Here is a 56,802-nt window from a genome sequence, read left to right as displayed (position 1 = left end):
TTCAGGATGCCCGGTTCGTTGTACGCATGCCCGGCGTCCGGCACGATCTCGAACGTCGCGTCGGGCCATGCCTTCGCGAGGTCCCACGCGGTGCGTGCGGGCGTCGCGATGTCGTAGCGGCCTTGCACGATCACGCCCGGAATGCCGGCGAGGCGATGCGCGTCGCGCAGCAGCTGGCCTTCTTCGACGAAACCGCGGTTCACGAAGTAGTGGTTTTCGATTCGCGCGAACGCGAGCGCGTAGTGGCCGTCCGCGAAGTGCGCGGCCAGCGCCGGATCGGGCAGCAGCGTGATCGTGCGGCCCTCCCAGATGCTCCATGCGCGCGCGGCTTCGAGCTTCGCGGCTTCGTCGTCGCCCGTCAGCCGGCGATGGTACGCGGCCATCAGGTCGCCGCGCTCGGCTTCCGGAATCGGCGCGAGGAATTCCTCCCACAGATCCGGGAACAGCCACGACGCACCTTCCTGGTAGTACCACAGCAACTCCGCGCGGCGCATCGTGAAGATGCCGCGCACGACGAGCGCGCTCACGCGCTGCGGGTGCGTTTCCGCGTAGGCGAGGGCGAGCGCGCTGCCCCACGAGCCGCCGAACACGAGCCATTGTTCCGCGCCCACCATCTCGCGCAGGCGCTCGATGTCGGCCACCAGGTCCCATGTCGTGTTGTTGTCGAGGCTCGCGTGCGGCGTCGAACGCCCGCAGCCGCGCTGGTCGAACAGCAGAATGTCGTAGCGCTCGGGATCGAACAGGCGGCGATGGTCGGGGCTGCAGCCGGCGCCCGGGCCGCCATGCAGAAACACCGCCGGCTTGCCGGACGGGTTGCCGCAGCGCTCCCAGTAGATGCGGTGGCCGTCGCCGGTATCGAGGTGGCCGTGGGCGTAGGGTTCGATCGGTGGGTACACAGGCAGGCTCCGGGTGAGGGTCGGCAGGAGGGCGGACGAGGCACGGGCCGGTGTGCGATCGGAATCCCGCAGCGCCGGTATTGCGGATATTGCGGCGCCGCAAGATTCGTTGTGTCTGCATCGGACCGGCCGCCGCCGGACAAGGCTTGTCATTATGCCCATTCATTCCGGCCGCCGTGCGCCGGCCGGCACCGGGCGTGCGGCGCGGTATTTCGGCCGACAGGCGCACCGAAATTTTTTGAAGCAATTTCGTTCCGATATTTTTCAGACAAAATCCCGGCGACATATCGGCGAGCCGGTCGCGGGCGCCGGCCTTCATACCGTTCCTCCACCGTGCCAACGGGAAACGAGCCGATGAACCATCGCGTCAAGCAGCTGACCGGGTTGCGCGCCGTCGCGGTCACGATGGTCGTCGTCGGCCATGCGGAGCACGTGCTGCCGGGCGGCTATACGGGCTGGTTCGCGCCGCTGCGGCTGATCGCCGACGGCCGGCTCGGCGTGCTGATCTTCTTCGTCCTCAGCGGCTTCCTGATCACCAACGTGCTGCGCGCGGAATTCGCGCGCACCGGCGGGATCGCGCTGACGTCGTTCTACGTGCGCCGCGCGTTGCGGATCTGGCCGGCCTGCTACGTGTATCTCGCGACCGTCGGCGTGCTCGCCATCGCCGGCTGGCTCGACGTCGATCGCCATCAGTGGCTGTATGCGGCGCTGCATCTGTGGAACTACTCGGCGTGGTTCGGGCTGACCGGCGACAACGCGCTGCATCCGGCCGGCGCGTGGTATCTCGGCCATTTCTGGTCGCTCGCGCTCGAGGAGCAGTTCTACTGGTTCTGGCCGCTGCTGTTCGTGTACGGCACCCGCCGTCGCGGCACCCGCTGGCTGGCCGCGCTGATCCTGGCCGTGCCGCTGGTGCGCGCGCTCACGTATTTCGTCGCGCCGGCGCTGCGCGGCCAGCTCGGGATGATGCTGCATACGGGCGTCGATCCGATCCTGATCGGCTGCTACGCGGCGCTCAACCGCGAACGGATCGAAGCATGGATCCGCTCGTGGCGCGGCGAGACGCGCATCGTGACGGCGCTCGTCTTCATCGTGCTGTTCGGCATGCCCGTTGCCGAGCATCGGCTCGGTGGCTTCTGGAATGCGACCTACGGCGTGACGCTCGAGGCCGCGCTCATCGCGATCGTGATCGTCGTGCTGAATTTCCGCAGCGAGTTCTGGTGCGCGCGGTGGCTGCGCGCTGCGCCGGTCGTGTTCGTCGGCACGATCTCGTTCAGCCTGTATCTGTGGCAGCAGCCGTTCGCGAATCCGGATCTGGCCGTTCCGCACGCGTTTCCGCTCGGGATCGTGTGGGCGCTGCTGGCCGCGACGGCGAGCTATTTCCTCGTCGAGAAACCGTTCCTTCGGCTGAAGGATCGCTACACCGCGCGCGAGACGCGACGCATGCGCGACGATGCACTGCGGATGCCGGTGCAGACCGATGCGATCGGGCCGAAGGTGGCGGAGTAGGCGGGCGTGGCGTGCACCGCGTGCCGCGTCACTTGAAACGCTTCAGCGCCTCGGGTGAATACCAGAAGGTCCGGAACATGTCGATCCCGTACGACTTGCCGTCGTATCTGACGATCATGCGTGCGGTTCGCTTGCCCGTATCCGAGTAGTTGCCGTCTGCGCGCTTCGTCTCTGTGACGTGTGCGGTGATCGACAGGTCGGCGAAGCCGTGGCTCGACGCTTGCTCGACGGCGATCGTCATCTTTGCGTCTTCGCTGCGAGCGTCGCCCGCGCCGGCGCCGCACGCGTCGCCCTCGACGCTGACCCAGCCGTACAGGTTGGTGCCGAATACCGGGCGGATGCGATTGCCTTCGCGAACCCACAGCGTCAGCTCTTCGCTTGCGTTCGCATCGGGGCAGCTCGGCCCGCGTGAGCTGCTCGTGAAGACGATGCCGAACGCGCGCACGTCGCGCGACAGGCGGTAGGGCGCAGTATCGATGCGATAGCTGTTCGGGCCGACTTCCGTGGTGGCATCTTCCTCGACGATCGATTGCTCGGCCGCGACGACCTTGCCGCCCTCGACGAGCGCGACGACCTGCAGCTTGCTGCTGTCGTCTGGGTTCTTGCTCTTCGGCAGCGAATCGAACGCGATGGCCGCGATCGTCGTCTGCGGCGCGTTCGGCATGACCTTGCATGCCGAAGCGATAACGAGCTGGTCCGCGCCACGCGTGGCGTCCGCGATGCCGGCCCAGCGGGCGACGGCCATGACGGCGGCGGCGTTGCAAGGCTGATCGCCGGCAGCCTGAACCAGGGGGGAGGCGGCGAGCGCCAGAAGCGGGGCGAAATGGAGGATTCTCGGGGGCATGTGGGGGATGGTCTTTTGGGCGGTGGATGTCGTTGAACGGCCATCTACAGACGCTGGCCATAGCGCCCAATCTGACACTCGAATGTCGGCTTTGCTCCAAGTGTTGGACGTCTGCGCGCTATTTTTTCGCAATGCATCGTGGACGAATGCACTGAGTCACGGTACCTAGTTCCAGTCCAAAGCTTCTGAGCGGAAGTGCAATCACGTAACTCAGGGTTCCGTCCTCGAACTGGCCCCGGCGGGCGCGGACGAAAGTAGAATATGCGCATACAACTAGCAAGAGGTATCTATGGCGGCAAAAAAACCGCAGTCCCAAGCTGGAATGGTCTCCCTATCCATGTTTAATAACAAGGGAGGTGTGGGCAAAACAACGTTGACCTGTAACCTCGCTTCTCTCTTGTCGACAAAGTATCACAAACGCGTGTTAGTCGTCGACTGTGACCCTCAGTGCAATTCGACGCAGCTAATTATGGGCGAGACCTATGCGACCTCACTCTATTGGGATCATGCCGATACCAACGGAGTAACCACGGTCAAAGAGATTTTGCAAAAAATTGAGGACGGTGATTCCGACATAAATGAGAATGTTGTCCCCGTGAAATCAAGTGAAAACAGATTCCAAGTGGATTTAATTCCTGGTCATCCTGCGCTGTCAATTGTCGAAGATCGTTTGGGTGCAGCTTGGCATTCGTTGAAAGGCGGAGATCTCGGTGGCATCAGGCAAACCAATTGGAGCACCGCACTGTGCAGAGTAATTCAACACCGATATGACATTGTCTTCTTCGACCTTGGGCCAAGTCTCGGCGCACTAAACCGCAGCATTCTCATCGGCTGCGACCGTTTTGTGACACCTATGGGAACGGACATATTTAGTATTCTCGGTGTTCGCAATATCGGCGAGTGGCTCAAATCGTGGGCGGGTCTCTATGAAAACGCCTTGAAACTTTGTGAAAAGGCAACGCCGAATCGACTTCAAAATTATCCGATTTCCACTTCACTGTCGATACAACACGGTTTTTCCGGGTATACACTTCAGCAATATATTACGAAATCGAAGCAGGGAATTCGTCGCCCGACCAAAGCATATGAAGAGATTATTAATAACGTTCCTGCTGAGGTTGAAAAATCTCTGGGGAATTTTTGGGGTTCAAAAAATGAATTTTTGAACGCAAAACTCGGTGACATCCCGCACCTCTACAGCTTGATTCCATTGGCGCAAACGGTATCTGCGCCGATTATGTCTCTGAAGTCTCAGGATGGACTGGTTGGCTCTCAGTTTCAGCAGCGAGACGAATACGTGTCAATATTGAGTCGTCTTGCCGACAATCTTATGTCGAACATCAACAATCCACTGGCCGCGTAACCTATGGAATGGGATAAATCATTTGTGGATGAACTGGCCGCCCGACGCTGTATCGTATTTATGGGGTCGGGAGTGTCTGCCGGTTGTCGAAGCGCCGATGGGACTAAGTCGCCGCCCGACTGGGCTGCTCTGCTGCGGCTTCTGCATGGGGCCATGCCTTTGGGAAGCGACAAGGATTTTGCTCTTGCAAAGATTGAGGCCAAAGAATATCTCGACGCTGCCGAAGTTATCTGCTCGCGAGTCAGTGCGGCGGATTTTGCGGCAATAATGCGGGCAGAGTTTGTCGCGCCTAGATATCAAGCTTCTGGTGCGCATCGGTCGATCCTGAAGATGGATCCAAAGATTGTAGTTACTACAAACTATGATGATATTTATGAAAGGTATTGCGCAACAGGTGATGCTGCGGCTGGATATAACGTTTGCCGATATTATGAGACTCATCTAATTAACGACCTTCGCTCGCCAGTTCGGTCTATTATCAAAGCACACGGCTGTGTCACCGACCCATCTAAGGGCGTGCTGACGAAGCATCAGTACTTTAAGGCGCGACAGCAATCGCCTAATTTTTTTAAAATACTAGATGCGCTGTTCATTACCCACACGTTGCTTTTCATTGGGTACAGCCTTAGTGATCCAGACATTCAGCTATTACTGGAAAACACCAATATCACTGCTCCGAGCGCGCATCAGCATTATGCAGTGGTTCGCCAAGGTTCAATGCACGAAGCGCTGAAGTCGGCTGCGACAAAATCGTACAATCTGAGGTTTGTCGAGTATGGAGGCGATGGCCACGAGGAACTGCTTGCTGGACTGGAGGACCTTGCCAATTTAGTAGTAGAGAAGCGCGAAGCCAATCCAACCGCGATTTGACCGCAATTCGTCGATTGCGCAGAGTTCGGCGGGGGAGCATCCCAAAACATGGTTATCAGGGAGGCGAGATGGCGGCGTTGCTGAATGACGTGCCGCCAAATCTCCATGAGCGAATGGCCGCATGGCCTTCAGAGCAGCCACTGCCGGTGCGACGCGTCGAGCGGCCGCTCCGGGTCGTTCTGAGCCGGTAACAGACCATCGGGGAGGTATCCGACAGCGCCCGTTTCGGCCACTACGACCCATGCACGACCGGCGCCCGCATTGGTGCCTAAACGCTGGAGTGCCGCTTGCGGCGATACGCTCGAAACTCGTTCTGCGATTTGCCGCACCCAGTTGTTTTCCCCACCGTACCTCCGGTGCAGCAAAATGCGTGTCCTGTCTCTCGGGCGGCCACGATGAGTGGCGCACTGGAACGCGTGCCTCCCGACCGCGGCGTCTTGCGCGGTCCGGATTCGAGGCACCTGCCTGGATGCGGCCCGTGCGATGATTTGCCATGACTGACACGAGAGATGGAATGACGACTACATTCGACGAGGCGACAACTGCGGCGATCGCCGCGTTTGCCCAATTGGATTTCTACACGGCTGTGCAAGCGATGCGCGCCGAAGCCGATTACGACCGCGAACGAGACCAGTGGATCTCGCGCTATATCGACGAACACGGCGGCGGCGCGGACGATGCAGAATACGACGCCCTGCACGCGCAGGCCCAGGCAACCCCGGAATACGCGCAGTTCATCGACGCGGTTCGCCGGGAAATCCTGGAATACTTCGGCGTGACCGACGATCAGCTGGACAACATGGTCCTGCTGCGCGATGACGACAGCGATGAGCTTTGGGCGGAAGTCAACCGGCAGCGGAGCGCGCTCGGAACCGGTGAAGTGCGTGGAGATCTCTGAGCGCTGCTTGCAGTCGCATGTGCCCGCTGCCAGGAAGGCTCACTCCACCAGCAATTTCGCGCTGTGGTGCGACAAGATCCCGACGAACTGGTCGGCGGGCTGTGGCCGCGCGAACAGGAAACCCTGCCCCTGATGGCAACCGATCTCCTTCAGGAAGGCCAGTTGTTTTTCCGTCTCTACGCCTTCCATCACGACGTCGAGCCCCAGCGCGCGGCCCATCGCAACGATCGCGCGCACGATCGCGTCGTCCGTGCTGCCCGAACCGCAGTCCCTGAGGAACGACTGATCGATCTTCAGCGTATCGACGGGCAGATCCTTCAGGTACACCAGCGACGAATATCCCGTCCCGAAATCGTCGATCGCCAGGCTGATCCCCCGGATCGCCAGTTCGCGCAGCAGGATGCCGATTTCCTCGCGGGTGTTCATCGCCATGCTTTCGAGCAGCTCGAGCTGTAGGCACTCGGTCGGCAACGTGGTTTCGCTGAGGATGGTCGTCAGGTCGCTGAGAAAATGGTCGGTAAGGCATTGCCGTGCCGACACGTTCACCGCCACACGTCCGAACTCGAAGCCCTCGTCGAGCCAGCGGCACGCCTGGCGGCAGGCTTCGTGGAGCACCCACCGGCCGATCGGGACGATCAGCGCGGACCGCTCCGCGAGCCCGATGAAGTCACCCGGCGGTACCAGCCCCCTGCGTGGATGCAACCAGCGCAGCAACGCCTCCACGCCGACGATCCGGCCGCTGGCCAGATCGAATTGCGGCTGGTAGAACAGGCGGAATTCATTCTGCTCGAGCGCGCGGTGCAACTCGCCGAGCATATCCAGCTGCTCGATCGCCGACGACGTCATCTTGCTCTCGAAGAACTGGAACACGTTCCTGCCGCGACTCTTCGCGCCGTACATCGCCTGGTCCGCGAGCAGGATCAAGTGCTCCGCCTCGATCCCGTCGTCCGGATAGATGCTGATGCCGATGCTCGGTGTGACGAAGACCTCGCGACCGCCGATATCGATGGGCCGCGCCACTTCGTCCAGCAGCCTGCGCGCAATGCGCCCGACGTCGCGGACGTCGTCGAACTCCTCGAGCACGAGCGCGAATTCGTCGCCGCCCATGCGTGCCACAGTGTCGTTCGCGAGCACTTCCGCGACGATGCGTCCCGCAACGATCTTCAACACCTCATCGCCGGCGTTGTGGCCGAGCGTATCGTTGACCAGCTTGAAGCGGTCGAGATCGAGGTACATCACCGCGACCTTGCGACCGAGGCGCTTCGCCTGGACGATCGCGTGCGCGAGCCGCTCCTCGAACAGCGCCCGGTTCGCGAGATTGGTGAGCACGTCGTGCGTGGCGAGATAGCCCAGCCGTTCCTCCGCCTGGCGCCGCTGCGTGATGTCGGAAAAGATCGCCGCGTAGTGGGATATCTCGCCTGCGTTGTCGCGAATGCTGGTGATCGTCAGGTATTCGAGAAACAGCTCGCCGGTCTTGCGGCGATTCCAGATTTCGCCTTGCCAGTGGCCGTCGGTGGTCAGCGAATGCCACAGCTGCTTGTAGAATTCGGGCGTCTGGCGCCCTGAACTCAGCAGGCCCGGGTTGCGCCCGATCACTTCGTCCTCGGTGTACCCGGTCAGGCGCGTGAACGCCCGGTTGACGCGCTCGATCTTCGCATGCCGGTCGGTCACCATGATGCCTTCGAGCGCCGATTCGAACACCCGATCCGCCATGCGCAGGTTGAAGCGGGCGAGACCCAGCGCTTCGTCGCGCTCGCGCAAGGCGCTGCGCAGCTCGTTCGCGTATTCGTGCTCGATGCTCTTCAGCACGTCCGCGAAACAGAGCAGCCCGGTGAGCTTGCCATCCTCGTCCTGGATGCCGACGTGCCGCATATTGTGCTCGGTCATGAAGCGCTGCGCGGCATACAGACTCTGCCGGGCGGACAGCATCTGCAGCGGCCTGCTGGCGAAGGCCCCGACCGCGCCTTGGGCCCCGCCGTCCGCCAGGAGCCGGACGACGTCCCGTTCGGTCAGGATGCCGCGCTCGCCGTCGTCGTAGCCGACGAGGATCGCATCGAGCTGTTGCGTGCGCATCTGCGCGATGACTGCATGCAGCGCGGCATGCTCGGGCACGACGACGGGCGGATGGACGGAGATCGATTCGATCGGCTTCAGGTGGAGGAAGAATTCCGGCCCCTGGTTCACGACGACGTCGGTCTGCGTCAGCACACCGATCGCGGCGCCATCCCGGACCACCACGAAGTGCCGCACGCCCGACTGCGTGAACTTCATCGCAGCTTCACCCAGCGGCGTACTGGCCTCGAGCGTCAGCACCGGATGGCTCATCACCTCGCCGACCGGCCGATCGAGCCCGCGCGGATCGTCGCCGGCCGACAGTGCATCGTGCTCGGTCCAGATCCCGACGACCTGGTCGTCCTGCATCACGACGATCGAGCTGCAGTGCTCGGCGAACATGCGTCGTGCGACCTCTCGCACCGGCGTGGCAGGTGTGCAAGACAGAATCTGACGCGCGACCAGGCGCGCAATCGGGACATCGTAACTGTTCGGATACATTCTCTAACCAACACGAAAAACCTTGCCTGCGCATTGCGATCCGGCAACCTGCGGGCTCGTCTGCGGCGGCAGGCAAGATCCGATATCGCTCGCTCGAATGGTTGCGTACTCATCGAACTCGCAAGCGGGGTATTGCCCCGTCGTTCGAGGCGGCGAGCGCGGTGCCGAGACCGTCGGCACCACATTCGGCGATCGCACGCCCAGTGCATCCAGACGCGGAAGCATCGCCCTCCCAAGGGCAGCCACCCTGCGTTAACGACAGGTTCGGACAAGAGTTGAGTGCTGTGACGACATCCGTGCGGCGTGGCGGCAAGTCGAACGGCTGCGGGCAGGGGGGGCCGGTCGATACTCCCGCTACTTCTCGAACAACAAAAAAGGCCCTTGCGGGCCTCTGATGGACGAAGGAGCAACGCTTATTGCGTCAACGCTGTAAACCCTTCCAGCAACCGCTCGACATCGGCCGCGCCAATCGCGCCCATCGTCGAAATCCGGAACAGTTCTTTCGACAGCCCGCCTTGCCCCGCATAAATGACGAAGCCGCGCGCCTTCAGGCCGTCGTGCAGCGTCTCGTACGTGACGCCCTGCGGCAGCCGATATGCGCGCAGCACGACCGACGATGCGCCTTCGGGCAGCACGAGCGGCATTCCGCGCGCCGCGAGCCCGGCCTGCGCCTGGTCGGCGAGCGCCTTGTAGTGCGCATGGCGCGCACGCCAGCCGCCGGCTTCGTCGAATTCGCGCAGCGCCTCGACGAGCGCGTAATACGCGTGCACGGACGGCGTGAACGGCGTGTTGCGCTGATCCTGCAGCTTCGCCAGACGGCCGAGGTCGAGGTAGTAGGTCCGGCTCGCGGCCTTCGCGAGCGCGCTGCGGCGCACGATCACGAACGCGGCACCCGGCACGCCGTGCAGGCACTTGTTCGCGGTCGCGGCGACCGCGTCGATCACGCCGCCGGCAAAATCGATCGCTTCGGCGCCGAAGCTGCTGACGCCGTCGACGAGCATTTTCACGCCGCGCGCGCGGCACACGTCGGCGATCGCGCCGAGGTCGTTCAGCCGGCCGGTCGTCGTTTCGTGATGAATCACCGCGACGTGCGAATAACCGCCCGCGTCGAGGCGCGCGGCGATCTGCGCGAGATCGGGTGCCTGCATCCATTCGTGCTTCAGCACGTCGTGCGCGATTCCGTACTGCGTCGCGATCTGCGTGATGCGCTCGCCGTACACGCCGTTCTCGATCACGAGAAGCTTGCCGTCCTGCGGCACGAGCGCGGCGATCATGCTCTCGACGGCGGCGGTGCCCGAGCCCGTCATCAGCACGGCCGCCCATTCGGCCGGATCGAGCGCGTAGGCGGCGACGAGGCGCGCACGCGCTTCATCCTGCAGATCGAAGAATTCGCTTTCGCGATGGCACAGGTCGGGTTGCAGCAGGCTGCGGCGCACGCGTTCGGTGAGCGTGACGGGGCCAGGGTTCAGCAGCAGCATCAATGGGCTCCTTCAACGTGGGCTTCGGTCTGCGCTGCGCCGATGTGCCGCATCAGACGGGTCTTGACCTCGACCGGCGTGACGGTCGGGCGGGGCAGGCCGTCGGGCACGCCCGTGCGGATCGCCACGCGCACGAACTGCACGCCGTCGGCTTGCGTCGCGAGCGTCGCATCGAGAACGTCGAGCGTATCGCCTTCGACGGCCGACGCGTAGCCACACGCGGCCGCGACGCCCGCGAACGACACATGCCGCGACACGGTTGCCTGGCCGCCGGTCGATTCGTGCGCGCCGTTGTCGAGCAGCACGTGCGTGAGGTTGGACGGACCGTAGGTGCCGAGCGTCGCGAACACGCCCATGCGCATCAGCGCGGCGCCGTCGCCGTCGACCGCAACGACACGCAGGTCGGGGCGCGCGAGCGCGAGGCCGAGCGCGAGCGGCGTCACGCAACCCATCGAGCCGACCATGTACAACTGGTTCGGGCGATCGTCGATTGCGTAGAGTTCGCGGCCGCAGAAGCCGGTCGATGCGAGCACGACGGTCGAATCGACCGGCGTGTGCGCGATCACGCGCTGCAGCGCGTCGTGGCGGGTCGGCCACGCGGTGGGCGCTTCGGCGCGCGACGACGATTGCGCGGCGACATGCGCACGCGGCTGCGCGGCCGGGTTCGCCTTCAGCTCATACGGCGCGACGCTGCCTTTCTGCATCACGAGCGCGTACGGGCGGCCCGTTGCGTCCATGTGCGCGATCGCGCGGTCGAGTGCCGGGCCGACCTGTTCGGGGTCGGTCGGGAACGTCTCCCACGGGATCTCCATCGTGTCGAGCATCGCCGGCGTGATCGGCCCCATCAGCGCGTGCTGCGGCTCGTCGGCCACGCCCGGCTGGCCGCGCCACGTGACGATCAGCAGTTGCGGCAGGCGGAACGTCCAGGTCAGCGACGTCAGCGGGCTCACCGCGTTGCCGAGCCCCGAGTTCTGCATCATCGCAATGCCGCGCTTGCCGCCGAGCGTCGCGCCCGCGATCAGCGCGACCGCATCGCCTTCGTTCGCGGCCGACACGTAATTCAGCGTCGGGTCCTGCAGCACGTAATTGATGAACGGCGTCAGGTACGAGCAGGGCACGCCCGCGTACCAGTCGAAGCCGCGTTCGCGCGCGGCCTCGACAAACTGGGCCGCTTCGATCATTGCGCGCTCCCGTTGCCGGCACCCGGCTCCGACAGCGGCGTCTGGCCGTGCGCGAAGTCGCCCGCGCGGCGGAAGTCTTCGAGATCGTTGACGCCGCGCCAGTGGCCGTGCACGTATTGCACCTCGATCTTCTCGCCGGCGGCGATCAGTTCGTTGAGCAGGGACGGGATGTCGAGCGTGTCGAAATCCGGGCGCGCCTGCAGCGTGGCGAGCATCGCCTTCAGGCGATCGACGCCTGCGCCGCGCACGTTCAAGAGGCCGATCCAGCGGCCGTGCGGCGTGCCTGCGGCGACGTCGCTCGATACACGTTGCAGATACGTCTTCTGGCCGAACAGGCCGCGATCGTCTGCCGCCGAGCAGAGCGCGAAGTCGCGCACGCTCTGGTTGGTCTCCGTGAGCGACGAATCGACAACGACGCTGAACTCGGCCTCGCTCTCCGCCAGGTCGCGCAGGATGTAGCTGCGGAACAGCAGGTCGCCGTACGAGATCACGGTGTCGCCCGTCAGGCGTTCGGCCGCGCATGCGAGCGACGCGAGTTCGCCCGTCTGCGCATGGCGTTCATTGACGACGAGCTTGATGCCCGACGTGTCGATCGCGTCGGCGCGATAGCCGCCGACCACGGTGATGTCGTTCACGCCGTGCTTCTTGAAGCCGTCGACGAGCCAGCGCAAGAGCGGCTTGCCGGCGACCGGCAGCATGACCTTGGGCTTGTCTTCGGTCACGGCTTCGAGACCCTTGCCGCGGCTCGCGGCGAGCACGATCGCCGCGTTCGACGCGCGCGACGACGACGACAGGTAGATGCGCTCGGCTGCCGAGTATTCGTCGGCGTCCTGCAGGCGGAAGATTTCGTTGACCGACGCGACGCGGTCCTCGACGTTGATCAGCGTCTGGTTTTCGTGGATTTCGCGTGCGACGGACTGCATCGCCGATGCCGACGCACGGATCAGGTGGTTCGCCCAGATCACGGTGCTGATACCTGCCTGGCGGAACACGTCGGTCGGCGTGCTGTAGTACTTGGTCGGCACGATCACGAGCGGCGCCTTGCCGCTCCATTCGCGCGCGAACTGCAGGATCTCGTCCGGGCGCGACAGCTTGCTGTGGATCAGGATCGCGTCGGCACCGGCTTCCGCATACGCGTTCGCGCGGCGCAGCGCCTCGTCCATCCCCCAGCCCGCGATCAGCGCCTCGACGCGCGCGACGATCGAGAAGTCGGGATCGCTCTGCGAATCCTTGCCGGCCTTGATCTTGCCGCAGAACTCGTCGATCTCCGCGAGCGGCTGGCGCTCGCCGTCGATGAAGCTGTTCGTCTTCGGGAACTGCTTGTCCTCGATGCACACCCCGGCGATGCCGCGCTGCTCCAGCTTCTTCACGAGGCGGCGCACGTTGTTGAAGTTGCCGTAGCCGGTGTCGCCGTCGAGCAGGATCGGCAGGTCGCTCGCGTCGGCCATGAACTCGAGCACGTCGACGACCTGCGTCCAGCTCGCTTCGTTGTTGTCGCGCACGCCGAACTGCGCGGAGATCGCGAGGCCCGATGCCCAGATCCCCTTGAAGCCGGCTTCGCGGACGATCCGTGCCGACAGGCCGTTGTGCGCTTCCATCAGGAATTCGAGGTCGCTGCTGACGAGCATGCGGCGCAGGCGTGCGCTGCGCGATTCGGAGAACTTGGGTTCGCGTGCGTTCATCGTGCGGCTCCTGCGGTCGTGCGTTGAATCAGGGGGAGAATTTCTTGTGTGGCGCGTGCGACGTCGTTCGGGAAATCGATCTCGATCCACGGCGAGCCCGTGACGTCGGCGACGTCGAACGAATGACCGCCTTCGAGCAGCAGGTCACGCACGGCTTCCTCGTGCGGCATGTTCGCGCGGCCGCTGTCGACGTAGCCCGCGACGATCGTCGCGAGGCGGCGCGCGGTGCCTTCGGTGAAGCGGAAGAAGCCGACCGACTCGCCGATCGTGTCGTACTCGAGGTCGACCGCGAGCTGCTTGCGCAGCTCGACCGGCACGCCGTTCTTCAGGCACAGCTTGACGGGCTCGTCGCCGGCCTCGAAATCGCGATCGATCAGCAGGCGGTCCACCGACTTGTCCGGATCGGCTACCAGCGCGTGGAGGATGTTCTCGTCGTACAGTACGTCGGCATCCATCAGCAGCACGTCGCCGCCGCGCGTCATCGCATCGGCGACGGTGTGCACGGTCAGCACGCTGCCGAGGTCGTAGCGCTCGTTCAGCACGATCTCGGCGCTGCGGCCGAGGCGCTCGAGTTCCTGTTCGACCTTCCCGGACTGGAAGCCGAGCCCGAGCACGATTTCATCGACGCCGGCGGCGTCGAGCACGCGCAGATGGCGCTCGAGCAGCGACACGTCGTCGAAGCGCAGCAGGCACTTCGGGAATTGCGCCTCGGGCGGTTGTTGCAGGCGCAAGCCTAGGCCTGCCGCAAGAATGATGGCTCGCATGGGTTCTCCAACCAAAAAGCCGACGGATCTGAACGATCAGTCGGCGATGGGCTGCGGCGCGCGGCGCCGCTGCCAGTTTCTTTCACTGAAATGCAGATAGAGCAGGCCGGGCAGGCCGAGCGCGAGTTCGCGCGCGCGCTTCGCGAGCGACAGCGCGAGCGCCGCGTCGGGCGGCAGGCCGACCAGCGGGGCGAGCAGCAGGTAACCGCCTTCCTGTGCGCCGAGCGAGCCCGGGATCGCGAATGCCGCACCGCGAATCGCCTGGCCGACGCTTTCGAGCAGCAGCGCGTCGAGCCAGCTCACCGGGTGCCCGAGGAAGTGCAGCGCGAGCCACACTTCGGCGGTGCCGACGATCCAGCCGACGAGGCTCAACGCGAAGGTCTTCGCAACCTTCGCACGATCGCGGTACAGCGCGCCGACGGCGTCGTCGATCGCGTCCGCGCGGGTTGCGAGCGACGACCAGTCGCGCGGGCCGAGCAGCTTCGACGCGAGACGCAGCCCGCGGCCGAACAGCCCGCGCCGCTGCGCCACGTAGAACGCGACGGCGAGGGCGCCGAGCACGCCGGTGGCGATCAGCGCCGGCGTGCGCAGGTGGGCGACGGACTCGTGCGTCGCATACAGGCTGAACGTGGCGATGCCGATCAGCGCGAACGCCATCTGCGCGAGCGCCTGCATCGTCGTGCTGACGGTGACCGCGGCGGCTGCATCGGCCATCCGTGTGCCGCGCTGCGCGAGGTGGCGCACCATCAGCACCGGGCCGCCGATCTGCCCGGCGGGCAGCAGGCTGTTCACCGATTCGCCGACCCAGCGCGCGCGCAGCGCGTTGCCAAGCTCGGCGCCCGGCTGGCCGTGGCGGAACATCACCGAGATCGCCAGCGCGTCGATCACGAGCGGTACGACGTGGAACGCCGCGACGAGCGCGAGGCCCCAGCCGGCCGCGAGAAACGTCGACGCGACGGCGCCGACGCCCTGCCACGCGAGCAGGGCGACGAACAGTGCCGTTCCAAGGGACAGCAGGATCAGGCCGGCGCGTGTCATGACCCGGTCGACCGTCGCGTGGCCAGCTGCTTGAACACCTGGCGGAAACCGAAATACGCGATCGCGTCCTTCATGTTCGAGATGAAGCGCTTCCACGGCCGCATGCCGGGGTTGGTCACGTATTCGAAGGTGAGCGACACGCGCGTCTCGTTCTGGCCGAGCGGCGTGACGCGATGGCGCAGCTTGTCGCCGTCGAACAGCACGATGCCGCCGTCGGCGATCTGCACGGAGCCCGGCTCGTCGGGCACGTCCGGATTGCGCGTATGCAGTTCGTAGTCGAGCCGGCACGACGATTCGTCGATCACGCCGATCAGGAGCGTGTAGCGGCGGCCGTCGTAGTACGACGTGTCGTAGTGCCAGCCGATGTGGTCGCCCGGCTTCGTGTAGTAGTACAGCGCGTACGCGTGCGGATCGTCGTCCGGCGACAGCATCAGCTTGTCGCCGGTGATCTTCTCGAGGAAACCGATCAGCGCCTTCGACCGGTACAGCTCGGCGATGTACGGCGCCTGTTCGTCGATCGTGTGCCGGCTCACGCTGCCGCCCTGCTTGTGGCCGGGCAGGTAATTGCGGTTCAGGCCCGCCTGCATCGCGCGGGCGGCGGCCGCGAGCTTCGCGTGCGCGTCGGCCGGGAGGAATGCGTCGAGATACAGGAACGACCCCTGGCGCGTGTAGTCGCCGCGCAGGCGCGCGAGGTCGAGACGGCCGACGCAGTCGGCCACGGTGCGATCGGGATCGGCCGCTGCCGCGCGCGCAGGCGCGGGGCGTGCCGGGCTCAGCACGGAGTCGTCGCGCGTGCTAGGAGTCATTTGGAAGCCTGGATTTCAGTTGAACTTTGAGCGCCCCCGGACCTGTCGCTGCGCGCCAGGCCCCCCGAGCGGGACACGAAAACCTGGGGCTGCTCGGTGTTTTCGTGCGGAAGGTTGCCGCGCCGAACGATGCGCCACCAGTCGATCACGACCCACGCGGCGAACAGCGGGGCGCCGATCGATGCCGCGAGCAGGAACGGCTGGACGCCGTCGACGAGCGTCACGATCGGCAGCAGGTAGAGCACGTCTTCCGTCTCGAAGCCGCCGGCGAACGCCTGCTTGGTGCCGGCCTTGCCGGCGATCGATTCGATCCGCATGCGCAGGAAGAAGATCAGCGCGACGGCTGCGCCGGCCAGCGCGCCGAGCAGTACCGGCGACGCGGCCATCTGGCCGCCCTGGGCGACGATGCCGACGCCCATGCTGACGAACAGCGCGACCGTCACGAGCGCGTCGGCCGCGAGGTCGTAAAAGTGACCGATCTTGCTGGACTTGCCGCTGATGCGCGCGAGTTCGCCGTCGGTGTGGTCGACGAAGTTCGACAGCACGATCAGGAATGCGCCCGCGTTGCTCCAGCCGAAGCCGCCTTGCGCAAGGCACCAGGCACCGGCGAGGCCGATCAGCAGACGAAGGGTGGTGAGGTGATTCGGGGTAACGGGCGTGTCGATCAGCGGCCGGACGAGCGCGCGCGCGAGCCGTGCATCCCAGGTGCGCGGCAGGGGCGGTTCGGAACGTGTAGAGGTTTTTCTTTGGTCCATCGGCGAAATATATACGGAATTGTAATTTGTTGCTTTTTGTTCGACCAATGTCCTGACATACGGGAGTGTTATCGCGCATTCCGGACATCGGCAGGTTGCAAACCGGATGCGCGACACGGCGTTCGCACAGGCGGACCTCACCTGATCCAGTGTGGTTCGCATCACGCGGCTGTCAAGGGCGGACGGGCCTTGCGCGCGGGTTTGGCGGCGATTCGCACGCGTCGGAGCGTTGATGTGCATCAGGCCTGCAAAAGCCGCGTCGGGCGACAATCAGCCGCGTCGATCGACGACCGGCCGTCGCATGCGGATTCTTCGCGTTGATGTGACTAATCTGGAAAGGTATCGGTCGATTGACGTTCAGCCGTTCGTAATTTTCGCGCGGCAAACTGGCGGTCCGCTTTCGCGCACCTTTCGGATGCATGCGTTTGCGGCTGTCACAGAACTGTCGTTCGATACCCGGTGCATTCAGCAAGTATCTTTTGCATCCAGCGGACATTTCGCGGCGATGACGTCTGCGATACTCCGACCGTGCCCGTGGTGCCGGGCCGCCCCTCGCGGCCCCAAGGGCTTCGCGTCGCTCAGGAGACACCCCCCCGCGACGTCAACGACAGACCAAAAGCGTCAGATATACAGCCATGTCTTCTTCACGCATCCTCGCTCCCGCCCTGCGTTCGCTCGTCCGCACCGCCGACGAAGCCGCCGCGCTGATCCGTCCCGGCATGACCGTCGCCATGAGCGGCTTCACCGGCTCGGGCTATCCGAAGGCCGTGCCCGCCGCGCTCGCCGCCCACATCGACGCGGCCCACGCGCGCGGCGAGGACTTCCGGATCAACGTGCTGACGGGCGCATCGACCGCGCCGGAACTCGACGGCGCGCTCGCCCGCACCAACGGCATCTCGATGCGCCTGCCGTACCAGTCCGACCCGACGCTGCGCGACAAGATCAACGCCGGTGAAGTCGACTACCAGGACGTCCACCTGAGCCACGTCGCGCAATACGCATGGTTCGGGCTGTACGGCGACCTCGACGTCGCGATCGTCGAAGTCGCGGGCATCCGCGAGGACGGGCTGCTGATTCCGTCCGCGTCGATCGGCAACAACAAGACGTGGCTCGAGCAGGCGAAGCACGTGATCCTCGAAGTCAACTCGCGCCAGCCGCTCGGTCTCGACGGGATGCACGACGTCTATTACGGCACCGCGCTGCCGCCGCACCGCAAGCCGATTCCGCTGACGAAAAGCGACGACCGGATCGGCGAGCCGTACCTGCGCTGCCCGGCCGAGAAAATCGTCGCGATCGTCGAGACCGACGCGCCGGACCGCAGCAATGCGTTCTCCGCGCCGGACGCCACGTCGAAACAGATCGCGCATCAGCTGATCGACTTCCTGCGCCACGAAGTGAAGCGCGGCCGCCTGCCGGAAAACCTGCTGCCGCTGCAGTCGGGCGTCGGCAACATCACGAACGCGGTGCTCGCGGAACTGAGCTCGGCTGGCTTCTCGAACCTGACCGCGTACACCGAAGTGATCCAGGACGGCATGCTCGACCTGCTCGACGACGGCACGCTGAGCTTCGCGTCGGCCACGGCGCTGTCGCTGAGCCCGGCCGCCGTGCAGCGATTCGCCGACGAGATCGCGACGTTCCGCGAAAAGATCCTGCTGCGCCCGCAGGAGATCAGCAACCATCCGGAACTCGTGCGCCGCCTCGGCTGCATCGCGATGAACGGGATGATCGAAGCCGACATCTACGGCAACGTGAACTCGACGCACGTGATGGGCACGAAGATCCAGAACGGCATCGGCGGCTCGGGCGACTTCGCCCGCAACGGCTACCTGTCGTGCTTCATGTCGGCCAGCACCGCGAAGGGCGGCGCGATCTCGCGGATCGTGCCGATGGCGAGCCACGTCGACCATACCGAGCATGACGTCGCGGTGGTCGTCACCGAGCAGGGGCTCGCGGATCTGCGCGGCCTGTCGCCGAAGCAGCGCGCACGCAAGATCATCGCGACCTGCGCGCATCCCGACTACCGGCCGATGCTCGAGGACTACTTCGAGCGCGCGTCGCGCGAGAGCTTCGGCAAGCACACGCCGCACCTGCTCGCCGAGGCGCTGTCGTGGCACGAACGCTACGTGCGCACCGGGACGATGAAGGCCTGACGTTGCGGCCCGCGGCGGGCATGCGCCCGTCGCATCGTCAATCCATCGCCGCGTGCGCGATGTCGGCGCTCGCCGTTTTCTGCGGCGGGCGGATCAGGAGCAACAGCGGGATCATCAGCAGCGTCGCGACGAACATCAGCTTGAAGTCGTTCAGGTAGGCGATCATCGCGGCCTGCTGGTTGATCGTGCGGTCGAGCAGCGCGATGTCGACGTGGCTGCCGGCCATCGCCTGCACGGCCGGGTCGAACGGCGTGATGTGGGTCGCGAGGTCGGCATGCGCGACCTGCGTGTTGCGCGTCATCAGCGTCTGCACGATCGAGATGCCGATACTGCTGCCGATGTTGCGCATCAGGCTGTAGGTGGCCGTGCCGTCCGCGCGCAGCTCCGGCTGCAGCGTCGAGAACGACAGCGCGCTCAGCGGCACGAACACGAGCCCCAGCCCGAAGCCCTGGACCACTCCGGGCCACACGATGTCCGCCTCGGACAGCACGATCGTGTACTGCATCATCTGCCACAGCGCGAGCGCGGAAATCGCCAGCCCGGCGAACAGCAGCGCACGCGCATCCACGTATTTCAACAAGCGCCCGACGAACAGCATCGCGATCATCGTGCCGGCGCCGCTCGGCGCGGTGACGAGGCCCGTCGTCGCGACCGGATAGCCCATCAGGTTCTGCAGCATCGGCGGTAACAGTGCGCGCGTCGCGTACAGCACCGCGCCGACGACGAAGATGAACAGCGTGCCGGTCGCGAAGTTCGGGTCGCGCAGCAGTTCCGACTTGAAGAACGACGCCTTGCCGACGGTGGCCGTATGCACGAGGAAGAATGCGAAGGCGAGGGCGGCGACGAGCGCCTCGATGCGGATTTCGTACGAGCCGAACCAGTCGAGCTGTTCGCCGCGGTCGAGCATCGCCTGGAACGCGCCGATCGCGAGCGCGAGCGTCGCGAAGCCGAACGCATCGAATTTCACGTGCGGACGCGGCGCGCGCGCCGGCAGGAAGGTCAGCACGCCGGCCAGCGCGAACGCGCCGATCGGCACGTTGATGAAGAATACCCAGCGCCAGTTGTAGCTGTCGGTGAGCCAGCCGCCGAGCGTCGGGCCGAGGATCGGGCCGACCATCACGCCCATTCCCCAGATCGCCATCGCCTGGCCCTGTTTCTCGCGTGGATTGATGTCGAGCAGGATCGACTGCGACAGCGGCACCAGCGCGGCGCCGAACACGCCCTGCAGCAGCCGCGCGCCGACGATCTGCACGAGCGACTCGGACAGCCCGCACAGCGCGGACGCGATCGTGAAGCCCGCGATCGAGAGCGTCAGCAGCCGCTTCATGCTGAGGCGATCGGAAAGCCAGCCGGTCAGCGGCGTCGCGATCGCCGCGGCGACGATGTAGGAGGTCAGCACCCAGGTGATTTCGTCCTGCGACGCGGACAGCGTGCCCTGCATATGCGGCAGCGCGACGTTCGCGATCGTGCTGTCGAGGGTCTGGATCAGCGTCGCGAGCATGATCGACAGGGTCAGCATCGGCCGGTTGAGGGCGGGCGGCGAGGCGGCGTCGGCGGCGGCGGGATTCAAGCGGGTGTCTCCGTGGGGCGGTCGCCGTGGGCGGCGATCCGGTATGGCTCGAATTATAAGCACGCTTATTATATTTGTGCTTATCGCTTGACCCGAGCCGCGGGCGATTCCCGGCCTGCCCCTATAATCGCCGCATGGACAAGACTTACGAGAACCGGATCGGCTACCTGATTTCCGATGTGGCCCGTCTGCAAGGACGCCTGTTCGACCGACGCGCGAAGCGCCTCGGACTGACGCGCGCGCAAAGCCGCGTCCTCGCATACCTGACGTGGAAGGGCGAGATGAATCAGGCACGGCTCGCGGAATGGCTCGAGATCACACCGATCTCGCTGACGCGGCTGCTCGACCGGATGGAAGGCTGCGGGTGGATCGAACGCATCGCGAACGACGACGATCGCCGCGCGTTCGTGATCCGGCTGACCGACAAGTCGCGTGACATCTTTCCGCAGATGCTGGAGGTGGGCGACACTGTCACCGACGACGGGTTGCGCGGCTTCACGCGCGACGAGCGCGACACGCTCGTGCGCCTGCTCGGGCGCGTGCGCCACAACCTGATCGACAGCGGCGGCGAATGAACGCGGTGCGCGGTGCTCGACGACCCAGCGCCGCCAGCCCGAACGGTCGCGGCGACGCGGCGTGTCGGGACGTCGGGACGCGCGTCGGTTTCGGCGGGGGCATGGCGGTCCAGGCTTGTGTCGAACGAGTCGAGCGGCCATGTTGCAACTTCAAGTTCACTTGAGATCGAGCATGAGCCGTCTGGATATCGCCGAAGTCGCGCGCCGCTCGGGATTGCCCGCGTCGACGCTGCGCTACTACGAGGAAAAGGGATTGATCGCGCCGAACGGCCGTCACGGGCTGCGGCGCCAGTACGACGAGTCGGTGCTGGAGCGTCTTGCGCTGATCGCGCTCGGCCGCGAGGCCGGCTTTTCGCTGGACGACATCCTCGCGATGTTCGGTGCGGACGGCCGGCCTGCGATCGATCGCGCGAAGCTCGACGACAAGGCCGACGAGCTCGATCGCACGATCCGCCGTCTCGGCGCGGTGCGCGACGCGTTGCGGCACGCGGCCGTCTGCCCGGCGCCGAGTCATCTCGAGTGTCCGTCGTTCCGCAAGCTGTTGCGCATCGTGGCGCATCGTCATCCGGCGCGCCGCACGAAGACGGAAGGCGCGTAAGCGGTCAGGCGGTCCGGTTTGTCGAAGCGTGGGCGCTCGAGCGTGCCACGGGGCGGCCGTACTGCCGCGGCTGGCCTCCCGAGCGACTCATCCCGCGTAATACACGCGGCACTCCATCTCGCGTCCGCGCACGATGCGTTTGCCGACGAGCGAGCCGAGCGTTTCGGTGACGACGGTCCGCTGGTTCTCGCATTGCAACGCATCGTAGAAGTAGAGCGCGACCCAGTCCGCGGTGCGACCGGACGCCTGCGGACGCACGGGATACGGGCACAGCGCGGTGAAATGCCAGCCGCCTTTCGTCATGTGCATCACGGGCGGCTGAATGCTCACGTCCGCGTTCAGGCGACGTGACACGAGCGTGGGCAGGATGCCGGCGGCGGCCTTGTTGCGGTACAGGCGGTCGATGTAAAGCAGCAGTTCGACCGGCGGCTCGGTGCCGAGGCTGGCGTCGCGCGCGTGGCCTTGCCAGCGCCGGCGCCGGCTCAGCACGTCGTCGAGCGCCGCGCGGATGCCGGCCGCGCGCCGCGGGCCGACGCCCGGAATCGCATCGAGTCGGCCGCTGCGGGCCGCGCGTTCAAGCTCCTCGAGCGTATCGATGTGCAATTGGTCGTGAATCCGCAGCGCGAGCGCGTGGCCGATGCCCGGCACGGCTTCGAATGCGGACGTGCGCTCCGCGTCGCCGCGCAGCCGGTCGAGCAGCCGCCAGCGTCCGGTCACCAGCAGTTCGGCGATCGCCTGCGCGACGCCCGTGCCGATTTCCGGCAGTGCGCCGAGCGCATCGACGCCGCCCGCGTCGAACCGCGTGCGGATACCGTCTTCGAGCGACTCGATCGTATCGGCCGATGCGCGGTAGGCGGCCACCCGATAAGGGTTCGCGCCCTGGTCGGCAAGCAACTGCGCGGCCTCGCGCAAGCAGGCCGCGATCTGCCGGTTTTCCTCGTGTGTTTGGCCGATGGTCGTTTGCATGTGCGGAGCCTGGATATGTGCAAACGGAACGGACCCGGCGCGCAACGCCCCGGGTCCAAGTGTTATTTCAGCACATTGTCACGGCAAGCGACGAGCAAAATTTGATGCGCATCAATGGCAAACGTTGCACGGGCGGGACCGGTCCGCGCACGTTCGTGCCGGCGTGCGGCACGAACGCGCGATCCGTTACGCGTCGAGGAACGACTGCGCGCCCTCGGCCTCCGCGGCCATGCGCAGCGTCGCGAGCGCGCGCTTCTCGATCTGCCGCACACGTTCGCGCGACATCCCCGCGTCCTGCGCGATCGCATCGTAGGTGTCGGGTTCGGCACCGCCGAGGCCGAACCGCCGGCGCAGCACGTCGGCCTCGGCCGGCGTGACCGAGCGCAGCAGCGACGTCACGCATTCGCGCATGCGCGTGTCCGCCAGACGCTCGAACGGACTCGCCGATGCCTGGTCCTCGAGGAGGTCGACCAGTCCGGTATCCGCGTCGGGCAGCGGCGTGTCGAGCGACAGCGGCTCGGCCGGCAGCGCGAGCACCGCGCGCAACTTGTCCTCGGCGAGCCCGGTCTCGGCGGCGAGTTCGGCCGGCGTCGCGCGGCGGCCCGTGCGCTGGCGCACGCGCAGCGCATGGCGTTGCACGCGCTGGTACTGGTCGCCGACGTGCACGGGCACGCGGATCGTGCGCGAGCGGTCGGCCACCGCGCGCGCGACCGCCTGCCGGATCCACCAGGTCGCGTAGGTCGAGAACTTGAAGCCGCGCCGGTATTCGAATTTCTCGATCGCGCGCATCAGGCCGAGGCAGCCGTCCTGCACGAGATCGGGCAGGTCGACACCGCGGTTCATGTACTTGCGCGCGATCGACAGCACGAGGCGCAGGTTCGCCTCGAGCATCGCGCGCGTACCGTCGCGCACTTTTTGCTGGCCGTCGCTCAGCGCGGCGCCGAGCGCGCGCCGCGCGACCGGGTCGAAGCGCGCGGCGTCGGCGCACGCGGGGGCGTCCGTCCCGGCTGCGACCGGTGCGGCGGCGAGTGCGCGCAAGACGCGGCTCGCTTCGTCGACGGCCGGTGCAACCCATGCGAGCGAACCGAGCAGCGCGGCCAGACGGTTACGCGCGTCGCGACACTCGGCCGAACGGCAGCCCTGCGCGTGCAATGCGTCGCGCACGGCCGCAATCGCGTCATACAGCGTGTCGTAGCGCGCAGGTGCCGGCGCGTCGCCTCCGCCGTCGTCGACGTCATCGCCTTCGGTGGCGGCCGCGCCGGTTGAACGCGTTGCGGCATGGCGCGCCAGCAGCGCCTCGACGGCCGCCGGATAGCCGGCGAGCGCGTGCAGGATCTGATGGCGGCCCGTTTCGATCTCGCGAGCAAGCACGATTTCGTCCTCGCGCTTGAGCAGCGGCACCGCATGGATGCGCCGCATGTAGAGCGCGAGCGGATCGGTCGATGCACCGGTGCCGCGGGCGAGATCGCCGAGCAGCGCGCGGCCCTCGTCGAGGGCGTCGCGATCGACGTCGACCGGTGCCGCGCCCGCGAACGGCGCCGGCGCGGCGGGTTCGTCGAGCACGGCGATGCCGATGTCCGCAAGCGCGGCGCGCACGACGTCCAGCGCGTCGGGGCTGTCGCTTTCCGGCGGCAGCGCGTCGACGAGGTCGGCGTGCGTCAGATAACCCTGTTCGCCGGCAAGCGCCAGCAACTGGATGATCGGATCGAGGGGCGTGTCCGCCCGAAGCGTGGGGCGTGGCGTAGTCATGTCGATGGCGGCGCGAGCCGCGTTCCTGTCTGGGCGGGCCGAAGTCCGCGGGTTTCAGGCTCCCGGGGGCCGCGAACGCCCGTCCGCGCCGGCCAGCCTGACTCGATATCCAACTTGAGGGCATTTGCGCCAACTTCAACGCCGGTGCGGCTGACGCGCGAGCATGCGGCATGCCCGCTCGGTCGCGCCCCGTTCTTCGTTGCCGCGAAACAAAAAGTAACGGATCAAACCCGCAGAAATATGCAGGGGACGTAAGCTAGAGTCAGGCGCGCGCCACGCGGCGACGCGCCATTCCCTGCGGAGCCTCGAATGAACCCGATTCCCGCCGCGCGGCCTGCCGTCATGGCGCTGGCCATGCTCGCGCTGAGCGGCTGTTATTACACCGGCCCATACGGCTATGCGCCGTATTACGCACCCGTGCCTGCCACGGTGTCGCAGCGCGAGATCCCGGTGGCGCCGGCAACCGCCGGACCGGTTGCGCCTCCGACGCCCGCGGTGCCGCCCCCGGCAGACGATAACACCTACGTACCGGCCCCGGTGTATCTCGCGCCGGCCTACGTGCCTTACCCGGCCTACTATCCCGCGTACTACCCGGGCTGGTATGGGCCGCCCGTCTCGATTGGCCTCGGTTTCTGGGGGCATTGGGGCGGCGGCTACCGGGGCGGGTACTGGCACCGTCCGTGGGGCGGCGGCCACTGGGGAGGCGGCCATTGGGGCGGGGGCCATCGACACTGAATGACGCGCGGTGGCACCGCGCGGGAGAGCATCATGAGCAACACGATCATCCGCAGTCTCTGCGTCGTCCTGTTCGGCATCGCCGCGGTGCCGGGCGTCGCCGACGCGCAAAGCAGCGCCTACACGAACTCGCCGGCCGAAATCTATGCGGGGCCGGCACCCGATTATCCGGTCGTCGCACAGATTCCGCCCGGCACCGCGCTGGACGTGTTCGGTTGCCTGAGCGACTACTCGTGGTGCGACGTCGCGCTGCCGGGCGTGCGCGGCTGGATCGACGCTGACCAGCTCGACTATCCGTACCAGGGCAATTACGTGCCGTTGCTCGAATACGGCGCGATCATCGGCGTGCCGGTGACCGGGTTTGCGATCGGCGCGTACTGGGATCGCTATTACCGCCATCGGCCGTGGTTTCACGATCGCGACCGCTGGGAGCGTCGTGCCGAGCCGCGCATCGGCCCCGGCGGGATGCCGCCCGCCTACGGGCACCCGCAGCCGGGCGGGCCGATCCAGCGCGCGCCCGGCGGTGCGCCACCGGAGCGGCATGATGCGCGGCCGTCGGCCACGCGTGGCGGCTGGAACGGCCCGAACCGCGCGCCGGCGCCGCAGGCCGCGCCCGCGCCTGCGCCGATGCCCGGCGCTCGTCAGCCCGCGCCGCCGCCGGCGCAGCCGCCCGCCCCCAGCGGGGGCGCGGCGCGGATGATGGCGCCGCCGACGTACCAGCAGGGCGGCGGTGGTGGTTACGGCGCACGGCCGCAAGGCGGTGGAAACAGCGGTGGGAATCACGGCGGCGGCGGTAACCGCGGCGGCGGCGGTGGAGCCGGATGGGGCGGCACCGACGAGTTTCGTCATTGATCGATTGGCGGCACGGGTGCCGCTGCTTCGGGCCGGCGCCGGACGAAAAAAAGCCGCTCCGGAGAGCGGCTTCTGGTTCACGCAGGCGGGCCGTTCGCGCGGCCCGTCGCCCGGTGTCAGTCGTCGAGCAGCGACAGGTCGCGCACGGCGCCCTTGTCGGCCGACATCACCAGCTTCGCATAAGCCTTCAGCGCAGCGGACACCTTGCGCGGGCGCGGTTGCGCCGGCTTCCAGCCCTTCGCGTTCTGCTCTTCGCGGCGACGCGCGAGTTCCTCATCCGACACCAGCACGTCGATCGTGCGGTTCGGGATGTCGATGCGGATCCTGTCGCCGTCGCGTACGAGGCCGATCGCGCCGCCCGCTGCCGCTTCCGGCGAGCAGTGACCGATCGACAGGCCGGACGTGCCGCCCGAGAACCGGCCGTCCGTCAGCAGCGCGCATGCCTTGCCGAGGCCCTTCGACTTGATGTAGCTCGTCGGGTACAGCATTTCCTGCATGCCGGGGCCGCCCTTCGGGCCTTCGTAGCGCACGATCACCACGTCGCCGGCCTTGACCTTGTCGTTCAGGATGTTCTCGACCGCTTCGTCCTGCGATTCGGTCACGTGAGCCGAGCCCTCGAACACGAGGATGCTTTCGTCGACGCCGGCCGTCTTCACCACGCAGCCGTCGAGCGCGATGTTGCCGGTCAGCACGGCCAGGCCGCCTTCCTTCGAGAACGCATGCTCGTACGAGCGGATGCAGCCTTCGGCGCGGTCGAGGTCGAGGCTCGGCCAGCGCGTGTTCTGGCTGAACGCGACCTGCGTCGGGATCCCGGCCGGGCCGGCCAGGTAGAACGTGCGGACCGCTTCGTCTTCCGTGCGGACGATGTCCCACTGGTCGAGCGCATCCTTCAGCGTCGGCGCGTGCACGGTCGGCACGTCGGTGTGCAGCTTGCCGGCGCGCTCGAGCTCGCCGAGGATCGCCATGATGCCGCCCGCACGGTGCACGTCCTCGATGTGGTACTTGTTCGTGTTCGGCGCGACCTTGCACAGCTGCGGCACGATGCGCGACAGGCGATCGATGTCCTTCATCGTGAAGTCGATGCCTGCTTCCTGCGCGATCGCCAGCAGGTGCAGGATCGTGTTGGTCGAACCCCCCATCGCGATGTCGAGCGTCATCGCGTTCTCGAACGCCTTGAAGCCGACCGAGCGCGGCAGCACGCGCATGTCGTCCTGCTCGTAGTGCTGGCGGGTCAGTTCGACGATGCGGCGGCCGGCGCGCTTGAACAGCTGCTCGCGATCCGCGTGCGTCGCGACGACCGTGCCGTTGCCGGGCAGCGACAGGCCGAGCGCTTCGGTCAGGCAGTTCATCGAGTTCGCGGTGAACATGCCCGAGCACGAGCCGCAGGTCGGGCAGGCCGAGCGCTCGACTTCGGCGACGTCGGCATCCGAATACGACTGGTCGGCCGCGATCACCATCGCGTCGACGAGGTCGAGCTTCTTCAGTTCGACGGTCTTGGTGATCGGGTTCGCGAGGCGCGTCTTGCCGGCTTCCATCGGGCCGCCCGACACGAAGATCACCGGGATGTTGAGGCGCATCGCGGCCATCAGCATCCCCGGCGTGATCTTGTCGCAGTTCGAGATGCACACCATCGCGTCCGCGCAGTGCGCGTTCACCATGTACTCGACCGAGTCGGCGATGATGTCGCGGCTCGGCAGCGAATAGAGCATGCCGTCATGGCCCATCGCGATGCCGTCGTCGACCGCGATCGTGTTGAATTCCTTCGCGACGCCGCCGGCGGCCTCGATCTCGCGCGCGACGAGCTGGCCGAGATCCTTCAGGTGCACGTGCCCGGGCACGAACTGCGTGAACGAGTTGACGACCGCGATGATCGGTTTCGAGAAATCGTCGTCTTTCATGCCGGTGGCGCGCCACAGCGAGCGCGCACCTGCCATGTTGCGGCCGGCGGTGGAGGTTTTGGAACGGTATGTGGGCATGATGATGGCTGAAGAAATATCGCGGAAAAGGGTGGAGGCACGGGAATAGAGGCCTCTCGCGCGCCCGTGCGAACAACCTCTTGAGCTGCGCCCTGGGCAAACCCGACGATTATCCCACAGCCGCCGGGCGTGCGGCGCCCGCAGGCGCGGGCGGGCGGGGCGCCGGGTGGGGCGCCAGGATGCGGGCGCGGGACACGCCGGTCGAACCGGACGACGGCGTCATCGCCCGTCGTGCCGGCGATGACGCCGCGCCTCGCGATCGTGCGTCAGTCGAGCAGCGTCAGGATTTCGTCGTACAAGGCCTTCGGAATCCGCACGCCGTGCGCGATGCTGCGCGCGCGGGCGTCGAAGCGCCGTTGCGACGGCAGCCGCGCGCCTTGCCCGGTGATCGACGCGAACATCCGCTCGCCGCGCGCGAGGCCCGCGTCGAAGTCGTCGCCGAGGAACACCTTCGGGTCGAACGCGATCACGAGCTCGCCGTGGCACGGCGTCGCGCCGACGCCTTCGTCGAAGTCCATCGACTCCTGGCTCGTCATGTCGCCGATCAGCGCGCCGCCGAGCAGCTCGACCATCGCCGCGAGCGCCGAGCCCTTGTGCCCGCCGAACGTGCGCATCGCGCCCTGCAGCGCGGCCTTCGGATCGGTGGTCGGCTGGCCGTCGGGGCCGATCGCCCAGTGCGGCGGGATCGCCTTGCCCTGTTTTGCATGCAGCTCGATGTCGCCGCGCGCGATCGCGCTCGTCGCGAAATCGAATACGAACGGCACGCCGTCCGGGCGCGGCCATGCGAACGCGATCGGGTTCGTGCCGAACACCGGCTCGCGGCCGCCCTCGGGCGCGACCCAGCTGTGGCTCGGGTTCATCGCGATGCCGACCAGCCCCTCGGCGGCGATCGCCTCGACCTCGGGCCACAGCGCCGAGAAGTGGTAGCAGTGGTTGATCGCCATCGCGGCGATCCCGTGCTGCTTGGCCATCTCGACGAGCACCGGCAGGCCGGTTTCGAAGCTCAGCAGCGAGAAGCCGCGATGGGCGTCGACCGCGACGATCGACGACGATAGCCGGCGCAACGTCGGCACGGCTTGCGGGTCGACCTTGCCCTTCTTCAGCGAGCGCACGCACACGAGCAGCCGGTACACGCCGTGCGAGTGGCACTCGTCGCGCTGGCCCTGGGTGATCACACCCGCGATCGCCCGCGCGTGCGCATCGGACATCCCGTGGTGCGTCAGCACCCGCAGCGCGAGTGCATGGACCTCATCGAGCGACAGGACGACTTCGGCGAGCGGCTCAGACATCGCGCGCTTCCCGCGGTGCGGGCACGCCGTCGATGCGTTGCGGCACGTTCAGCGGGTTGCCGTTGCGGATGGCGTCGGGCAGCAGCGCGTCCGGCACGTCCTGGTACGACACGGGGCGCAGGAAACGCTCGATTGCGCGTGCGCCGACCGACGTCGTGCGCGTGTCGGACGTGGCCGGGAACGGGCCGCCGTGCACCATCGCATGACCGACCTCGACGCCCGTGCCGAAGCCGTTGACGAGAATGCGGCCGGCCTTGCGCTCGAGCGTCGGGCGCAGCGCGGCGAACAGCGCGGCGTCGCCGTCGGCGAGATGCGCGGCGATCGTCAACTGGCCTTCGAGCGATTTCAGCACGCGGTGCAGCGTGTCGGCATCGGGGCAGCGCACGATGAGCGACGCGGGGCCGAACACTTCATCGCGCAGTTCGGGGTGGGCGATGAATGCGTCCGCCGAGGTCGCGAACAGCGCCGCGCGCGCCTGGTAGCGGCTGCCTTCCATGCCTTGCGCCAGCAGTTCGACCGCGTCGTGCGTGCTCAGCGCGGCCACGCCTTGCGCATAGCTCGCGTGGATGTGCGGCGTCAGCATCGTCTGCGCGGCGCTCGCCTGCAGGGCGGTGGCCGCCGCGGCTTCGAACGCGCGCAGCGCCGGGCCGTCGACCGCGAGCACGAGGCCCGGGTTGGTGCAGAACTGGCCGGCGCCGAGGGTGAGCGATGCGACGAACTGCGGCGCGATCGCATCGTGGCGCGCGTCGAGCGCGGCCGGGAACAGCAGCACCGGGTTGATCGAGCTCATTTCCGCATAGACCGGAATCGGCTCGTGGCGCGCGGCCGCGATGTTCATCAGCGCGACGCCGCCGCGGCGCGAGCCGGTGAAACCGACGGCCTTGATGCGCGGATCGGCGACGAGCGCCTGGCCGATTTCGCGCGACGCGTCGAACAGCAGCGAGAACACGCCGGCCGGCAGCCCGCATTCGCGCACGGCCTGCTGGATCGCGCGGCCGACAAGCTCGGACGTGCCCGGATGCGCGGAGTGCGCCTTGACGATCACCGGGCAGCCGGCGGCGAGTGCCGACGCGGTATCGCCGCCCGCGACCGAAAACGCGAGCGGGAAGTTCGACGCGCCGAATACGGCAACCGGCCCGATCGCGATATTGCGCAGGCGCAGGTCGACGCGCGGCAGCGGCTTGCGGTCCGGGCGGGCCGGATCGATGCGCGCGTCGACGTAACCGCCGTCGCGCACGAGCGACGCGAACAGCGCGAGCTGGCCGACCGTGCGCCCGCGTTCGCCTTCGATGCGTGCGCGCGGCAGGCCCGTTTCGGTGACGCAGCGCTCGATCAGGTCGTCCCCGAGCGCCATGATGTTGCGGCCGATCGCATCGAGGAACGCGGCGCGCTGCTCGGGGCGCGTCTCGCGATACGTGTCGAAGGCTTCGTCGGCGAGCGCGCAGGCCGTCTCCAGGTCGTGCTGGCTCGCGCCGCCGAACGCGGGTTCGAGCGGTTCGCCGGTCGCGGCGGCGATCGCGTGAAGGGTGCCGTTCTGTCCGGCGATGGCCGACTGGCCGATCAGGAGCTGACCTGTGAGTTGCATGGGTTTTCCTCGGAAAATGCGGGGCCGGGCGTGGTGCACCCGGCCGGAGTGAAATGGGGAACGCGGGTGTGTCAGTCTTCGTCGTCGTCGAGCTGCAGCTTGTCGGAACGGATGCCGGTGTTGGCGCCCCAGTAATAGATGACAAGCGCGACGGCCGCGACGACGACCGTGTCGTACGGATGCGCGAGCTGGCCCGTGCCGCCGAAGGCGCCGAAGTACGACAGCACGATCATGGCCGCATAGAACGCGATCAGCCACGCGGACGAACGCACCTGCTCGGCGAGGCTCAGGTGCGCGGTCGGCACCCAGCGGCGGCACGCGAGATAGATGACGAACATGACGATCTGCAGGCCGAGCAGCCAGGACACCGTGCCCCAGCCCGACCAGTAGACGATCAGCGCGGCGATCACGAACGACGCGGGGCCGGTGATGCCGAACGCCACCGCGCGGAACGGCCGCGGCAGGCCGGGCGCGGTGCGGCGCAGCGCGGCGACCGACACGGGCGCGACCGCATAGCTCAGCACCAGCGCGGCGGACACGATGTTGATCAGCGCTTCCCACGACGGGAACGGCATGGTCCAGAAGATCGCGAGGCCGAACGTGAGCCACAGGCCCGCACGCGGGATGCCCGATGCTTCGTCGACGCGCGTGAACACCTTGAAGAACGTGCCCGTCTTCGCCCAGCCGTAGACGACGCGCGGCGTCGCGTTCATGTAGATGTTGCCGCAGCCGCTCGGCGAGATCATCGCGTCGGCGACCACCATCACCGCGAGCCAGCCCACGCCGAGCGCGAGCGCGATGTCGCGGTACGGCAGCGAGAAGGCCTTGCTCACGTCGTGCCAGCCGGCGGCCAGCATGTCGGTCGGAATGCTGCCGATGAACGCGAGCTGCAGCAGCACGTAGATCAGCGTGGACAGGAGGATCGAGAGGATCAGCGCGATCGGGATCGTGCGCTGCGGATTCCGCACTTCGCTCGCGACCGACACGATCGGCGTGAGGCCGAGATACGCGAAGATGATGCCGCCGGCCGACACGGCCATCTCGATGCCCGGCATGCCGAACGGCGCGAAACCGTGCGCGGTGAGGTTGGCGGGCTTGAAGAACGTGAACAGCACCGCGATCACTGACAGCGGCACGATGAACTTGAAAATGCTGATGATGTTGTTCGCCTTCGCGAACGTCTTCACGCTCGAATAGTTCAGATAAAAGAAGAAGCACAGGAGCGCGGCCTGCACGAGCCAGCCGATCGTCGTCGGGTCGCTCGATCCCGCCTTGGTGAGGCCCGGGAACCACGCTGCAGCATACTGGCGCGCGGCGACCACTTCGATCGCGATCAGGCTCGAGAACGCGATCAGCGTGATGAAGCCCATCAGGTAGCCCAGCAGCGGGCCGTGCGAGAACACCGGGTAGCGAACCACGCCGCCCGCACGCGGCAGCGCGGCGCCGAGCTCGCAGTAGACGATGCCGAGCAGCAGCACCGCGAAGCCGCCGAGCAGCCACGAGAAGATGCCGGCCGGGCCGGCGATCGTCGACACGTGACTCGCGGCGAACAGCCACCCCGAACCGAAGATTGCTCCGAGGCCGATGAACGTCAGGTCGGTCAGCGACAGCTGCTTCTTGAACTTGCCGTGACCGCCGTCGGCGGGCACGGAGCGGGAAAGCGGGACGGACGGGTGTGTGTTGCCTTGACCTGGCATAGGTTTGTCTCCTGGGAAATATCGGGGCAGGCGTGGCTTGCGCCGCGCTCCGACGAGCCGTGGCGCAACACCTGCCGGCCGGCGTGCGACCGGTTCGAACGGCCGCCGGGGCGGGCCGGGGCCTGTTCAAGTGCGGCGCAGGCTGGCGCCGCGGCGAACGGGCCCGTGCCGGCCATGCCGGACACGGAAGTGGCGATGCGACGGGGGGAGGCCGTCGCACCGCCGGGGGGAAATCGGTCAGCGGTTCGCGCGGTTCCGTTCGGCGCGGTGCGCGGCGTCGAAAGCGATGGAAGCGCCCGGTACGAACCGGTTGCTGAGGGCGGGGAAAACTCCGGTCAGCTGGATGGCGTTTCGGCTCACTGCAATCTCCTGCTTCGTATCGGCCGACGACAGGCGCGTCGACGTGCAACCAGTATCGCCGTGCAAACACCCATCACGCTTGAGCCGTATCGCGGAGCAAAATGACGAAATCGGCACAGTGGCCGCAAGGGTCGCGAAACGCGTTCCGGACTATGCCGATTTCGTCGCCGTCCTCATCGAAAAGCCACAAGCGAATGGACGCGTGACGGAGGAAGCTATGCTCCTTTCCCCACTTCGGACGGCTCATGATGAAGCGCATCCAGATCATCGATTCGCACACGGGCGGCGAACCCACGCGGCTCGTCGTGTCCGGCTTCCCCTCGCTCGGCAACGGCACGATGGCCGAGCGCCGCGACGTGCTCGCCCGCGAGCACGATCGCTATCGCACCGCATGCATTCTCGAGCCGCGCGGCAGCGATGTGCTGGTCGGCGCGCTGCTGTGCGAACCCGTGTCGCCGGAGGCCGCGGCCGGCGTGATCTTCTTCAACAACAGCGGTTACCTCGGAATGTGCGGGCACGGCACGATCGGCGTCGTGCGCACGCTGCATCACATGGGCCGCATCGAGCCGGGCGTGCACCAGATCGAAACGCCGGTCGGCACCGTCGAGGCGACGCTGCACGATGACCTGTCGGTCAGCGTGCGCAACGTGCTCGCGTACCGCCATGCGAAGGCCGTCGACGTCGATGTGCCCGGTTACGGTCCCGTGAAGGGCGACATTGCGTGGGGCGGCAACTGGTTCTTCCTGATCAGCGATCACGGCCAGCGCGTGGCCGGCGACAACGTGGCGGCGCTGACCGCCTATTCGTCCGCGGTGCGTGCAGGGCTCGAACGCGCGGGCATCACCGGCGCGAACGGCGGCGAGATCGACCATATCGAACTGTTCGCGGACGATCCCGAGCACGACAGCCGCAGCTTCGTGCTGTGCCCGGGCCATGCGTACGACCGTTCCCCGTGCGGCACCGGCACGAGCGCGAAGCTCGCGTGCCTCGCGGCCGACGGCAAGCTCGAACCGGGCGTCGTGTGGCGGCAGGCGAGCGTGATCGGCAGCGTATTCCAGGCGAGCTACGCGCAGGCCGACGGCGGCATCGTGCCGACGATTCGCGGCAGCGCGCACCTGAGCGCGGAAGCGACGCTGCTGATCGAGGAAGACGATCCGTTCGGCTGGGGCATCGTGTCGTGAGCGAGACCCGGACCGACGTCGTCGTGATCGGCGCCGGCATCGTCGGCGCCGCGTGTGCGCATGAGCTCGCGCAGCGCGGGCTGCGCGTGCTTGTCGTCGACGACGCGAGCGGCGGCGCGACCGGCGCCGGCATGGGGCACCTCGTCGCGATGGACGACAACGCGGCGGAGCTCGCGCTGAGTCATTACTCGATCGAATTGTGGCGCGCGCTCGCCGGCGAGATGCCCGAAGGCTGCGCTTACCGCAACTGCGGCACGCTGTGGCTCGCGGCCGATGCCCACGAGATGGACCTCGCGCGCACCAAGCAGGCGACGCTCGCCGCGCACGGCGTGGCGGGCGAGCTGATCGACGCGGCGACGCTCGCGGGGCTGGAGCCGATGCTGCGCGCGGGCCTCGGCGGCGCGCTGAAGATCCCCGGCGACGCGATTCTCTATGCGCCCGTCGCCGCGAGCTGGCTGTTGCAGCGCGCGCCGGGCATCACGTTGCGGCGCGATTGCGCGGTGGCGGTCGACGGCCCGAGCGTGACGCTCGCGAGCGGCGACACGCTGCGAGCGGAGCGCGTCGTCGTCGCGAACGGCGTCGCCGCGCGCACGCTGTTGCCTGAATTGCCGCTGCGCCCGAAGAAGGGGCATCTGCTCATCACCGATCGCTACCCGGGCCAGGTGTCGCACCAGCTCGTCGAGCTCGGCTATGCGGCGAGCGCGCACGCGAGCGACGGCACGTCGGTCGCATTCAACGTCCAGCCGCGGCCCACCGGCCAACTGCTGATCGGCTCGTCGCGCCAGTTCGACACCGAGGACACGCGCGTCGAGCCGCCGGTCCTCGCGCGCATGCTGCGCCGCGCGGCCGGGTACCTGCCGGATCTGGCCGACCTGAACGGCATTCGCGCATGGACGGGCTTCCGTTCGGCGAGCCCTGACGGTCTGCCGCTGCTCGGCGAGCATCCGGCGCGGCCGGGCGTATGGCTCGCGGTCGGGCACGAAGGGCTCGGCGTGACGACCGCGCCGGGCAGTGCGCGGCTCGTCGCCGCGCTGATGACAGGCGAACGGCCGCCCATCGACATCGAACCGTATTTGCCGGGACGTTTCCTGACGACGTCCCCCGTAGCCGGAGCGCTTTCTTCATGATCATTCATCTGGACGGCCGCGCGCTGACGGTGGCCGACGGCGCGACCGTCGCGGCCGCCGTCGCGGCGAGCGGCGACGACACGACGCGCGTGTCGTGCACGGGTGCGGCGCGCGCGCCGTTTTGCGGTATGGGCATCTGCCAGGAGTGCAGGATGACGATCGACGGCCGCCGTCGTCTGGCTTGCCAGACGCTGTGCCGCGACGGGATGCGGGTGGAGCGCACGCGATGAAACAGGAACGACTCAGCGTCGACGTCGCCATCGTCGGCGCGGGCCCGGCCGGATTGTCGGCCGCGCGGGCCGCCGCACGAAGCGGCGCGACGATCGCGATCGTCGACGACAACCCGCGCGCGGGCGGGCAGATCTGGCGCCAGGCGGCGGCCGCGACGCCGGTGCCGGCCTCGGCGGAACGCGTTGCCGTGCTGCGTCAGCCGAACATCACGCATCTGGCGGGCACGCGCATCGTCGCCGAGACGCAGCCGGGCACGCTGCTGCTGGAGGACGACGAGTGCGGGTTCCTGCTCGAATTCCGCACCCTGATCGTGTGCTGCGGCGCGCGCGAACTGCTGCTGCCGTTCCCCGGCTGGACGCTGCCGGGCGTGACCGGCGCGGGCGGCCTGCAGGCGCTGATCAAGTACGGTCTCGACGTGCGCGGGCAGCGCACCGTGATCGCCGGCAGCGGCCCGCTGCTGCTCGCGAGCGCGGCGACGGCCCGTCAGGCCGGCGCGCAGGTGTCGCACGTGCTCGAACAGGCTGCGTGGAGCGATGTTGCCGGTTTCGGCGCGGGGTTGTGGCGCTGGCCGTCGAAACTCGCGCAGGCCGCGAAGCTCGTCACGGCCGCCTATCGGCCCGGCGCACACGTCGTCGAAGCGTTCGGCGACAAGCGGCTCGAACGCGTGCGGATCCGGCAGGGCGAGCGTGAATTCGAAGTCGACTGCGACCGGCTCGCGTGCGGTTTTGGCCTCGTGCCGAACACCGTGCTGCCGAGCCACCTCGGCTGCCGGATCGAGAACGGCGCGGTCGTGGTCGACGCGCACCAGCGCACGAGCCGCGACGGCTGTTTCGCCGCAGGCGAGTGCACGGGTGTCGGCGGCAGCGAACTGGCGATGGTCGAAGGCGAGATCGCCGGCTGCGCGGCCACCGGGCAGACGGCACCGCTGGCCGCGCTGTTTGCGCAGCGCGCGCGCTGGCAGGCATTCGCGGACGCGGTGCGCGAACGCTTCGCGATCCGCGAGCCGATCCGCCGGCTCGCGCAACCCGATACGCTGCTGTGCCGATGCGAGGACGTGCGTTTCGACGCGGTCGCGCCGGCGCCGGGCTGGACGGCCGCGAAGCTGCAGACGCGCTGCGGAATGGGCGCATGCCAGGGCCGCGTGTGCGGTGCGGCCGCGCAGGCGTTGTTCGGCTGGACGCCACCGGTCCCGCGCACGCCGCTCGTGCCCGCGCGGGTCGGCACGCTGATGCTGGACGACACGGTGTCCTGCGACGGCCCCTGACGCGCCAAGGTGAAGTGGCCCGGTTCATGCCGGGTCGCCGCGCCGCTCATTCCACCTTCACTTTCTCCCATCCGCCCACCTGCGGCGCCGCACAGGCACGCAGGCACTCGATCGCGGCGGCCACGGCCGCGCGATTCGCGCTGTCCGGATGCCAGTACATCGACACCGCGCCTTGTCCCTCGAGCCGCATCGGCAGGATGCGGATCGCGTTCAGTTGCTCGAAGCGCCGCGCGGCACGATGCGACGCGACGCCCAGCAGGTCGGTGTTGTTCAGCAGCGTGAGGTTCAGGATCGACGAATTCGATTCGACGCAATGCGGCGGCTGCACGCGGCCGGCGGCCGTCAGCGCGACCTGCAGCGCGTTGTGCACCGGTGTGCCGGACGGCCAGACGATCCACGAGTGGGCCAGCACCTCGTCCCAGCCGACAGCGGCCGCGCCGACGAGCGGATGATCGGGCCGCGCGACGAACACCACCGGATCGACGTACAGCGCTTCGGCGTGCAGATGCGGATCGACGGACGCGGAGCCCGAGCGGCCGACGACGATGTCGAGTTCGCCGCGCGCGAGTTGCGGCATCAGCTGGTTCATCGTGCTCTCCGCGAGCCGCACCTGCGCGCGCGGCATCCGCTTCAGCAACTGCGATACCGCGAGCGGCACGGTATCGGCCGCCGCGACACCTGACGTGCCGATCGTGACCAGGCCGCTGCCGCCTTCACGCAACGCGGCCATGTCGTCACGCGCGACGTCGAGCTGCGCCTCCACGCGGCGCGCGTGCTCGATCAGCGCATTGCCGTAGGCCGTCGGCCGCAGGCCGCGCGCGTGCCGTTCGAACAGCGGCAGCCCGACGTCTTCTTCCAGTTCCTTCAGCCATTTCGACAGCGCGGGCTGGGTGGTCGCGAGCGCCGCCGCCGACTGGCTCAGGTTGCCCGTGCTGGCCAGGCTCAGCAGCACCTGGAGGTGCCGCAATCGCAGCCGGTAGGTCCAGTCCATCGCGTGCTCCGTGTCGGAAGGTATATCAAAAATAATATGGACTAGATGATTTCGCCATTTTACCGGGTATGTCTGCGTCGAATATAAATGCGCTGACGGACCGAAGCACGCGGTCCCCGACCCGACACAGCGCCGACCGCGATCGGCCGCACCAAGGAGACATCATGACCAGCCGACACCCGGATACGTCGCGCGCCGACTATTACGCACGGATCGCCGAACAGCGCCTCGCGCCGTTGTGGGAGTCGCTGCACAACCTCGTGCCGAAAGCGCCGCAGCCGGCCGCGCAGGCCGCGATCTGGAAGTACGCGCAGGTGCGCGACCTGGTGATGCAGGCCGGCGGCGTGATCAGCGCGGAAGAAGCCGTGCGCCGCGTGCTGGTGCTGGAGAACCCGGGGCTGCCCGGCAAGTCGAGCATGACGCCGAGCCTGTACGCGGGCCTGCAACTGATCCTGCCGGGCGAGATCGCGCCGAGCCACCGGCATACGCAGTCGGCGCTGCGCTTCATCATCGAGGGCAAGGGCGCGTGGACCGCGGTGAACGGAGAGCGCACGACGATGCATCCGGGCGACTTCATCATCACGCCGTCGTGGGCTTGGCACGACCACGGCAACCCGTCGGCGGAAGACGGCGGCGAGCCGGTCGTGTGGCTCGACGGGCTCGACATCCCGCTGGTCGGGCACCTCGACGCAGGCTTCGCGGAGAACTACCCGGAAGCCGAGCAGCCCGTCAGCCGCGCGGAAGGCGACAGCTTCGCGCGCTTCGGCCACAACATGGTGCCGGTGCGCCATCGCGCGAGCGAGCCGACGTCGCCGGTGTTCAGCTATCCGTATGCACGCACCCGCGAGGCCCTTGACGCGCTGTACCGCAACGGCGAGCTCGACGCGTGGGACGGCGTGAAGCTGCGCTACGTCAATCCCGCGACGGGCGGCTGGCCGATGCCGACGATCGCGACCTTCATGCAGTTCCTGCCGGCCGGCTTCGACGGCCGCACGTATCGCAGCACCGACGCGACGATCTACTGCGTCGTCGAAGGTAGCGGCACCGCGTACATCGGCGGCGACGCGTTCGCATTCGAGCCGCACGACATCTTCGTCGCGCCGTCATGGGCGCGGTTGCGGCTGGCGGCCTCGTCCGACAGCGTGCTGTTCAGCTATTCAGACCGGCCGGTGCTGTCCGCGCTGAACCTGCTGCGCGAAGCGCGCGACTGACGCCGCCGATTGGCACGAGTGGCCCGATTCTCCCGATATCCCCGATTCGTCCGATGCGCCGCGAAGGCGGCGCGCGGTCCTTCCTTCATGCCTACGCTGGAGCCGTTCATGACTTATGTTTTCCCGCCCGAAGCGCCGGTGGCGCTTCCCGTCGCCGGCAGCGACGCCCGCTTCGCGGTACGCCGCGTGTACTGCGTCGGCCGCAACTACGCGGCCCATGCGCGCGAAATGGGCTTCGATCCCGATCGCGAACCGCCGTTCTTCTTTTGCAAGCCGGCCGATTCGATCGTGCCGGTCGCCTACGGCGAAACGCTCGATTTGGCATATCCGTCGCAAACGCAGAACTATCACTACGAAGCTGAACTCGTCGCGGTGATCGGCAAGGGCGGTTCCGACATTCCGCTCGAGCGCGCGCTCGAGCACGTGTGGGGTTATGCCGTCGGCCTCGACATGACGCGCCGCGACCTGCAGATGAAGATGCGCGAGATGGGCCGTCCGTGGGAAATCGGCAAGGCGTTCGACCGTTCCGCGCCGATTGGCCCCGTGCATCCGGCGAGCGAGGTCGGTCATTTCGAGCAGGCCGGCCTGTGGCTGACGGTCAACGGCGCGACGAAGCAGAAGAGCGACGTGTCGCACCTGATCTGGTCGGTCGCGGAAACGGTGGCCGACCTGTCGAAGTTCTTCCGCCTCGAACCGGGCGACGTGATCTTCACCGGCACGCCGGAAGGCGTCGGCCCGGTGGTCAAGGGCGACGTGATGAAGGTCGGCGTCGAGCGTCTCGGCGAATTGGCCGTGCGCGTGGTCTGAAGCGCGTGCTTCGATTTCCTCGAAAGGTCACATCGTGCAACTGCATAGCTTCTTCAACAGTTCGACATCCTATCGGGTACGCATCGCGCTCGCGCTGAAAGGACTGCCGTACGACACGCTGCCCGTGAACATCCGCACGGACGAGCACCGCGAGGCTGGCTACGTCGCGCAGGTGAATCCGTCGGCGTCGGTGCCGGCGCTGGTCGATGGCGATTTTCGTCTCGGCCAGTCGCTCGCGATCATCGACTACCTCGACCAGATTCATCCGGCGCCGCGGCTGATTCCGCTGGAACCGCGGCGGCGCGCACGCGTGCTGGAATTCGCGACGCTGATCGCGTGCGACATCCATCCGGTCAACAACCTGCGCGTGCTGCGCTACCTCGACAGCGAACTGCAGGTCACGCCGCAGCAGAAGCGTGCGTGGTACCGGCACTGGATCGCGGAAGGCATGGCCGGCGCCGAGCGCCTGCTCGCACGCGCGGGCACGAGCCCGTGGTGTTTCGGCGCGGCGCCGACGCTCGCCGACATCTGCCTCGTGCCGCAGGTCGCGAACGCGCTGCGGATGGATTGCGACCTGAGCGCATATCCGCGCAGCCTCGCGGTTCATGAACACGCGCGACGCGAGCCGGCGTTCGAAGCGGCGCAGCCACAGCGGCAACCGGACTACGTCGCGTAACACGAAGGAGGAGACAGACATGGGCGAGACAAACATGACAGGCCGACGCGTACTCGTGATCGGCGGCGGCATCGGCGGGCTCGCGACGGCGCTGGCGCTCGCGCGCCAGGGCATTCGCGTGAAGCTGCTCGAACAGGCCGCGCAAATCGGCGAGATCGGCGCGGGCATCCAGCTCGCCGCGAACGCGTTCAATGCGCTCGACGCGCTGGGCGTCGGCGAAGCCGCGCGCGGACGCGCGGTGTTCACCGACCGGCTGCAACTGATGGATGCGGTCGATGCGCGGGAAGTCGCGTGCATCGATACGGGCGCCGCGTATCGCGCGCGCTTCGGCAACCCGTATGCGGTGATCCATCGCGCGGACATCCACCTGTCGATCTACGAGGCGGTCAAGGATCATCCGCTGATCGAATTCCGGACCAGCACGCAGGTGTGCGGGTTCGAGCAGGACGGCAACGGCGTGACCGTGATCGACCAGCATGGCGAGCGTTATCGCGCCGACGCGGTGATCGGCTGCGACGGCGTGAAGTCCGCGATCCGGCAGGCGCTGATCGGCGACGCGCATCGCGTGACGGGGCACGTCGTGTACCGCGCGGTCGTCGACGTCGACAACATGCCGAAGGATCTGCAGATCAATGCGCCGGTCGTGTGGGCTGGCCCGCATTGCCATCTCGTCCACTATCCGCTGCGGGGCGGACGGCAATACAACCTCGTCGTCACGTTCCACAGCCGCGAGCAGGAAACCTGGGGCGTGCGCGACGGCAGCAAGGAGGAAGTGCTGTCGTACTTCGACGGCATCCATCCGCTGCCGAAGCAGATGCTCGACCGGCCGACGTCGTGGAAGCGCTGGGCGACCGCCGATCGCGACCCGGTCGAACGCTGGAGCGCGGGCCGCGCGACGGTGCTCGGCGACGCCGCCCATCCGATGACGCAATACATCGCGCAGGGCGCGTGCCAGGCGCTCGAGGATGCGGTGACGCTCGGCGCGGCCGTCGCGCGGACCGATGGCGACTTCGAGGCCGCGTTTGCGCTGTACGAACACGTGCGGATTCCGCGCACCGCGCGCGTGCTGTATTCGGCGCGCGAGATGGGACGGATCTATCACGCGAAGGGCGTCGAGCGGCAGGTGCGCAACGCGCTGTGGGTCGGACGCACGCAGGCGCAGTTCTACGACGCGCTCGACTGGCTGCACGGCTGGCGCGCGCAAGATTGCCTGAAGACCGTCGCCTGACGCGCTTCAGCCCGGATCCGGCGGCGCGCATTCCAACGACATCGCGCGCGACCGCCTTCATGGAGGAGACATCATCATGGCCGATACGCTGTCCATCGACGTCAGCGAATGGATCGACCGGCATCGCGTTGCGCCGTTTCAGGTCGCGATCGTCGTGCTGTGCTTCCTGATCGTCGCGATCGACGGTTTCGACACGGCATCGATCGGGTTCATCGCTCCGGTCATTCGCGCGGAATGGGGGCTGTCGCCCGCGCAGCTCGCGCCCGTATTCGGCGCGGGGCTCGCCGGGCTGATGGCCGGCGCGCTCGTGTTCGGGCCGTTCGGTGACCGGTTCGGCCGCAAGCGCCTGCTGCTCGCCTGTGTGGCGTGCTTTGGCGTCGCGAGTGCGGCGTCGGCGAGTGCGGGCGGCTTGAACGAACTGATCGCGTGGCGCTTCGTGACGGGCCTCGGGCTCGGCGGCGCGATGCCGAACGCGATCACGCTGACGTCCGAGTATTGCCCCGCGCGGCGGCGCTCGCTGCTCGTCACGACGATGTTCTGCGGCTTCACGATCGGCTCGGCGCTCGGCGGACTCGCGGCCGCGTCGCTGATCGAACGAGACGGCTGGCGCGCGGTGCTCGTCGTCGGCGGTGCCGCGCCGCTGCTGCTCCTGCCGGTGCTCGCGTGGCGACTGCCGGAATCGGTGCGCTACCTCGTCAACACCGGCGCGTCGCGCGAGCGAATCGCGGCGATGCTCGCGCGCATCGCACCGGCCCCGCAACTCGTGCACGCGTCGTTCATCGTGCCGCGCGGCAAGCCGGCCGGGTCGCCGCTCGGCCGTCTGTTCGCCACCGACCTGCTGCGCGGCACGCTGCTGCTGTGGCTGACGTTCTTCATGAGCCTGCTCGTCATCTACCTGCTGTCGAGCTGGCTGCCCACGTTGTTGCGCACGACCGGCGCGACGCTGCAGACGGCCGCGCGCGTGACCGCGATGTTCCAGGTCGGCGGCACGCTCGGCGCGATCGTGCTCGGCTGGCTGATGGACCGCTTCGATCCGCATCGCGTGCTCGCGTGCAGCTATGCGGCGGCGGGCGTGTTCGTCGCGGCGATCGGGGTGCTGGCCGCGTCGCCGGCGGGCGCGGCACTGGCCGTGTTCGCGGCCGGCTTCTGCGTGTCGGGCTCGCAGGTCGGCGCGAATGCGCTGTCGGCCGCGTTCTATCCGACCGAATGCCGGACCACGGGCGTGAGCTGGGCGAACGGAATCGGCCGCGGCGGGTCCGTCGTCGGCTCGATGGCGGGCGGCGCGATGCTCGCGATGGGGCTGCCGCTGCCGACCGCGTTCGCATTCGTCGCGGTGCCGTGCCTGATCGCCGGGATCGCAATGCTGGTGCTTGGCGCGGTCCGGGCCGGCGCGAAGCGCGCGGCGGCAGCCGAGGCAATTGCCGGCGAGCAGGCATAGTGGAGGCAGGGGGGCGGCCATTGCCGATGGCGCCGTCCTCTGACGGCACCGAACGAAAGCACGAATCTACATTATATAAATGTATATAATGTAGATTCGTTAATCGTATTCCGTCACCCATCATGAATGCCGACCCTTCCACCGGGCTGCCCCAGCCCGACCAGATGCGCGCCGCCGCCGAATCGGCATGCGCGTTGCTCAAGGTGCTGTCCAATCCCGACCGGTTGCTGCTGCTGTGCGAGCTGTCGCAGGGCGAACGCTGCGTGAGCGATCTCGAGGCGCGGCTGGATATCCGCCAGCCGACGCTGTCGCAGCAGCTCGGCGTGTTGCGGGACAACGCATTGGTCCGCACGCGCCGCGAAGGCAAGAACATCCACTATTCGCTCGACAGCCCGCCCGTGATCGCGGTGATGGGCGTGCTGTACGAACAGTTCTGCGGCACGGCCGCGAAGGGGGCGCGCCATGCAGCTTGATGTCCTTCATTTCACGCCGTGGCTGTCGCTTGCAGGTGGTGTGCTGATCGGGCTTGCGGCGGCATGGCTCGTTGCGTTCAACGGGCGGATCGCCGGGATCAGCGGCATCGTCGGCGGCTTGTTCACGGCCGGTGCAGCTGAGCGCGACTGGCGTGCCGCATTCGTCGCCGGGCTGATCGCCGCGCCGCTGATGATGCGTATCGCCGGTGTCGCCGCGGCGCCGCAGGTCGATGCGGGCTGGGGCGAGTTGCTGGCGGCCGGCCTGCTGGTCGGGATCGGTACGCGCTATGCGGGCGGATGCACGAGCGGTCACGGCGTCTGCGGGCTGTCGCGTGGTGCGGCGCGATCGATCGTCGCGACCGCGGTGTTCATGGTCGCGGGGTTTGCGACCGTATTCGTGCGACGGCACGTGATCGGAGGCTGACATGCAGGCAGGATTCGCGTTTCTGGCGGGGCTGCTGTTCGGCGCCGGGCTCATCGTGTCGGGGATGGCCAATCCGCAGAAAGTGCTCGGCTTTCTCGACCTGGCAGGCCGCTGGGATCCGTCGCTCGCGTTCGTGATGGCCGGCGCGATCGGCGTTGCCGTGTTCGCGTTCGCTTGGGCGAAGCGTCGGACGCGGACGTTGCTCGGCCTGCCGATCCAGTGGCCGACCGTGCGGACGATTACCGTGCGCCTCGTCGCAGGGAGTGCCGTGTTCGGCATCGGCTGGGGGCTTGCCGGGTTCTGCCCGGGGCCGGCAATCGTGTCGATCGGACTCGGGTCGGTCAAGGGCATCGCGTTCGTCGTCGCGATGTTGATCGGGATGGCGTTGTTCGAGTGGATCGAGCGCACGCGGAAGGGGCGGTAGCTGGGTGGGGTTGCTGCGGGCGAAGTTGTCGGCTCGGTCGAGTCGACCCGGCGCGGCGACGGCGCCGGGACAAGTTCACGCTCGTTGCCGGGGGGGCGACACGGCGATCACATGACGATATCGGCGATGGTGCGAGCCGCCGCGTCAGGGTTGCTCGCGCACTTGCCGCTCGCCGAGTAGCTGCCTGGACACCCGGTGCAGCCATGCGCGCCACACCGAGAACCCGCCGGACCGAGCCTCGGGTTCCGCGACGGTTGCGGCGACCGGCCCGACACCGGCTGCGGACAATGCCACGTGACCGGCTGTCTCGATCGTCAGGCATTCGCCTTCGTCGAGCACGCGGCGAACGTAATGCGGCGTATCGGGTAACCAGTCGAGCCCGCCGTGACGCAACGTGACCGCGAGCGCGCCGTCGATCACGATGACCTGGCTGTCCTTGTCGAACCACGCAAAGTGGCTTTGCCCGGCGTCGAGCCGGATCTCTTGCGTCCGCATGGCGAGTCCTTTTCCTGGTTGCGCGGCCCGGCGACGGCGGGGCGACAGCGTGCAATCAGGTTAAGGAAACGCGTGCCGGCAGGACAGATTCAGGGGACGGGAATCTGTTACGGTGCAGGCGACGATCTTGATCCTCTGTATCGGTCTGTTTCCCCTGAATCTGTATCTGGCGTGTGCTGGGGCGCGCGGGCACGATGACCCGCATGACGCTCATCACAGACTCGTTCCGAACACCGTTGCCGATGGCCGGCGAGCCGCTTTACGAACGACTCGCCGAGCATTACCGCCGCATCATCGCGGCGGGTACCTTGTCGCCCGGCGACCGGATGCCGTCCGTACGCGCATTCATGGCACAGCACGGCGTGAGCCTGTCGACCGCGATCCAGGCATTTCGGCGGCTCGAGGATACAGGCTGGTGCGAAGCCCGGCCGCGCTCGGGCTATTTCGTGCGGCGGCGCGCGGCCGCCGTGCTCGATACGCTGCCGGAAAGCGACGGGTCGCCGCTGAGCGTCGAGCCGCCCTTCGCGGGACTGCATGAACGCGTGTCGCGCGTGATCGATCGCGCGAATGCGATGCCCGATGCGCTGAATCTCGGCGGCGCGTCCGCGCTGGCGACGCTGTATCCGGCCGAGCGTCTGCAGACGCTGGCGATCCGGTTGCTGCGGCGCAAGCCGACGCTGCTGACCGACGCGGGGCCGGTTGGCGGGTCGCCCGAATTCCGGCAGACGATGGCAAAGCGCGCGCTGTCGTACGGCGTGGCCGTGTCGCCGGACGACGTGATGTCGACGAGCGGCGGCGTCGATGCCGTGAATCTCGCGCTGCGCGCGGTGGCACGCGCCGGCGACACGATCGCGATCGAATCGCCGGCCTTTTTCGGCTTGATCCAGCTGCTCGAAAGCCTCGGCCTGCGTGCGCTCGAGATCCCGGCCAGCCCGACGACCGGACTCTCGATCGAAGCGCTCGACGTGGCGCTGACCGCGTACCCGGACATTCGGGCCGTGGTCGTCGTGCCGAATCTGCAGAACCCGCTCGGCAGTGTGATGCCCGACGAACGCAAGGCCGCGCTGGTCGCGCTGTGCTCGCGCCGCGGGGTGGCCGTGATCGAGGACGAGCCTTATCGCGAGCTCGTGGAAGCGCCGCAGGTGGTGAAGCCCGTGAAGGCATGGGACCGTGACGGCACGGTGATCTATTGCCCGTCGTTCAACAAGGTGCTGGCGCCCGGGATGCGGCTCGGCTGGATGAGCGCGGGCCGCTGGCACGCGCGCGTGAAGATGCTCAAGTTCGCGCACAGCCGGCACAACGCCGCGTTGCTGCAGGCCGTCGCGGCCGAATTCGTCGGCTCGGGTGCGTTCGATCGCCACCTGCACCGGTTTCGCGAGCAACTGCGCGTGCAGCGCGATGTGACGATCGATGCGATCGCGCGCCATTTTCCGGTCGGCACGCGGATGAACCGGCCGCCCGGCGGCATGCTGCTGTGGATCGCGTTGCCGGACGGCGTGCGTTCCGAAGCATTGTTCGATGCGGCGCTGGCACGCGGGGTAAGGATCGCGCCAGGCGCGATCTTTTCGAACTCCGACCGCTTTGACGCGTATATCCGGCTTGCCTGCACGCGGGTGTTCGACACGGCACACGAAGCGGCGATCGAAACGCTCGGCCAGCTGATACGCGACGCGGCGGCCGCCGCGTAAGCGGGACAGGTGTGGAGCGGGCCCGCGCGTTGGCTACCGGGCTGGGCGGTCGTGACGGGGGCACGCGCCGGCCGATCCGGCACGCCGCGTTCACCCTGAACGGCCGCCGCACGGCGACGCGCCGACAATACGATTTCGGCGATTTCATCGGCTGACCGCATGCGCGGCGAGGTGCTGGCGGATCAGCGACAGGTAGCGATCGCCGACCGAGAAGTCGCGTGCGGCACGCGGCCGTTCCGCCTGGCGCAGCGTGGCCGGCGCGCTCATGCCCAGGTACCGGCATACCGCCGACGGGAAAGGCTTGCGTGTATGCCCGAGCTGGCGCGCCGCGCGCTCGACGCGGGCGTCGCCAACCTGCGCACGCAGCCATGCCAGCACTTGGCGATCGGTGTCGTTGACGATACGGACCAGGTGTTCCATCGCGCACCCCACTGTTCATAAATACAGTACTGTAAATATAACCAGTATATGAGGTGGCCGCAAGCGGGCGCGCATCCGCCTGGACGGTCGGTCAGCGTTTAACGCACCGGCGCCGGTGTGCGGGCGGCCGGCGATCCGGTAATCCGGGCGGCAGGCGCGGCGGGCGGGACGATGTTCGCGTAGCGCGCGTCGGTCAGCGTGCCGAGGAACGCGACGATGTCGTCGATTTCCGAGTCGGTGAGTGCTGGCTGCATGCCCGGCCGGCGGTTCATCGGCGTCGAATTGACGTTGATGTTGCCGCGATAGGCGGCCGGCACGTCGTCGAACGTCCTGGCGCCGTGATACCAGTAGCCCGGGTCGGTCGAGCGCGTGTTGTAGAACGCGACCGCGTCGCGCAGCGTCGTGAACACGCCGTTGTGCATGAACGTCTGCTTGACCGCGACGTTGCGCAGCCCCGGCGTGCGCAGATAGCCACACCATTGCGTCGGCTCGGGCCAGCGCAGCCGTGCGGCCGTGTCGCACAGGCCGTTGTCGAAATGGCGCGGATCTCGGTTCGCGGGCAGCGCGCGGTTGCGCGGCACCGCGATCGCGTCGTAGCCGAAATCGGTGAAGAGCGAGCGCTCCGGCCGGCTCGACGTCTCCGTCAGCGTATGGCAACTCATGCAGTTGCCCTTGTCAGGATTGCGGAACAGCGCCAGGCCGCGCATCTCGGCCGGCGCGAGCGGCTTGCGCGTGCGCAGGTACGCGTCGAAGCGCGACGTGAACGGCGCCATGTCGTCGCTCTGCAGATACGCCTCGACGGACGAGCCCAGTGCGCGCACCAGCTGTTCGGGGTCGCGCCGCACCGATGCGCCGAAACGCGCGGCGAGATCGTCCGCCAGTTCGGTGCCGTCGACGTTGCGTAGCAGCGCGGCCGGCGATCGATTGTTCATCTCGTTCGGATCGAACAACGGCCCGCGGATCTGTTCGGCGAGCGTGTCCGCGCGGCCGTCGCTGAAGAGGCCGCCGAACGGCGACGGCGCGGGCGCGTCGTCATCCTGGTAGAAGTGGCGGCGCGGCACGTAGCGCACGTAGAGCAGCGACGGCGCGTTGCGCAGGCTGAAGCGCCCGTGGCGGCTGCCTTCCGGCACGCCGGGCCCCGCGAGCGAAGCGGCCGACAATGTCGGCGCGAACGCGCGTCCCGGATCGTGGCAGCCCGCGCACGACATGCCGCGCGGCTCGGACAGCCGCGGATCGAAGAAGATCCGGCGGCCCAGCGCGACGAGCGTCGGATCGGGCGCGAAACGGGCGGCCGCCGCGTCGACCTTGCCGGTCACCTGCGGCGTGCCGTTGCCGATCGTGCCGACGACACGCGACGGCACACCGGGAAGAAGGATCGTCTCCGACGGTGTGGCATGGGCCGCGAGCGCCGCGCCGGCGAGCAGGGCGGCGGCAAGCACGCGTACCGTCCGGCCAACGCCGGCGACCGGAACCGAAGCGCAAACCCGATGCTCGGCAGCGGTCACCGACGAAACCGTCCGCATCCACGAGCCGGCCATCCGTCGCCGGAGGCCGGTCGAATTCGTCAGATCATCACTCAATCGAACTTCGTCACTCACGGCGCGATGAACCCCGTCTTGTCGCATGCGAGCGTGTTGCCCGACTGGTCGCACGACGCGAGCAGCTTGCCGGCCGCCGAATACGCATGGAACACCCAGCCCGTCGCCGGCGCCGCGCGTCGCTCCATGATCAGGAAACCGAAGCTGTTGTGGTGTGACAGTCGTTCGATCACGGCGCCCGGCGCGGGCGCCAGGCCGGCCGGGAATGGATCGGGCAGCGCGACGTCGAGGTTGTCGCCACCGTTGCCGGACACGATCGTCGCCGGATGCCCGGACGAGAAGTTGATCGCCTGGAAATCGTGCACGTGCCCGTGCAGCGCGACCTGGATGCCGGGCGGGTAGTACGCCTGCGCGTTCAGGCTCGCCATCACCGACTGCAGCGCGAGGTTGCCCGGCGCCGGCGTGCTGCCGGCGATCGGCGCGAATGCGAGGATCGGATGGTGGTTCGTGAAGATCGTCGTCGACATGCCGGCCTTCGACGCGAGCGACGCGACCGTCTGGAACTGCTTCTGGTAGATGCGGAACTGCGCATCGGTCGTCTTCAGCGGATTGCGACCGACCTTTGCGGTGTCGAACACGATCACTTGCGTGCCGCCGCCGAGCGACACCGCATACGGATCCGAGTAGTTCGCGTCGTCGTCGTTGGCCGGATCGTCGCACGAACGGGCTGCCGAATACGGGTGCGGATCGAGGAAGCGGTACCAGCCCTGTCCAGCCCGTGCGCATTCCTCGTGGTTGCCGCGCACGACGACCCACGGCGCCTTCGCGAACAGCGGCGCGGCCGGGCGGAACAGGTCGGCCTGCCACGTATCCCAGCCGTAGCCCCACGGGCTGTCCTTGCAGCCGGCGATGTCGGGCGGGCACGCGTTTTCGCGGTAGTGATAGTCGCCGACGTGCAGCACGAGGTCCGGCGACAGCTTCGCGACGCTCGCCGCGATCGTGTCGAACGGCCAGACCGTCGCGTCGTTGCACGCCTGCCACGCGTTGTCGGCCTTCTTCATCCGGCAGCCGGTGTCGGCGATGATCGCGATGCGCTGCGGCTGCGCTTTCGGCAGCGGCAGCGCGCGGCCCGCGACGCTCGCCGCCCGTGCATCGGTGGGCAGCATCGCTTCGCAGACCGACACCGGGAAGCTCGACGGTTTCGAGTCGGCCGGGGCGCTCGCCGTCGGACGTTGCGCGATGGTCGCGGCGCCGGCACGCAGCGTCATGCGCGACAGCTTGCCGTCGACGGACAACTGCGGACACAGCGGATCGCTCGCGGACACGGGGCTGTAGTTGGTGACCACGCGTGCGATCGCCTGGTTCGCATCGCCGATCTCGACCCACGCGGCCTGAACGTTGATCGCGGCACTGGCCGGGTCGGCGGGCGTATCGATGTGATTCGAACACGCGGACAGCGCCGCGAGGGCAACAAGCGGAGCGCAGCGCACGAACAGCGCGCGGGAGAGGAGTCGTCGCATGGGAGGCACCGTAGGAAAGCCGTCAACGATACGGAACGCGAATGTAAGAATTGTGAAGGATGGGGTGCGAAGACCGACGCGGCGCGCGAGTCGTGCCGCGTTCGCAGCCTTGACCTCAAGCCGGCTTGAAGCAGCATAGTCCGGATCACGGTCAACGATGCGGACAAAAGGAGAATCGACGATGGAAGGAAACCGGACAAACGAAGCGCAGTCTGCGCTATGGAATGGCCCGTCGGGGCTGGCATGGGTCGACGCGCAGCGCTCGCTCGACCGGATGTTCGAGCCGTTCGAGACATTGCTCGCGGATGGGGCGGTGGTGGCGTCCTCGAGCAGCGTGCTCGACGTCGGCTGCGGCACCGGCGCGGTGACGCTCGCGATCGCACGGCGGATTGGCGCGCACGCGCACTGTACGGGCCTGGATATTTCGGCGCAGATGATCGCCGCTGCACGGGCACGCGTCGAACGCGAGGGCGTTGATGCCGACTTCGTGCATGCCGATGCGCAGACGCATGCGTTTGCGCCGGGGCAGTTCGATCTGATCGTGTCGCGCTTCGGTGTGATGTTCTTCGACGATCCGGTGCAGGCCTTCGCGAACCTGCGGCACGCGGCGCGCCCGAACGCGCAACTGCGATTCGTCGCATGGCGCGGCGCCGCCGACAATCCGTTCATGACGACGGCAGAGCGTGTCGCGGCGCCATTGCTGCCCGCCATGCCGGCGCGGCAGCCGGGGGCGCCGGGACAATTCGCGTTCGGCGACCGGCAACGGATCGCGTCGGTATTGTCGGACAGCGGCTGGGCCGACATCGCGATCGAGCCGATCGATATCGCGTGCGCGTTGCCGGTGTCCGAGCTGGACGACTACATCGCGCGACTGGGGCCGGTCGGGCTCGCGCTTCGTCAGGTGGACGACGCGACGCGCCGGCGCGTGATCGATACGGTTCGCGCTGCGTTCGGGCGCTATGTGCAGGACGCGAACCTATGCTTCGACGCGGCGTGCTGGCTCGTCACCGCGCGGGCGCCGTCTGCATGATGCATCGGGAAAATGGCGGCAGCCCGTTGTTCGGCATGCGTGTTGCCGTTCATGCGTGACGAGGCTGCGGCGCCGTGCAAAAGGCAGGTATCAGTCGCGCCTCGCACGCAACATCAGCCAGGCGCAGCTGGCCGCCACGAGCGCGAGCCCGAGCAGCACCGCCTCGACGCCGAGTGCGAAACCGGGCGGCATCTCGCCGCTGTTCGGCACGGGCGACAGGTTGGCGGTGATCGCGATCGCGCCGCCGGCCAGCAGCGCGATGCAGAAGATCCAGTAAACCTTGCCGCGCGGTGCGGCGGTGCGGATCCGCCACAGCGCAAGGCCGACGCCGCCGAGGTAAAGCACCGCGAGCGTCGCGAGCGCGATGAAGTCGCCGGTGCGATTGTTCAGGAGGCTGCTCATGGCATGGCTCCGTCCGCTGCCGCGCGTCGGCTCGACAAGCGGAACGCGGCGGTCGGATTCATTCGGCCTCCGTTGCGTGTCCCGGCGCGCGGCTCAGCAGATGCGTACGCTGGTCGGCTGCGAGCGAGACGTAGCGTTCGTATTGACGCAGTACGTCAGCGATCAGTTCGTCGCCGCGCAGATATTCGATGTCGTAGCCGAGCCGGCCGTCCTCGAAGAACGTGACGATGCCGTACACGTGCGGACGCTCCGCATCCGGCTCGGCCGCTTCGCGTACCAGGAAGGCCGCCGCGGATTTGGCCGTCACGCGCGCGCCGTAGACGAAATCGCGGTGTTCCGCGGTCGGCACGGTCAGCCGCACCGCGTCGTCGCTGTCGCGCTGCACGTGTGCGTCGACGCCGCCCGAACGCAGCTCGTCGGCGACCTTGCGTAGCGCGGGCTCGACGGTTTCCGCGACGAACTGGCGTGCGTCGGCTTCGGTCGTCTGCCGCAGGATGTGGGTCAGGCGATGGCGCCAGTGCTGGCCGGTCCAGAAGCTCGTCGCGGGCGCGACGTCCTGGGAATAGTGCGCGCGATCGGCCGCGAGCCCGCGCCACAGCCCGTAACACAGCGCGAGCATGATCAAGGCGACCGGTAATGCGGCGATCAACGTCATCGCCTGCAGCGCGCCGAGCCCGCCCGCGACCAGTAGCACGGCCGCCGTCACGCCCAGCAGCGCAGCCCAGAACAGCCGCTGCCAGACCGGCGAATGCGCGGTGCCGCGCGTCGCGATCTGGTCGATCACGAATGCGCCGGAATCGGCGGACGTGACGAAGAACACCGCGATCAGCACGATCGCGACGATCGACAGCAACTGCGGAAGCGGCAGGAAATCGAAGAAACGGAACAGCAACGCATCGACACTGCCGGCCGTTTGCGCGAGCGCGCCGGCCGCGCCATGCGTGTCGAGCCAGATCGCGCTGTTGCCGAACACGGTCATCCACACGAGATTGAATGCGGTCGGCACGAGCAACACACCGATCACGAACTGGCGGATCGTGCGGCCGCGCGAGATGCGCGCGATGAACATGCCGACGAACGGTGACCACGATACCCACCATGCCCAGTAGAGGATCGTCCAGCCGCCGAACCAGCCTTCCTCGCGCGGCGGCGCGTACGCATAGGTGCGGAACGACAGGTCGACGAGATTCGACAGGTACTGGCCGATGTTGTCGCCGAGCGCGCGCAGCAGAAACGACGTCGGGCCCGCGACGACCACGAACGCGAGCAACAGGAACGCCAGCAGCAGGTTCAGCTCGGACAGCCGCCGCACGCCCTTGTCGAGACCGCTCGCGGCCGATGCGCCGGCCAGGATCACGACGATCACGACGAGCCCGATGCGAAACGCGTTGCCGCTCGTATCCCAGCCGGCGACCGTATGCAGGCCCGCGCTCAACTGCATCACGCCGTAGCCGAGCGTCGTCGCGATGCCCGCGACCGTGCCGACCAGCGCGAACGCGTCGACCGCGTGGCCGATCCAGCCGTTCACGCGCTCGCGCAGCACCGGATACAGGCCGGAGCGCAGCGTCAGCGGCAAGTTGTAGCGGAATCCGAAATATGCGAGCACGAGCCCCATCAGCCCGTAGATCGCCCACGCATGAAAGCCCCAGTGGAAGAAGGTCATCAGCATCGCCTCGCGCGCGGCTGCCGGTGTGCCGGGGTCGACGGTCGGCGGCTTCAGGAAGTGCTGCATCGGCTCGCCAACGCCGAAGTACATGAGGCCGATGCCCATGCCCGCGGCGAACAGCATGGCTGTCCACGACAGGAAGCTGAACTCGGGCTCGGCGTCGTCGGGGCCGAGCCGGATGTTGCCGAAGTCGCTTGCCGCGATCAGCACGAGGAACACGAGGAACGTGGTGACGGCGAGTACGTAGAACCAGTCGAAGCGCGCGACGACCCATTGCTGGCCGGAGGAGAAGAGCGCGCCTGCTTCGTTCGGGCGCAGCGCGCACACGACGAGCAGTGCACCGATGACCGCGAGCGCGGGCAGCACGACCTGCGGCTTGAATGTCGTGCGGGGCGAGGAACGGGAATCTGGCATGGCTGGCATCCAGTTGTGGGCGCAACGAGGCGCGACGCCGCCCGGCGCGCATGGCGCGCGACGGACCCTGATACGGCGTGCGCCGAGTGTACCGCGGTGTCAGGACTGCATGAAGGGATATGCAGCAGGGATAAACCCGACGAATTGTAAGGTATCGGGGCGATCGCGAAAACCCGCACGCTGCGCGCGGCGTGCGAAAGAGGTCGACGACGAACGTCAACCGGCGCCCCGGACGATGCCGGATCGTCCGGGGCTCAAGCAGGGGAAACGCAGCCGTACGGGTTCAGAACGTCATGGCGATCCCGGCCATGCCGACGAACTGGCCGTGCGTCGTCGACGGCGTGAGCTGCTGCGAATCGCCGACGATCGGCGCCGCGTCGACGATATGGCCGGCGCCCAGCGCGCCGAGCGTCCGCCCGCTCGAATGCGTGTACGCCTGCAGCGCATAGAGCGTCGTGCGCTTCGACAGGCTGTACGACTCCTTCAGCGAATACTGCTGGTAACGGGCCGCGTCCGACACGCCGTTCGCCTTCGACGCGAGCGTGTACGCGAACGCGCCGGCCACCGAGAAGGTCGGCGTGAAGCGGTACGCGGCGAGCGCGCCGTAGGTGTTGAACACGGCCGTGTCCGTGAACGCGGAGCCGTTGCCGGGCAGGTACTTCACGTTCGAGTAGTTGAGGCCCATCGTCAGGTTGCCGAGCGTGTAGTTGCCGGCCGCTGCGACCTGCTCGACGGCCTTCGCGGTCAGGTAGCCCTGGTTCAGCACGGACACCGCGAAGCTGCCCGAAGCCGCGGTCGCCGGATTGAGGAAGCCCGCCGACGAGCCCGAGCTGTTGATGCGCAGGTAGCCGGCCGCGATCCCGACCGGCCCGTTCGCATAGCGCAGCGCGGCGCTGAACGTGTTGCCCTTGCCGGTCGCGCCGGCGATGCCGCCGAACGCGTACATCGCGCTCGCGGTCAGCCCGAAGAGGGTCGGCGACGTGTAGGTGACGGAATTGTTTACGCGGATCGTCGTGTCGAGCCCGTCGATGTCGCCCGGATGCGCGCCCGTCGCGCCGGTCAGCCAGCTGCTCGACGCGTACGGGCCGACCAGCAGGAAGTACGGCGTGTACTGGCGGCCGGCCGTCACCGTGCCGTAATGATCGTTGCGCAGCCCGACGAAGGCCTGGCGGTTGAAGATCGTGCCGGCGGCGGCTTGCGCGCCGGTGTTCAGGTTGAAGCCGGATTGCAGGTCGAAGATCGCGTGCGTGCCGCCGCCGAGATCCTCGTCGCCGCGCAGCCCGAACTTCGACGCATACAGGTTGCCGTCGCGCATGTAAATGTTCGAGTGGCCCTGCTGGTTGTTGACGTACGCGAGCGAATCGTCGACCACGCCGTACAGCATCACGCTGCTCTGCGCATGGGCGGCGGAAGCGCCGAGCGACGCGGCAGATAAAATCAGGATTGCAGAATAGTGGTGCGATGCTTTCATTGACGATCTCCAAGTCTCTTCAAGGGGCGGGAGGCTGATCGGCCTCCTCTTTGGTGGAGTGGAGGGGCGGGCCGTGTGCGCGGCCCGCCCGATCTGAGGGTTCGGCGTCGTCCCGCGCTTGCGCGGTCAGTCGTCGAGTGCCACGACGACGCGACGCCACGCGCCGTCCCGCGCATCGTGTTCGACGCACGCACCGCGCACGGCAAGCGCGCCCTGCAGCGATGCCGGCAGCAGGATCTCCACGCGCTCGGCAGGGCGGTTCATGCGGCCATCCCAGCGGACCGACACGCCGAGTTCGCCGGACGCCGTGCGTCCGGTCTCGACGCGCCACAGCCCGTATTCGCCGTCGCGCCATGCTTCCGTTTCGCCGTCGTCCTCGACGCATTCGCCGTACGCAACGCCGTCCTCGATGCGCGGCGCGACGAGGAAGCCGCGCGTGTCCGCGCGTGCGCCGAACCGTTGCTCGGCGACGTTCAGCGGCAGCACGCGGCCTTCGCGCAACAGCATCACCGGCGTGTCGAGCGGCGCGGGCAGCGTCACGTTCGCGCCGCCGTCGAACGACTGCGCGCTCGCGCAGCACAGCCAGCGCGCACCGGACGGCAGGTAGACCGCGCGCTCCGTGCGGCCCGGCTCGACGACCGGCGCGACCAGCAGCGCGTCGCCGAGCATCATGTCGTCGCATTCGTCGTAGCAGCGCGGGTCGCCGGGGAAGTCGCCGAAGGTCGGCCGCAGCACCGGCTCGTAGCGCGTGGTCGACAGCCACAGCAGGTGATAGAGGTAAGGCAGCAGCCGGTAGCGCTGCTTGAGCAGCGATGCGATCCGCGCGGTGATCTCCGGATACATCCATGGTTCGTTGACGGTTCCGTCTTCATTCCACGAATGGATGCTGAAGCGCGGCATGAAGATGCCGAACTGCACCCAGCGCAGCAGCAGCTCGGGCGACGGGGCGGGGCCGGAGAAGCCGCCGATGTCGTGACCGATGTTCGACACGCCCGACAACGCGAGCCCGAGGCCCATCTTCAGGTTGTAGCGCAGCGTTTCCCACGACGTGTAGTTGTCGCCGGACCAGGTCTGCACATAACGCTGCATGCCCGCGCCGCCGGAGCGCGACACGAGGAACGGCCGCCGCGCCGGCGCATGCGCGCGCTGTGCGTCGCGCGACGCGCGCATCATCAGCATCGTCTGCAGCACCTTCGCCTCGCGTGCGGGAAACGGCTGCCCGAAGCCGTGCGCGATTGCGTCGGGCGACCAGATCTCGTATTCGTTGTTGTCGTTCCACGTCGACTCGATCCCGTAGTCGAGCAGCGCCGACGTGACCTGCTCGCGCCACCAGTCGTAGGCGTCCGGTTGCGTGAAGTCGAGATACGCGCCAACCTCGTCCCAGAATTGCACCCATGCCGGTTCGCCGGATGCCGAGCGGATCAGCAGCCCGCGCCGCGCGGCGTCGTCGAACGCCGGGTGGTCGCGCAGCAGGCACGGCTTGATGTTCGCGCACAGGCGGATACCGTGGTCGCGGTAGTGCTTCACGAAACCCTTCGCGTCGGGAAACTTCTCGCGGTTCCAGTTGAACACGTAGCGTTTCTCGCCGATCGACGTATAGCCCGACGACAGGTGGAACGAATCGCACAGAATGTCGTGCGATTCGCACCGCTCGACGAACTGGTTCATCTGCCGCTGCGCGTCCGGTGCGTCGGTGTAGCTCATCGTCGAGCCCGAATAGCCGAGCCCCCATTTCGGCGTGCGCGCCGGGCGCCCGGTGAGCCACGTGAAGCGCCGCGCGGCCGTGAGCGGCGTGTCGGGCGACGCGATGAAGTAGTAGTCGAGATCGCCGTGCTCGGCGACGAAGTAGCGGTAGAGCCCGTGGTAGTTGTCGAGCTCGCGGCCCATGTCGAACGCGCAATCCGACAGCGTGTCGTAGAACAGCCCGAAGCCCTGGCACGCGTCGGG

The 56,802-nt window shown here is 67.5% G+C and carries 50 protein-coding genes (2 of these 50 only partly in view); 23 read left to right on the top strand and 27 right to left on the bottom strand.

The window, feature by feature from the left end; all coding sequences use genetic code 11:
* Positions 1-896, bottom strand: the 5' portion of a protein-coding gene (gene pip / locus ACT2FV_RS05935) for a prolyl aminopeptidase (RefSeq protein ID WP_226114979.1). It extends 37 nt beyond the left edge of the window; only the first 896 of its 933 coding nucleotides appear in the window; its start codon is at positions 894-896; the stop codon falls past the left edge of the window.
* Positions 897-1,250: 354 nt separating this feature from the next.
* On the opposite strand from pip, the gene ACT2FV_RS05930 reads away from it, so the two are divergent.
* Entirely contained in the window at positions 1,251-2,402 is a 1,152-nt protein-coding gene (locus ACT2FV_RS05930) for an acyltransferase family protein (RefSeq protein WP_151049726.1), read from the top strand.
* A gap of 28 nt (positions 2,403-2,430) precedes the next feature.
* Here the strand turns inward: ACT2FV_RS05930 and ACT2FV_RS05925 are convergent, their stop codons facing one another.
* Complete coding sequence (locus ACT2FV_RS05925) at positions 2,431-3,246, bottom strand: multidrug ABC transporter ATPase (RefSeq protein WP_444503901.1); 816 nt, start codon at positions 3,244-3,246, stop codon at positions 2,431-2,433.
* A gap of 289 nt (positions 3,247-3,535) precedes the next feature.
* Here ACT2FV_RS05925 and ACT2FV_RS05920 point away from each other — a divergent pair, with 289 nt between their 5' ends.
* From ACT2FV_RS05920 to ACT2FV_RS05910, 3 genes are all read left to right on the top strand, one after another.
* Positions 3,536-4,609, top strand: a complete 1,074-nt coding sequence (locus ACT2FV_RS05920; RefSeq protein WP_151049730.1) for a ParA family protein — start codon at positions 3,536-3,538, stop codon at positions 4,607-4,609.
* 3 nt (positions 4,610-4,612) lie between these two features.
* Positions 4,613-5,479 carry an SIR2 family protein gene (locus ACT2FV_RS05915; protein ID WP_151049732.1) on the top strand — a complete coding sequence of 289 codons (867 nt, stop codon included), beginning with the start codon at positions 4,613-4,615 and terminating at the stop codon, positions 5,477-5,479.
* A gap of 514 nt (positions 5,480-5,993) precedes the next feature.
* Positions 5,994-6,377, top strand: a complete 384-nt coding sequence (locus ACT2FV_RS05910) for a hypothetical protein (RefSeq protein ID WP_059684678.1) — start codon at positions 5,994-5,996, stop codon at positions 6,375-6,377.
* A gap of 39 nt (positions 6,378-6,416) precedes the next feature.
* Here the strand turns inward: ACT2FV_RS05910 and ACT2FV_RS05905 are convergent, their stop codons facing one another.
* The 8 genes from ACT2FV_RS05905 to ACT2FV_RS05870 form a co-directional block, all read right to left on the bottom strand.
* Positions 6,417-8,930: an EAL domain-containing protein gene (locus tag ACT2FV_RS05905; RefSeq protein ID WP_151049734.1), complete on the bottom strand. Its 2,514-nt coding sequence runs from the start codon at positions 8,928-8,930 to the stop codon at positions 6,417-6,419.
* 413 nt (positions 8,931-9,343) lie between these two features.
* A complete protein-coding gene (locus ACT2FV_RS05900; RefSeq protein WP_059607819.1) occupies positions 9,344-10,408 on the bottom strand; it encodes a 2-aminoethylphosphonate aminotransferase in 1,065 nt (354 codons plus the stop codon).
* Complete coding sequence (aepY, locus tag ACT2FV_RS05895; protein ID WP_444503433.1) at positions 10,408-11,589, bottom strand: phosphonopyruvate decarboxylase; 1,182 nt, start codon at positions 11,587-11,589, stop codon at positions 10,408-10,410. Before aepY ends, ACT2FV_RS05900 begins: the two co-directional genes overlap by 1 nt.
* A complete protein-coding gene (aepX, locus tag ACT2FV_RS05890; RefSeq protein WP_444503432.1) occupies positions 11,586-13,271 on the bottom strand; it encodes a phosphoenolpyruvate mutase in 1,686 nt (561 codons plus the stop codon). The genes aepY and aepX overlap by 4 nt, the downstream gene beginning before the upstream one ends.
* Entirely contained in the window at positions 13,268-14,035 is a 768-nt protein-coding gene (locus ACT2FV_RS05885) for a phosphocholine cytidylyltransferase family protein (RefSeq protein ID WP_124628750.1), read from the bottom strand. The genes aepX and ACT2FV_RS05885 overlap by 4 nt, the downstream gene beginning before the upstream one ends.
* 36 nt (positions 14,036-14,071) lie before the next feature.
* Positions 14,072-15,073, bottom strand: a complete 1,002-nt coding sequence (locus ACT2FV_RS05880; protein ID WP_124900600.1) for an HpnL family protein — start codon at positions 15,071-15,073, stop codon at positions 14,072-14,074.
* On the bottom strand, positions 15,070-15,879 hold the full coding sequence (locus ACT2FV_RS05875) for a HalD/BesD family halogenase (protein WP_059607824.1): 810 nt from the start codon (positions 15,877-15,879) through the stop codon (positions 15,070-15,072). Before ACT2FV_RS05875 ends, ACT2FV_RS05880 begins: the two co-directional genes overlap by 4 nt.
* Positions 15,876-16,634 (bottom strand): CDP-alcohol phosphatidyltransferase family protein, encoded by a 759-nt coding sequence (locus tag ACT2FV_RS05870; RefSeq protein ID WP_059607825.1) that lies wholly within the window; start codon positions 16,632-16,634, stop codon positions 15,876-15,878. The genes ACT2FV_RS05875 and ACT2FV_RS05870 overlap by 4 nt, the downstream gene beginning before the upstream one ends.
* 635 nt (positions 16,635-17,269) lie before the next feature.
* Between ACT2FV_RS05870 and ACT2FV_RS05865 the strand changes: the two genes are divergently transcribed.
* On the top strand, positions 17,270-18,784 hold the full coding sequence (locus ACT2FV_RS05865; RefSeq protein WP_059607826.1) for an acetyl-CoA hydrolase/transferase family protein: 1,515 nt from the start codon (positions 17,270-17,272) through the stop codon (positions 18,782-18,784).
* Between the two features lie 37 nt (positions 18,785-18,821).
* On the opposite strand, the gene ACT2FV_RS05860 is transcribed toward ACT2FV_RS05865, so the two are convergent.
* Positions 18,822-20,354, bottom strand: a complete 1,533-nt coding sequence (locus tag ACT2FV_RS05860; RefSeq protein ID WP_151049740.1) for an MDR family MFS transporter — start codon at positions 20,352-20,354, stop codon at positions 18,822-18,824.
* Between the two features lie 134 nt (positions 20,355-20,488).
* On the opposite strand from ACT2FV_RS05860, the gene ACT2FV_RS05855 reads away from it, so the two are divergent.
* Positions 20,489-20,929, top strand: coding sequence for a MarR family winged helix-turn-helix transcriptional regulator (locus ACT2FV_RS05855; RefSeq protein WP_059466290.1), 441 nt, complete (start codon positions 20,489-20,491; stop codon positions 20,927-20,929).
* A 172-nt stretch (positions 20,930-21,101) separates the two neighbouring features.
* A complete protein-coding gene (locus ACT2FV_RS05850; protein ID WP_059607828.1) occupies positions 21,102-21,527 on the top strand; it encodes a helix-turn-helix domain-containing protein in 426 nt (141 codons plus the stop codon).
* An 87-nt stretch (positions 21,528-21,614) separates the two neighbouring features.
* Here the strand turns inward: ACT2FV_RS05850 and ACT2FV_RS05845 are convergent, their stop codons facing one another.
* Together ACT2FV_RS05845 and ACT2FV_RS05840 are read right to left on the bottom strand one after the other, a co-directional pair.
* A complete protein-coding gene (locus ACT2FV_RS05845; protein WP_059607829.1) occupies positions 21,615-22,493 on the bottom strand; it encodes a helix-hairpin-helix domain-containing protein in 879 nt (292 codons plus the stop codon).
* A 186-nt stretch (positions 22,494-22,679) separates the two neighbouring features.
* Positions 22,680-24,242 carry a sigma-70 family RNA polymerase sigma factor gene (locus ACT2FV_RS05840; protein WP_444503431.1) on the bottom strand — a complete coding sequence of 521 codons (1,563 nt, stop codon included), beginning with the start codon at positions 24,240-24,242 and terminating at the stop codon, positions 22,680-22,682.
* A gap of 309 nt (positions 24,243-24,551) precedes the next feature.
* Between ACT2FV_RS05840 and ACT2FV_RS05835 the strand changes: the two genes are divergently transcribed.
* Both ACT2FV_RS05835 and ACT2FV_RS05830 read left to right on the top strand, forming a co-directional pair.
* The gene (locus tag ACT2FV_RS05835) at positions 24,552-24,977 is read left to right on the top strand and encodes a hypothetical protein (protein WP_444503430.1); all 426 of its coding nucleotides are present in this window, start codon (positions 24,552-24,554) and stop codon (positions 24,975-24,977) included.
* Between the two features lie 33 nt (positions 24,978-25,010).
* Positions 25,011-25,829: an SH3 domain-containing protein gene (locus ACT2FV_RS05830; RefSeq protein WP_444503429.1), complete on the top strand. Its 819-nt coding sequence runs from the start codon at positions 25,011-25,013 to the stop codon at positions 25,827-25,829.
* 116 nt (positions 25,830-25,945) lie between these two features.
* Here the strand turns inward: ACT2FV_RS05830 and ilvD are convergent, their stop codons facing one another.
* From ilvD to ACT2FV_RS05805, 5 genes are all read right to left on the bottom strand, one after another.
* Positions 25,946-27,805, bottom strand: coding sequence for a dihydroxy-acid dehydratase (gene ilvD, locus ACT2FV_RS05825; RefSeq protein WP_174906604.1), 1,860 nt, complete (start codon positions 27,803-27,805; stop codon positions 25,946-25,948).
* A 266-nt stretch (positions 27,806-28,071) separates the two neighbouring features.
* Positions 28,072-29,094 carry an Ldh family oxidoreductase gene (locus ACT2FV_RS05820; RefSeq protein WP_444503428.1) on the bottom strand — a complete coding sequence of 341 codons (1,023 nt, stop codon included), beginning with the start codon at positions 29,092-29,094 and terminating at the stop codon, positions 28,072-28,074.
* Positions 29,087-30,679 carry an aldehyde dehydrogenase (NADP(+)) gene (locus ACT2FV_RS05815; protein WP_444503427.1) on the bottom strand — a complete coding sequence of 531 codons (1,593 nt, stop codon included), beginning with the start codon at positions 30,677-30,679 and terminating at the stop codon, positions 29,087-29,089. The genes ACT2FV_RS05820 and ACT2FV_RS05815 overlap by 8 nt, the downstream gene beginning before the upstream one ends.
* A gap of 71 nt (positions 30,680-30,750) precedes the next feature.
* The gene (locus ACT2FV_RS05810; protein ID WP_444503426.1) at positions 30,751-32,376 is read right to left on the bottom strand and encodes an APC family permease; all 1,626 of its coding nucleotides are present in this window, start codon (positions 32,374-32,376) and stop codon (positions 30,751-30,753) included.
* A 237-nt stretch (positions 32,377-32,613) separates the two neighbouring features.
* Positions 32,614-32,736 (bottom strand): hypothetical protein, encoded by a 123-nt coding sequence (locus tag ACT2FV_RS05805; RefSeq protein ID WP_257792068.1) that lies wholly within the window; start codon positions 32,734-32,736, stop codon positions 32,614-32,616.
* Between the two features lie 248 nt (positions 32,737-32,984).
* Between ACT2FV_RS05805 and ACT2FV_RS05800 the strand changes: the two genes are divergently transcribed.
* Genes ACT2FV_RS05800 through ACT2FV_RS05785 form a run of 4 tightly spaced genes read left to right on the top strand, consistent with a single transcriptional unit; the run spans position 32,985 to position 36,539 of the window.
* Positions 32,985-33,917 (top strand): 4-hydroxyproline epimerase, encoded by a 933-nt coding sequence (locus tag ACT2FV_RS05800; protein ID WP_059607857.1) that lies wholly within the window; start codon positions 32,985-32,987, stop codon positions 33,915-33,917.
* On the top strand, positions 33,914-35,044 hold the full coding sequence (locus ACT2FV_RS05795) for an NAD(P)/FAD-dependent oxidoreductase (protein ID WP_151051760.1): 1,131 nt from the start codon (positions 33,914-33,916) through the stop codon (positions 35,042-35,044). Before ACT2FV_RS05800 ends, ACT2FV_RS05795 begins: the two co-directional genes overlap by 4 nt.
* Complete coding sequence (locus tag ACT2FV_RS05790) at positions 35,041-35,274, top strand: 2Fe-2S iron-sulfur cluster-binding protein (protein WP_011658575.1); 234 nt, start codon at positions 35,041-35,043, stop codon at positions 35,272-35,274. Before ACT2FV_RS05795 ends, ACT2FV_RS05790 begins: the two co-directional genes overlap by 4 nt.
* Complete coding sequence (locus ACT2FV_RS05785; protein WP_444503425.1) at positions 35,271-36,539, top strand: FAD-dependent oxidoreductase; 1,269 nt, start codon at positions 35,271-35,273, stop codon at positions 36,537-36,539. Before ACT2FV_RS05790 ends, ACT2FV_RS05785 begins: the two co-directional genes overlap by 4 nt.
* Before the next feature lie 46 nt (positions 36,540-36,585).
* Here ACT2FV_RS05785 and ACT2FV_RS05780 read toward each other — a convergent pair whose 3' ends face one another.
* Positions 36,586-37,530: a LysR substrate-binding domain-containing protein gene (locus tag ACT2FV_RS05780; protein ID WP_151051351.1), complete on the bottom strand. Its 945-nt coding sequence runs from the start codon at positions 37,528-37,530 to the stop codon at positions 36,586-36,588.
* A gap of 164 nt (positions 37,531-37,694) precedes the next feature.
* Between ACT2FV_RS05780 and gtdA the strand changes: the two genes are divergently transcribed.
* The 8 genes from gtdA to ACT2FV_RS05740 all read left to right on the top strand — a co-directional run bounded on the left by gtdA (position 37,695) and on the right by ACT2FV_RS05740 (position 44,211).
* Positions 37,695-38,741: a gentisate 1,2-dioxygenase gene (gene gtdA, locus ACT2FV_RS05775; RefSeq protein WP_444503424.1), complete on the top strand. Its 1,047-nt coding sequence runs from the start codon at positions 37,695-37,697 to the stop codon at positions 38,739-38,741.
* A 108-nt stretch (positions 38,742-38,849) separates the two neighbouring features.
* The gene (locus tag ACT2FV_RS05770) at positions 38,850-39,548 is read left to right on the top strand and encodes a fumarylacetoacetate hydrolase family protein (RefSeq protein ID WP_124900630.1); all 699 of its coding nucleotides are present in this window, start codon (positions 38,850-38,852) and stop codon (positions 39,546-39,548) included.
* 34 nt (positions 39,549-39,582) lie between these two features.
* The gene (gene maiA, locus ACT2FV_RS05765; protein ID WP_444503423.1) at positions 39,583-40,224 is read left to right on the top strand and encodes a maleylacetoacetate isomerase; all 642 of its coding nucleotides are present in this window, start codon (positions 39,583-39,585) and stop codon (positions 40,222-40,224) included.
* 19 nt (positions 40,225-40,243) lie between these two features.
* A complete protein-coding gene (locus tag ACT2FV_RS05760; RefSeq protein ID WP_174906611.1) occupies positions 40,244-41,452 on the top strand; it encodes a 3-hydroxybenzoate 6-monooxygenase in 1,209 nt (402 codons plus the stop codon).
* Positions 41,453-41,528: 76 nt separating this feature from the next.
* Positions 41,529-42,890: an MFS transporter gene (locus ACT2FV_RS05755; RefSeq protein ID WP_444503422.1), complete on the top strand. Its 1,362-nt coding sequence runs from the start codon at positions 41,529-41,531 to the stop codon at positions 42,888-42,890.
* 122 nt (positions 42,891-43,012) lie between these two features.
* On the top strand, positions 43,013-43,363 hold the full coding sequence (locus ACT2FV_RS05750; RefSeq protein WP_444503421.1) for an ArsR/SmtB family transcription factor: 351 nt from the start codon (positions 43,013-43,015) through the stop codon (positions 43,361-43,363).
* Positions 43,353-43,787: a YeeE/YedE family protein gene (locus ACT2FV_RS05745; protein ID WP_226115000.1), complete on the top strand. Its 435-nt coding sequence runs from the start codon at positions 43,353-43,355 to the stop codon at positions 43,785-43,787. The genes ACT2FV_RS05750 and ACT2FV_RS05745 overlap by 11 nt, the downstream gene beginning before the upstream one ends.
* A 1-nt stretch (position 43,788) precedes the next feature.
* Entirely contained in the window at positions 43,789-44,211 is a 423-nt protein-coding gene (locus ACT2FV_RS05740; protein ID WP_124628712.1) for a DUF6691 family protein, read from the top strand.
* Between the two features lie 144 nt (positions 44,212-44,355).
* On the opposite strand, the gene ACT2FV_RS05735 is transcribed toward ACT2FV_RS05740, so the two are convergent.
* Positions 44,356-44,706 carry a hypothetical protein gene (locus ACT2FV_RS05735; RefSeq protein WP_151051341.1) on the bottom strand — a complete coding sequence of 117 codons (351 nt, stop codon included), beginning with the start codon at positions 44,704-44,706 and terminating at the stop codon, positions 44,356-44,358.
* 194 nt (positions 44,707-44,900) lie between these two features.
* On the opposite strand from ACT2FV_RS05735, the gene ACT2FV_RS05730 reads away from it, so the two are divergent.
* On the top strand, positions 44,901-46,394 hold the full coding sequence (locus ACT2FV_RS05730; protein WP_151051339.1) for an aminotransferase-like domain-containing protein: 1,494 nt from the start codon (positions 44,901-44,903) through the stop codon (positions 46,392-46,394).
* Positions 46,395-46,538: 144 nt separating this feature from the next.
* Here the strand turns inward: ACT2FV_RS05730 and ACT2FV_RS05725 are convergent, their stop codons facing one another.
* From ACT2FV_RS05725 to ACT2FV_RS05715, 3 genes are all read right to left on the bottom strand, one after another.
* Positions 46,539-46,814 (bottom strand): hypothetical protein, encoded by a 276-nt coding sequence (locus tag ACT2FV_RS05725; RefSeq protein WP_057928306.1) that lies wholly within the window; start codon positions 46,812-46,814, stop codon positions 46,539-46,541.
* A 98-nt stretch (positions 46,815-46,912) separates the two neighbouring features.
* Positions 46,913-48,238, bottom strand: a complete 1,326-nt coding sequence (locus ACT2FV_RS05720; protein WP_444503900.1) for a cytochrome-c peroxidase — start codon at positions 48,236-48,238, stop codon at positions 46,913-46,915.
* Between the two features lie 170 nt (positions 48,239-48,408).
* Complete coding sequence (locus tag ACT2FV_RS05715) at positions 48,409-49,872, bottom strand: metallophosphoesterase family protein (protein WP_444503420.1); 1,464 nt, start codon at positions 49,870-49,872, stop codon at positions 48,409-48,411.
* Positions 49,873-50,053: 181 nt separating this feature from the next.
* Here ACT2FV_RS05715 and ACT2FV_RS05710 point away from each other — a divergent pair, with 181 nt between their 5' ends.
* Positions 50,054-50,902: a class I SAM-dependent methyltransferase gene (locus ACT2FV_RS05710; protein ID WP_444503419.1), complete on the top strand. Its 849-nt coding sequence runs from the start codon at positions 50,054-50,056 to the stop codon at positions 50,900-50,902.
* 90 nt (positions 50,903-50,992) lie between these two features.
* Here ACT2FV_RS05710 and ACT2FV_RS05705 read toward each other — a convergent pair whose 3' ends face one another.
* The 4 genes from ACT2FV_RS05705 to ACT2FV_RS05690 all read right to left on the bottom strand — a co-directional run.
* Positions 50,993-51,304 carry a hypothetical protein gene (locus tag ACT2FV_RS05705; protein ID WP_059598873.1) on the bottom strand — a complete coding sequence of 104 codons (312 nt, stop codon included), beginning with the start codon at positions 51,302-51,304 and terminating at the stop codon, positions 50,993-50,995.
* Between the two features lie 58 nt (positions 51,305-51,362).
* Positions 51,363-53,384, bottom strand: coding sequence for a BCCT family transporter (locus tag ACT2FV_RS05700; RefSeq protein WP_175815167.1), 2,022 nt, complete (start codon positions 53,382-53,384; stop codon positions 51,363-51,365).
* Positions 53,385-53,667: 283 nt separating this feature from the next.
* Positions 53,668-54,855: a porin gene (locus ACT2FV_RS05695; protein ID WP_444503418.1), complete on the bottom strand. Its 1,188-nt coding sequence runs from the start codon at positions 54,853-54,855 to the stop codon at positions 53,668-53,670.
* Between the two features lie 126 nt (positions 54,856-54,981).
* A protein-coding gene (locus tag ACT2FV_RS05690) for a TIM-barrel domain-containing protein (protein ID WP_444503417.1) crosses the window boundary here: on the bottom strand, positions 54,982-56,802 show its 3' portion. 600 nt of this gene lie beyond the right edge of the window; only the last 1,821 of its 2,421 coding nucleotides appear in the window; the start codon falls outside the window, past its right edge; its stop codon occupies positions 54,982-54,984.

The organism is Burkholderia sp. PR2, from assembly GCF_052372875.1.
Taxonomy (GTDB): domain Bacteria; phylum Pseudomonadota; class Gammaproteobacteria; order Burkholderiales; family Burkholderiaceae; genus Burkholderia; species Burkholderia diffusa.
The sequence above is the reverse complement of the archived record's forward strand: the minus strand, read 5'-3'. Positions and strand labels throughout refer to the sequence as shown.

Coding starts and splice junctions, on each gene's coding strand:
- ACT2FV_RS05735 (WP_151051341.1), bottom strand. CDS start 44,706: ATGCGGACGCAAGAGATCCGGCTCGACGCCGGGCAAAGCCACTTTGCG.
- ACT2FV_RS05800 (WP_059607857.1), top strand. CDS start 32,985: ATGAAGCGCATCCAGATCATCGATTCGCACACGGGCGGCGAACCCACG.
- gtdA (WP_444503424.1), top strand. CDS start 37,695: ATGACCAGCCGACACCCGGATACGTCGCGCGCCGACTATTACGCACGG.
- ACT2FV_RS05875 (WP_059607824.1), bottom strand. CDS start 15,879: ATGACTCCTAGCACGCGCGACGACTCCGTGCTGAGCCCGGCACGCCCC.
- ACT2FV_RS05925 (WP_444503901.1), bottom strand. CDS start 3,246: ATGCCCCCGAGAATCCTCCATTTCGCCCCGCTTCTGGCGCTCGCCGCC.
- ACT2FV_RS05920 (WP_151049730.1), top strand. CDS start 3,536: ATGGCGGCAAAAAAACCGCAGTCCCAAGCTGGAATGGTCTCCCTATCC.
- ACT2FV_RS05810 (WP_444503426.1), bottom strand. CDS start 32,376: ATGCCAGGTCAAGGCAACACACACCCGTCCGTCCCGCTTTCCCGCTCC.
- ACT2FV_RS05760 (WP_174906611.1), top strand. CDS start 40,244: ATGGGCGAGACAAACATGACAGGCCGACGCGTACTCGTGATCGGCGGC.
- ACT2FV_RS05930 (WP_151049726.1), top strand. CDS start 1,251: ATGAACCATCGCGTCAAGCAGCTGACCGGGTTGCGCGCCGTCGCGGTC.
- ACT2FV_RS05820 (WP_444503428.1), bottom strand. CDS start 29,094: ATGTCTGAGCCGCTCGCCGAAGTCGTCCTGTCGCTCGATGAGGTCCAT.
- ACT2FV_RS05855 (WP_059466290.1), top strand. CDS start 20,489: ATGGACAAGACTTACGAGAACCGGATCGGCTACCTGATTTCCGATGTG.
- aepY (WP_444503433.1), bottom strand. CDS start 11,589: ATGATCGAAGCGGCCCAGTTTGTCGAGGCCGCGCGCGAACGCGGCTTC.
- ACT2FV_RS05915 (WP_151049732.1), top strand. CDS start 4,613: ATGGAATGGGATAAATCATTTGTGGATGAACTGGCCGCCCGACGCTGT.
- ACT2FV_RS05845 (WP_059607829.1), bottom strand. CDS start 22,493: ATGCAAACGACCATCGGCCAAACACACGAGGAAAACCGGCAGATCGCG.
- ACT2FV_RS05725 (WP_057928306.1), bottom strand. CDS start 46,814: ATGGAACACCTGGTCCGTATCGTCAACGACACCGATCGCCAAGTGCTG.
- ACT2FV_RS05905 (WP_151049734.1), bottom strand. CDS start 8,930: ATGTATCCGAACAGTTACGATGTCCCGATTGCGCGCCTGGTCGCGCGT.
- ACT2FV_RS05750 (WP_444503421.1), top strand. CDS start 43,013: ATGAATGCCGACCCTTCCACCGGGCTGCCCCAGCCCGACCAGATGCGC.
- ACT2FV_RS05755 (WP_444503422.1), top strand. CDS start 41,529: ATGGCCGATACGCTGTCCATCGACGTCAGCGAATGGATCGACCGGCAT.
- ACT2FV_RS05900 (WP_059607819.1), bottom strand. CDS start 10,408: ATGCTGCTGCTGAACCCTGGCCCCGTCACGCTCACCGAACGCGTGCGC.
- ACT2FV_RS05910 (WP_059684678.1), top strand. CDS start 5,994: ATGACGACTACATTCGACGAGGCGACAACTGCGGCGATCGCCGCGTTT.
- ACT2FV_RS05830 (WP_444503429.1), top strand. CDS start 25,011: ATGAGCAACACGATCATCCGCAGTCTCTGCGTCGTCCTGTTCGGCATC.
- ACT2FV_RS05695 (WP_444503418.1), bottom strand. CDS start 54,855: ATGAAAGCATCGCACCACTATTCTGCAATCCTGATTTTATCTGCCGCG.
- ilvD (WP_174906604.1), bottom strand. CDS start 27,805: ATGCCCACATACCGTTCCAAAACCTCCACCGCCGGCCGCAACATGGCA.
- ACT2FV_RS05780 (WP_151051351.1), bottom strand. CDS start 37,530: ATGGACTGGACCTACCGGCTGCGATTGCGGCACCTCCAGGTGCTGCTG.
- ACT2FV_RS05705 (WP_059598873.1), bottom strand. CDS start 51,304: ATGAGCAGCCTCCTGAACAATCGCACCGGCGACTTCATCGCGCTCGCG.
- ACT2FV_RS05710 (WP_444503419.1), top strand. CDS start 50,054: ATGGAAGGAAACCGGACAAACGAAGCGCAGTCTGCGCTATGGAATGGC.
- ACT2FV_RS05785 (WP_444503425.1), top strand. CDS start 35,271: ATGAAACAGGAACGACTCAGCGTCGACGTCGCCATCGTCGGCGCGGGC.
- ACT2FV_RS05880 (WP_124900600.1), bottom strand. CDS start 15,073: ATGACACGCGCCGGCCTGATCCTGCTGTCCCTTGGAACGGCACTGTTC.
- ACT2FV_RS05770 (WP_124900630.1), top strand. CDS start 38,850: ATGACTTATGTTTTCCCGCCCGAAGCGCCGGTGGCGCTTCCCGTCGCC.
- ACT2FV_RS05870 (WP_059607825.1), bottom strand. CDS start 16,634: ATGGACCAAAGAAAAACCTCTACACGTTCCGAACCGCCCCTGCCGCGC.
- ACT2FV_RS05835 (WP_444503430.1), top strand. CDS start 24,552: ATGAACCCGATTCCCGCCGCGCGGCCTGCCGTCATGGCGCTGGCCATG.
- ACT2FV_RS05740 (WP_124628712.1), top strand. CDS start 43,789: ATGCAGGCAGGATTCGCGTTTCTGGCGGGGCTGCTGTTCGGCGCCGGG.
- ACT2FV_RS05730 (WP_151051339.1), top strand. CDS start 44,901: ATGACCCGCATGACGCTCATCACAGACTCGTTCCGAACACCGTTGCCG.
- ACT2FV_RS05715 (WP_444503420.1), bottom strand. CDS start 49,872: ATGCGACGACTCCTCTCCCGCGCGCTGTTCGTGCGCTGCGCTCCGCTT.
- ACT2FV_RS05745 (WP_226115000.1), top strand. CDS start 43,353: ATGCAGCTTGATGTCCTTCATTTCACGCCGTGGCTGTCGCTTGCAGGT.
- ACT2FV_RS05840 (WP_444503431.1), bottom strand. CDS start 24,242: ATGACTACGCCACGCCCCACGCTTCGGGCGGACACGCCCCTCGATCCG.
- ACT2FV_RS05885 (WP_124628750.1), bottom strand. CDS start 14,035: ATGCGAGCCATCATTCTTGCGGCAGGCCTAGGCTTGCGCCTGCAACAA.
- ACT2FV_RS05815 (WP_444503427.1), bottom strand. CDS start 30,679: ATGCAACTCACAGGTCAGCTCCTGATCGGCCAGTCGGCCATCGCCGGA.
- ACT2FV_RS05700 (WP_175815167.1), bottom strand. CDS start 53,384: ATGCCAGATTCCCGTTCCTCGCCCCGCACGACATTCAAGCCGCAGGTC.
- ACT2FV_RS05850 (WP_059607828.1), top strand. CDS start 21,102: ATGAGCCGTCTGGATATCGCCGAAGTCGCGCGCCGCTCGGGATTGCCC.
- ACT2FV_RS05790 (WP_011658575.1), top strand. CDS start 35,041: ATGATCATTCATCTGGACGGCCGCGCGCTGACGGTGGCCGACGGCGCG.
- aepX (WP_444503432.1), bottom strand. CDS start 13,271: ATGAACGCACGCGAACCCAAGTTCTCCGAATCGCGCAGCGCACGCCTG.
- ACT2FV_RS05865 (WP_059607826.1), top strand. CDS start 17,270: ATGTCTTCTTCACGCATCCTCGCTCCCGCCCTGCGTTCGCTCGTCCGC.